Annotated in this window: 41 protein-coding genes and 1 riboswitch (2 of these 42 cut by a window edge); of the genes, 8 read left to right on the plus strand and 33 right to left on the minus strand. The window is 30.9% G+C overall.

Going from position 1 to position 57,671, the window contains the following annotated elements; translation table 11 throughout:
* A protein-coding gene (gene brnQ, locus KVH43_RS02020) for a branched-chain amino acid transport system II carrier protein (RefSeq protein WP_218283244.1) crosses the window boundary here: on the plus strand, window positions 1–274 show its end. It extends 1,019 nt beyond the left edge of the window; only the last 274 of its 1,293 coding nucleotides appear in the window; the start codon falls outside the window, past its left edge; it ends in the stop codon at window positions 272–274.
* Window positions 275–426: 152 nt separating this feature from the next.
* Window positions 427–2,466 carry an ATP-dependent helicase gene (locus tag KVH43_RS02025; protein WP_218283245.1) on the plus strand — a complete coding sequence of 680 codons (2,040 nt, stop codon included), beginning with the start codon at window positions 427–429 and terminating at the stop codon, window positions 2,464–2,466.
* On the opposite strand, the gene KVH43_RS02030 is transcribed toward KVH43_RS02025, so the two are convergent.
* Entirely contained in the window at window positions 2,463–2,867 is a 405-nt protein-coding gene (locus KVH43_RS02030; RefSeq protein WP_218283246.1) for an NUDIX domain-containing protein, read from the minus strand. The two genes, KVH43_RS02025 and KVH43_RS02030, sit on opposite strands and share 4 nt — an antisense overlap.
* A gap of 297 nt (window positions 2,868–3,164) precedes the next feature.
* Between KVH43_RS02030 and nuoE the strand changes: the two genes are divergently transcribed.
* The 5 genes from nuoE to gpmI all read left to right on the plus strand — a co-directional run bounded on the left by nuoE (window position 3,165) and on the right by gpmI (window position 11,007).
* On the plus strand, window positions 3,165–3,695 hold the full coding sequence (gene nuoE / locus KVH43_RS02035; protein ID WP_218283247.1) for an NADH-quinone oxidoreductase subunit NuoE: 531 nt from the start codon (window positions 3,165–3,167) through the stop codon (window positions 3,693–3,695).
* 3 nt (window positions 3,696–3,698) lie between these two features.
* Window positions 3,699–5,450, plus strand: a complete 1,752-nt coding sequence (gene nuoF / locus KVH43_RS02040; protein WP_218283248.1) for an NADH-quinone oxidoreductase subunit NuoF — start codon at window positions 3,699–3,701, stop codon at window positions 5,448–5,450.
* 14 nt (window positions 5,451–5,464) lie between these two features.
* Entirely contained in the window at window positions 5,465–9,043 is a 3,579-nt protein-coding gene (locus KVH43_RS02045) for an NAD(P)-binding protein (RefSeq protein ID WP_218283249.1), read from the plus strand.
* Window positions 9,044–9,178: 135 nt separating this feature from the next.
* The gene (locus KVH43_RS02050; RefSeq protein ID WP_218283250.1) at window positions 9,179–9,358 is read left to right on the plus strand and encodes a 4Fe-4S binding protein; all 180 of its coding nucleotides are present in this window, start codon (window positions 9,179–9,181) and stop codon (window positions 9,356–9,358) included.
* A 95-nt stretch (window positions 9,359–9,453) separates the two neighbouring features.
* The gene (gene gpmI, locus KVH43_RS02055) at window positions 9,454–11,007 is read left to right on the plus strand and encodes a 2,3-bisphosphoglycerate-independent phosphoglycerate mutase (protein ID WP_218283251.1); all 1,554 of its coding nucleotides are present in this window, start codon (window positions 9,454–9,456) and stop codon (window positions 11,005–11,007) included.
* Window positions 11,008–11,116: 109 nt separating this feature from the next.
* Here gpmI and guaA read toward each other — a convergent pair whose 3' ends face one another.
* The 11 genes from guaA to KVH43_RS02110 all read right to left on the minus strand — a co-directional run bounded on the left by guaA (window position 11,117) and on the right by KVH43_RS02110 (window position 26,067).
* Window positions 11,117–12,652 (minus strand): glutamine-hydrolyzing GMP synthase, encoded by a 1,536-nt coding sequence (guaA, locus tag KVH43_RS02060; RefSeq protein WP_218283252.1) that lies wholly within the window; start codon window positions 12,650–12,652, stop codon window positions 11,117–11,119.
* 11 nt (window positions 12,653–12,663) lie between these two features.
* Window positions 12,664–14,124 carry an IMP dehydrogenase gene (gene guaB / locus KVH43_RS02065; RefSeq protein WP_218283253.1) on the minus strand — a complete coding sequence of 487 codons (1,461 nt, stop codon included), beginning with the start codon at window positions 14,122–14,124 and terminating at the stop codon, window positions 12,664–12,666.
* Between the two features lie 118 nt (window positions 14,125–14,242).
* Window positions 14,243–14,344: riboswitch (purine riboswitch) on the minus strand.
* Between the two features lie 121 nt (window positions 14,345–14,465).
* Window positions 14,466–16,097: a chaperonin GroEL gene (gene groL, locus KVH43_RS02070; RefSeq protein ID WP_218283254.1), complete on the minus strand. Its 1,632-nt coding sequence runs from the start codon at window positions 16,095–16,097 to the stop codon at window positions 14,466–14,468.
* 33 nt (window positions 16,098–16,130) lie between these two features.
* The gene (gene groES, locus KVH43_RS02075) at window positions 16,131–16,415 is read right to left on the minus strand and encodes a co-chaperone GroES (protein WP_218283255.1); all 285 of its coding nucleotides are present in this window, start codon (window positions 16,413–16,415) and stop codon (window positions 16,131–16,133) included.
* A 287-nt stretch (window positions 16,416–16,702) separates the two neighbouring features.
* Window positions 16,703–18,769, minus strand: coding sequence for a methyl-accepting chemotaxis protein (locus tag KVH43_RS02080; protein WP_218283256.1), 2,067 nt, complete (start codon window positions 18,767–18,769; stop codon window positions 16,703–16,705).
* A 45-nt stretch (window positions 18,770–18,814) separates the two neighbouring features.
* On the minus strand, window positions 18,815–19,408 hold the full coding sequence (locus KVH43_RS02085) for a helix-turn-helix domain-containing protein (protein WP_218283257.1): 594 nt from the start codon (window positions 19,406–19,408) through the stop codon (window positions 18,815–18,817).
* A 353-nt stretch (window positions 19,409–19,761) separates the two neighbouring features.
* On the minus strand, window positions 19,762–20,538 hold the full coding sequence (locus tag KVH43_RS02090) for a response regulator (protein ID WP_218283258.1): 777 nt from the start codon (window positions 20,536–20,538) through the stop codon (window positions 19,762–19,764).
* Between the two features lie 11 nt (window positions 20,539–20,549).
* Window positions 20,550–21,695: a transcriptional regulator gene (locus tag KVH43_RS02095; RefSeq protein ID WP_218283259.1), complete on the minus strand. Its 1,146-nt coding sequence runs from the start codon at window positions 21,693–21,695 to the stop codon at window positions 20,550–20,552.
* Window positions 21,696–21,989: 294 nt separating this feature from the next.
* Window positions 21,990–23,309 (minus strand): YjiH family protein, encoded by a 1,320-nt coding sequence (locus tag KVH43_RS02100; RefSeq protein WP_255547790.1) that lies wholly within the window; start codon window positions 23,307–23,309, stop codon window positions 21,990–21,992.
* 226 nt (window positions 23,310–23,535) lie between these two features.
* Window positions 23,536–24,771: an NAD(P)-dependent oxidoreductase gene (locus KVH43_RS02105; RefSeq protein ID WP_218283260.1), complete on the minus strand. Its 1,236-nt coding sequence runs from the start codon at window positions 24,769–24,771 to the stop codon at window positions 23,536–23,538.
* Window positions 24,772–24,900: 129 nt separating this feature from the next.
* Window positions 24,901–26,067: an iron-containing alcohol dehydrogenase gene (locus KVH43_RS02110; protein ID WP_218283261.1), complete on the minus strand. Its 1,167-nt coding sequence runs from the start codon at window positions 26,065–26,067 to the stop codon at window positions 24,901–24,903.
* 228 nt (window positions 26,068–26,295) lie between these two features.
* On the opposite strand from KVH43_RS02110, the gene KVH43_RS02115 reads away from it, so the two are divergent.
* Window positions 26,296–26,652, plus strand: a complete 357-nt coding sequence (locus tag KVH43_RS02115) for a winged helix-turn-helix transcriptional regulator (protein ID WP_218283262.1) — start codon at window positions 26,296–26,298, stop codon at window positions 26,650–26,652.
* A 12-nt stretch (window positions 26,653–26,664) separates the two neighbouring features.
* Here KVH43_RS02115 and KVH43_RS02120 read toward each other — a convergent pair whose 3' ends face one another.
* The 21 genes from KVH43_RS02120 to KVH43_RS02220 form a co-directional block, all read right to left on the minus strand.
* A complete protein-coding gene (locus tag KVH43_RS02120) occupies window positions 26,665–29,715 on the minus strand; it encodes an ATP-binding protein (protein ID WP_218283263.1) in 3,051 nt (1,016 codons plus the stop codon).
* A gap of 13 nt (window positions 29,716–29,728) precedes the next feature.
* Entirely contained in the window at window positions 29,729–31,009 is a 1,281-nt protein-coding gene (locus KVH43_RS02125) for a TIGR02679 domain-containing protein (RefSeq protein WP_218283264.1), read from the minus strand.
* 9 nt (window positions 31,010–31,018) lie between these two features.
* Window positions 31,019–35,071: a TIGR02680 family protein gene (locus KVH43_RS02130; protein ID WP_218283265.1), complete on the minus strand. Its 4,053-nt coding sequence runs from the start codon at window positions 35,069–35,071 to the stop codon at window positions 31,019–31,021.
* Window positions 35,061–36,197 carry a TIGR02678 family protein gene (locus KVH43_RS02135; protein WP_218283266.1) on the minus strand — a complete coding sequence of 379 codons (1,137 nt, stop codon included), beginning with the start codon at window positions 36,195–36,197 and terminating at the stop codon, window positions 35,061–35,063. Before KVH43_RS02135 ends, KVH43_RS02130 begins: the two co-directional genes overlap by 11 nt.
* A gap of 2 nt (window positions 36,198–36,199) precedes the next feature.
* Window positions 36,200–37,687 carry a TIGR02677 family protein gene (locus KVH43_RS02140; protein WP_218283267.1) on the minus strand — a complete coding sequence of 496 codons (1,488 nt, stop codon included), beginning with the start codon at window positions 37,685–37,687 and terminating at the stop codon, window positions 36,200–36,202.
* Window positions 37,688–37,901: 214 nt separating this feature from the next.
* A complete protein-coding gene (locus tag KVH43_RS02145) occupies window positions 37,902–38,519 on the minus strand; it encodes a cyclodeaminase/cyclohydrolase family protein (protein ID WP_218283268.1) in 618 nt (205 codons plus the stop codon).
* A 23-nt stretch (window positions 38,520–38,542) separates the two neighbouring features.
* Window positions 38,543–39,799 (minus strand): imidazolonepropionase, encoded by a 1,257-nt coding sequence (hutI, locus tag KVH43_RS02150; protein WP_218283269.1) that lies wholly within the window; start codon window positions 39,797–39,799, stop codon window positions 38,543–38,545.
* A 7-nt stretch (window positions 39,800–39,806) separates the two neighbouring features.
* Window positions 39,807–40,712, minus strand: a complete 906-nt coding sequence (ftcD, locus tag KVH43_RS02155) for a glutamate formimidoyltransferase (protein ID WP_218283270.1) — start codon at window positions 40,710–40,712, stop codon at window positions 39,807–39,809.
* A gap of 78 nt (window positions 40,713–40,790) precedes the next feature.
* Window positions 40,791–42,827 carry a urocanate hydratase gene (locus KVH43_RS02160; RefSeq protein ID WP_218283271.1) on the minus strand — a complete coding sequence of 679 codons (2,037 nt, stop codon included), beginning with the start codon at window positions 42,825–42,827 and terminating at the stop codon, window positions 40,791–40,793.
* Window positions 42,828–42,854: 27 nt separating this feature from the next.
* Window positions 42,855–44,537 carry a formate--tetrahydrofolate ligase gene (locus tag KVH43_RS02165; RefSeq protein ID WP_218283272.1) on the minus strand — a complete coding sequence of 561 codons (1,683 nt, stop codon included), beginning with the start codon at window positions 44,535–44,537 and terminating at the stop codon, window positions 42,855–42,857.
* 155 nt (window positions 44,538–44,692) lie between these two features.
* Window positions 44,693–46,003 carry a Na+/H+ antiporter family protein gene (locus KVH43_RS02170; RefSeq protein ID WP_218284056.1) on the minus strand — a complete coding sequence of 437 codons (1,311 nt, stop codon included), beginning with the start codon at window positions 46,001–46,003 and terminating at the stop codon, window positions 44,693–44,695.
* Between the two features lie 161 nt (window positions 46,004–46,164).
* Window positions 46,165–47,694, minus strand: coding sequence for a histidine ammonia-lyase (hutH, locus tag KVH43_RS02175; RefSeq protein ID WP_218283273.1), 1,530 nt, complete (start codon window positions 47,692–47,694; stop codon window positions 46,165–46,167).
* Window positions 47,695–48,026: 332 nt separating this feature from the next.
* Window positions 48,027–49,691 carry a glycosyl hydrolase family 18 protein gene (locus tag KVH43_RS02180; protein ID WP_218283274.1) on the minus strand — a complete coding sequence of 555 codons (1,665 nt, stop codon included), beginning with the start codon at window positions 49,689–49,691 and terminating at the stop codon, window positions 48,027–48,029.
* A 190-nt stretch (window positions 49,692–49,881) separates the two neighbouring features.
* Complete coding sequence (locus KVH43_RS02185; protein WP_218283275.1) at window positions 49,882–50,616, minus strand: hypothetical protein; 735 nt, start codon at window positions 50,614–50,616, stop codon at window positions 49,882–49,884.
* On the minus strand, window positions 50,609–51,307 hold the full coding sequence (locus KVH43_RS02190) for an ABC transporter ATP-binding protein (protein WP_218283276.1): 699 nt from the start codon (window positions 51,305–51,307) through the stop codon (window positions 50,609–50,611). The genes KVH43_RS02185 and KVH43_RS02190 overlap by 8 nt, the downstream gene beginning before the upstream one ends.
* Window positions 51,308–51,309: 2 nt before the next feature.
* Complete coding sequence (locus tag KVH43_RS02195) at window positions 51,310–51,669, minus strand: GntR family transcriptional regulator (RefSeq protein WP_218283277.1); 360 nt, start codon at window positions 51,667–51,669, stop codon at window positions 51,310–51,312.
* Between the two features lie 114 nt (window positions 51,670–51,783).
* Window positions 51,784–52,977, minus strand: a complete 1,194-nt coding sequence (locus tag KVH43_RS02200; RefSeq protein WP_218283278.1) for a class I SAM-dependent rRNA methyltransferase — start codon at window positions 52,975–52,977, stop codon at window positions 51,784–51,786.
* Between the two features lie 136 nt (window positions 52,978–53,113).
* On the minus strand, window positions 53,114–54,838 hold the full coding sequence (locus KVH43_RS02205) for a phospho-sugar mutase (RefSeq protein WP_218283279.1): 1,725 nt from the start codon (window positions 54,836–54,838) through the stop codon (window positions 53,114–53,116).
* A 27-nt stretch (window positions 54,839–54,865) separates the two neighbouring features.
* Window positions 54,866–55,333, minus strand: a complete 468-nt coding sequence (locus KVH43_RS02210) for a hypothetical protein (protein ID WP_218283280.1) — start codon at window positions 55,331–55,333, stop codon at window positions 54,866–54,868.
* Window positions 55,334–55,469: 136 nt separating this feature from the next.
* Window positions 55,470–56,423 (minus strand): ROK family protein, encoded by a 954-nt coding sequence (locus KVH43_RS02215; protein ID WP_218283281.1) that lies wholly within the window; start codon window positions 56,421–56,423, stop codon window positions 55,470–55,472.
* Between the two features lie 65 nt (window positions 56,424–56,488).
* Window positions 56,489–57,671 carry the 3' portion of a heavy metal translocating P-type ATPase gene (locus KVH43_RS02220; protein WP_255547791.1) on the minus strand. Its footprint extends 1,013 nt past the window's final position, so the window shows 1,183 of its 2,196 coding nt (coding positions 1,014–2,196); its start codon lies beyond the right edge, outside the window; it ends in the stop codon at window positions 56,489–56,491.

Raw genomic sequence — 57,671 nt, forward strand, 5'->3', positions numbered from 1 at the left:
TACAGTATATCCCGTTGCAATTGTACTGATTATAATGAATGTTTTCGATGGATTCATTCCAAGTGCTTCTTATACTGGCGCTGTTACTGGTGCATTAATCATCAGCTTATATGATGGTCTACATATTATGGGCGTTGATGTCGGCTTCTTAGAAAATATTATCAATAAAATTCCTCTTTCAAGCTTTGGATTTGCTTGGTTAATCCCTGCTGTTATCGGAGGAATACTTACAGCTTTATTGTTCAGCAAGAAAAATTCAGCTTATATTAAATAGTTACTCCCCTCTATATTTAATATAGAGGGGTTTTTTCGATATTTTTTCAAAAGTTATCTGGAATAAACTATCTTTTATATTTCGTTTTGAAGTTGTTATATGTTAAAATAAATCACATAATATATCTAATCATTCTACAGGGAGAAGTCAATATGTTAAGAAATTCAATAGGAAAAAATATTAATATTCAATTAAATCCACAACAAGAAAAAATAGCTAATCATATAGACGGTCCAGCATTATGTTTAGCTTGTCCTGGTAGTGGTAAAACAACTACACTTCTTATTCGAACATATAATCTAATAGCAAATAGAGGAATTCCAGCCAATAAAATATTATCTATGACTTTTTCTAGAGCTGCTGCTAAAGACATGGAAAGCAGGTTTAAAAAATTTTTTGGCTCTCACATAAAAATAAACTTTTCAACAATTCATGCTTTTGCTTACAGGGTTTTACGACAGGTTTACTCTAAAATATATAGTAATGATTTTCAGCTTATTGAATTAGATGGAAAAAAGATAAGTATACTTAAAAACATTTATCAGCATTTTAATAAAAGCTTCATTAATGACGATAAGCTAGAGGAACTTGAAACGTCTATTAGCTTTATAAAAAACCTATGTATCCCTGTTGAAAACTATAAAGATTATCATATAAAAATACCAAATTTCCTTGAAATCTTTTATGCTTACGAAAGCTATAAAAAACGAAATTACTTTATAGATTTTGACGATATGCTAACTCTTACACTTGATATATTTAAAACCTATCCGAAGGTATTGAACTATTATCAAAATAAATATTCATATATACAAATAGACGAAGCACAGGATACTAGCAAAGTTCAACATGAAATCATAAAACTTCTCGCAAAAAAGCATAACAATATATTTATGGTATGTGATGATGATCAATCCCTTTATAGATTTAGAGGTGCTGACCCATCATTTTTAACAAAAGAATGTCATCAGATTTGGTCTAATATAAAAATATACTTTATGGAGCAAAATTATCGTTCTACAAAAAATATAGTATCTATTAGCAATAAGTGTATTATACATAATAAAAATAGATACCCTAAAAAAATGTTTACAAATAACCTTTCAAAAAGATCAGTAAAAGTAGTTCATGTTAATTCATCTCAAGAACAAATAGAATATGTAATAAAGCAGATAAAAGGCTTAGAAAATTATAATGATACAGCTATACTCTTTTATAAAAATATATCTGCAATCCCTTTTATAGATGGTCTTAATCGAAATGGAATCAAATTTTATATGAGAGATCATAGAAATTCATTTTTTAGAAATTTTGCAGTACGAGATATTATTAATTTTTTCAAAGTAGCAATCAATCCTTCTGATATGAATTCTTTTTATGATATCTATCATAAAACAAATGCGTTCATATCTAAAAAAATGATAGAACATGCTCTAAAAAATATAAAAAAGGATATTTTTGATAGCTTACTTTCCTATCCTGCTTTGAATCCTAAACAAAAATCAAGAATACGAGATTTAAAAGGTAAATTTTTGATTTTAGCAACAAAAACACCTGATGAAGCCATACATTATATAAAAAATGCAATGGGCTATGAAAAAAGATTGGCAGATTACTGTGAAAAGTTTGGCTATAATCTAACAAATATTCATCATATATTAGATACACTATCTTATATAGGCAGTAAAACCTCTAAATTATATACATTTATAGATAGATTGACTCAAATCGAAGATATTATGCATCAAGCACAGTACAACAAAAACGACAATGCTATTACTTTGTCAACGCTACACAGCTCTAAAGGACTTGAGTTTAAAAATGTATTTTTAATAGATATTATAGAAGGACAGCTTCCTTCACAATTTGCAATCGACCAAGCTGAAGAAGAAGGTTTTTTTGATGACCTAGAAGAAGAACGAAGACTATTTTATGTAGGAATGACACGTGCAAAGGAATATCTAGATATTATTACCTTTAAACATATTCCATCAAGGTTTATCAATGAAATCCTAAATTCTGAATACAATAAAAAGCTATTTGTTGGCTCAAAAGTACACCATCCTCTATTTGGACAAGGATATATAAAAAAAATAACTGATAGTACAATAACTATTAAATTTGATAAAGCAGGAATAAAACAATTGGATAAACAGATCATCATCAATAAAAATTTACTTAAACTTTGTTAATCAAACAAATGATTCATATACTTTTTAAGCACTGCTTTTGTAGGCTCAAATAACTTAATATATTTTAGTTCATCCAAGCCAAACCATCTTAGCTCCTTCATTTCACAAAGCTGTGGCTTTGGTTCTCCTTCAAAGCTACAACATAAAAAAACCTTAGGCTGAACAAAGCTTTTTACTCCTTTTACATAAGCTATTGATTTTACAGTTCCTAAATACTGTAATTTTTTCGCAATAATATTGAACTCTTCTTGCATTTCTCTTTTGGCAGCAGCTTCATGCTTCTCACCATTTTCTAGCTTTCCTCCTGCCATACTCCACCCTTGTCCATCTGTTCTTAATCCTAATAATATTTTATTATTTTTTATAATAAATACTGCACAACACTTGTCAAACACTTGCATAATCAACCATTTCCTTTTTTATTTGAATCTTTACTATAAATTTTTTATATTTATCTTTTACTTAAAATATATTATCATACTTTATTATAGAAATATATATTTAGATATCAAGCTTACATATGCATTTTGTATAACATAGTGAGCTTTGTCATAAGTTCTTTATAATATTTCATCTTTCAGAAGGTTTAATTTACATAAACTAACATATATGTTATAATTTTTATGTTAATTTTTTAACGTTTTTGACTATTAAAAATTTTTTATTTTATTAAAATATATCCAAAAGGAGTGTGGAAAATGGAATGTTGTGGGCAAAAAAAACTTATGGTCGATATAAGCGACCCTAATGTAGATCTTAAAAAGCTAGATCCCATTCTACAAAAGTACAAAGGGATTTCAGGTAGTCTTATTACTATTTTACAAAAAGCACAAGAGCTTTACAACTATTTACCCCTAGAAGTACTTAATTACATAGCTGAAGAAACAGGAGTAAAGCCTGCAAAGGTTCATGGAGTAGCAACCTTTTATACTCAATTTAGATTAACCCCTGTTGGAAAGTATTTGATCATGCTTTGTCAAGGAACTGCTTGTCATGTAAATGGTTCTAAGCTTATAGAAGAAGCAATTTGTGATGAACTAAATATAAAAGAAGGAGAAACAACTAAAGATGGATTATTTACCCTTAATAATGTTGCCTGTCTTGGATGCTGTAGCTTATCTCCTGTTATGATGATAAACGGAGAAACCTATGCAAAGCTTACTCCTGAAAGTGTGAAAAAAATATTAAGGGATATAAAAGAAAAAGAAAAAAGTAGTGAGGAGGTCTAAATCATGAAGATCGTTGTGGGTCAAGGAAGCTGTGGAATAGCAGCTGGTGCAAATAAAGCATATGATATTTTTGAAAGCTCAATAAAAGAAAAAGGTCTTCAGGTAGACCTTACAATTACAGGCTGTATTGGTATGTGCTATTTAGAACCTATTGTAGATGTTTATGATGATAATAATAAAAAGACAACTTATGTAAGAGTCACTCCTAAAATCGCTAGTGAAATTATTGAAAAACATATCATTAAAAAAAATATAGTTAAGGATTATACAATATCAGAAGAAGATTTAAAAGTTTTATCTCAGCAAAAAAGAATCGCTTTAAGAAATTGCGGACACATAAATCCTGAATCTATAGATGAATATTTAAAAAAAGAAGGCTATAAAGCTATTGAAAAATGTGTAAAGGAAATGAGTCCTGAAAAAGTAATTGAAGAAATTAAAATTTCAGGTCTACGTGGACGTGGTGGTGCCGGATTCCCTACTTGGTTTAAATGGAATGCCGCAAAAAATTCTAAAGGTTCTCCTAAATATTTAGTATGTAATGCTGATGAGGGAGACCCTGGTGCCTTTATGGATAGAAGTGTTTTAGAGGGAGATCCCCACAGCCTTATTGAAGGAATGATGATCGGAGGCTATGCTATCGGGGCAAATGAAGGTATTATATACGTTAGAGCTGAATACCCATTAGCTATTGTTCGTCTTAAAAAAGCTATTGAACAAGCACGCGAAAAAGGATTCTTAGGAAAAAACATTTTTGGTTGTAGCTTTGATTTTGATATACGCATAAAAGCAGGTGCAGGTGCTTTTGTCTGTGGAGAAGAAACTGCCCTTATTGCATCCTTAGAGGGAGAACGTGGCATGCCAAGATTAAAGCCTCCTTTCCCTGCACAAAGTGGGTATTGGAAAAAACCTACAAATATCAATAATGTTGAAACCTTTGCAAACGTCCCTTGGATTATTGCAAATGGCGGTCAAGCATTTGCTAATATGGGTACAGAAAAGAGCAAAGGAACAAAAGTATTTGCCCTTACTGGAAAAATAAAAAAAGGCGGTTTAGTAGAAGTCCCTATGGGAATGACTTTAAAAGAAATTATTTTTAACATTGGTGGTGGTATCAAAGAAGATAAAAATTTCAAGGCAGTTCAAATGGGTGGTCCGTCAGGAGGATGTATTCCAGCAAGCCTTGTAGATACTCCTGTTGATTATGAATCTATCAACAAAACTGGTGCTATTATGGGTTCTGGTGGTATGGTAGTTATGGATGAAACTACTTGTATGGTAGATATGGCACGTTTCTTTTTAAATTTTACCCGTGAAGAATCATGTGGTAAGTGTATTCACTGCCGAATTGGTACAAAAAGAATGTTAGAAATTTTAAATCGCATATGTGAAGGAAAAGGAAAAGATGGAGATATTGAATTATTAGAAGAACTAGCTGTAAAAATTAAAGAAGGCTCTCTTTGTGGACTTGGTCAAACAGCTCCTAATCCGGTGCTGAGTACAATCAGATATTTCAGAGAAGAATATGAAAAGCATATTTATGATAAAAAATGTCCTGCAAAGCAATGTACAGCTTTATTAACTTATTCTATTGATCCTGAAAAATGTATTGGCTGTGGACTTTGCGCAAGAAATTGTCCTGTTGATGCAATTTCTGGTGAACTTAAAAAATCACATTACATAGATCCTGAAAAATGCATAAAGTGTGGAAAATGCAAACAATCTTGTAACTTTAATGCTGTTATAGTTGAGTAAAGGGGGGGATTTTCATGGCTAAAGTTAGATTAAATATAAATGGAAAAGAAATAATAGCCCATAGTGGTCAGACTATTTTAGAGGTAGCAAAAGAAAACGGTATTGAAATACCTACCCTTTGCTACGATGAAAGAGTAGAAATATATGGTTCATGTGGGCTTTGTGTAGTAGAAGTTGAAGGAATTCCAAAGCTTCTAAGAGCTTGTGCAACAAAAATCAGTGAAGGTATGGTAGTAAAAACAAATACAAAAAGGGTCAGAGGTTCAAGAAAGATGGCTCTAGAGCTACTTTTATCAGACCATGTTGGAGACTGTAGACCTCCTTGTGTCCTAGCATGTCCAGCAAATACAGACTGTCAAGGCTATGTAGGACTCATTGCAAACGGACAATACAAAGAAGCTATTGAATTAATAAAAGAACAGATTCCACTTCCTGCAAGCATTGGTAGAGTCTGCCCTCACCCATGTGAAGATGCATGCAGAAGACAGCTTGTAGAAGAACCTATATCTATTGCAGCATTAAAAAGCTTTGCAGCAGATATAGACTTAAATAATGCAGAGTCCTTTATGCCAGAATTAAAACCTGCTACAGGTAAAAGTATTGCTGTCATTGGTGGAGGTCCAGGAGGACTTACCTGTGCATACTATCTTGCAAAGGAAGGTCATAGTGTTACAATTTATGAAGCTATGCCAAAGCTTGGTGGAATGCTACGCTATGGAATCCCACAATATCGTCTTCCTAAAGAGATATTAGATCAAGAAATTGCTCTAATTGAAAAGATGGGCGTAAAAATGTTGCCAAATACAAAAATTGGTAAAGATATTCAGTTTGAATACATTAAAAATTGTTATGATGCTGTTTTTGTATCTATCGGTGCATGGAATAGTACAAAGCTAAACTGCCCTGGCGAAGACCTAGATGGCGTATATGGTGGTATACACTTTTTAAGAAAAGTTGCTACTAATCAACCTATAAAAATTGGTGATCGCGTTGCAATCGTTGGTGGTGGTAACACTGCAATGGATGCTTGTAGAACCGCTGTAAGACTTGGTGCAAAAAAGGTTTACAACATTTATCGAAGAACAAAGCTTGAAATGCCTGCAGAAGAAATAGAAATAAGAGAAGCAGAAGAAGAAGGCGTAATCTTCAAAAACCTTACAAATCCTATTGAAATCATAGGTGAATCTGGTAAAGTAACAAAAATAAGACTTCAAAAAATGAAGCAGGGTGAACCAGATGCTAGTGGTAGAAGAAGACCTATTCCAATTGAAGGGGCTGAGGAAATTTTAGAGGTAGATGCTGTAATAGTAGCCATTGGACAAGGAACTGATATAACTGGTTTTGAAGGGCTTCACCTTACTAAAAAAGGTACAATTATTGCAGATGAACATACATACCAAACAAATCTCCCTGGTGTATTCGCTGGTGGAGATGCAACTAATAAAGGAGCTAGCATTGCTATTTCTGCTATTGGAGAAGCAAAAAAAGCTGCTACAGTAATCTGTAGTTACCTTGAAGGAGAAATAAACCCTTATAAAAAGCCTTTCTATGTAGAAAGAGATGATTTAACAGAAGAAGATTTTAAAAATCGTGAAAAATACAGCAGAGCAAAAATGAATCATCTATCTGCTGAAGAAAGAAAAACAAACTTTAAAGAAATCGCAAAAGGCTTTACAGAAGAACAAGCAAAAAAAGAAGCCATGCGATGTCTTGAATGTGGTTGTCATGATTTCTTTGAATGCAAATTAATACAATTAGCAAATGAATATGATGTAAAACCTAAAAGACTATCCGGAGAAGTTCATCATCGTCAAAATGATTTATCAAATGACCATCCATTTATTCATAGAAATCCAGATAAATGTATTCTTTGTGGTCTTTGTGTAAGAATTTGTGATGAAGTAATGGGCAATACTGCACTAGGACTTATTCATAGAGGCTTTGATACTATTATTCAACCTGCCCTTAATCAGCCACTTCAAAATACAAGCTGTATTTCTTGTGGACAGTGTATCAGTGTTTGCCCAACAGGAGCTCTCGGTGAAAAATTAAGCATTGAAAAATCTGTTCCAGTAAAAACAAAAGAGACTCATACAATTTGTTCTCATTGTAGTGTTGGTTGTCATCTTAACTTAAATAGCAAAGGCGATATGCTCGTAAAAGCTATTCCTAATAAAGAAAGTAGCGTAGACAATGGTCTTCTTTGTATAAAAGGTAGATTTGGCTTTGATATAGCTCAAAAAGGTACTCGTATCACCAAGCCTCTAATTAGAAAAAATGGAAAACTTGTTGAGGTTTCTTGGGATGAAGGTATTTTATATACTGCTAAACGCGCTCAAAGTCTTAGTGCTTTATATGGAAATAATTCTTTAGCTGTATCTATTTCTGATAGATATACTAATGAGGAGATCTATCTTGCCAATAAATTTGCAAAAGAAATTCTTGGCACAGAAAATATATGCTCCTTTAATAGATTATCTGGAGGCATTGAGGATGTATTAGGATATGATGCTTCTACAAATACCTTTGAAGAACTACTTTCAGCAGAAACCATTCTCCTTATAGGTTCTGATATAATTAATGATCATACAATAGCAGGTATCAAAATTAGAAAAGCAGTAAAAAGAGGTGCAAAGCTTATTACTATCAATCCATATAAGACAACTGCTGATGAATGGGCATATAAAACTATAACACCTAAAAACGATCTAAGCTTCTTAAAAGAAATGACAAAAGCTTTAATAGAATATGGATTTAATCCTAATAATGCCGAAGGCTTTGAAGAATTAAAGAACAGCTTAAATGATGTAGTCATAAGCCCTGCTGCTAAAGAAGTTGCTGAAATTTATGGAAAATCTAAAAGAGCAATGCTTGTATTTTCACAAAATGACATTACTGTAGATGCTGCAAGATGTATTGCTAATATAGCTGTAATATCTAATCATATAGGTCGTGCTTATAATGGAATTATTCAATTAAAACCAAATAATAACAGTCAAGGTCTTGTTGATATGGGTATTGATGTTGATGCTAAAGAAATTATTGATGGTATTCAAGACAAAGCTATTAAAGGGTTGCTCATATTTGGTGAAGATGTTAAAGGAATCAATTTTAGTAATCTTGAATTCTTAATGGTTCAAGATACCCACTTAACAGAAACTTGTGAGCATGCTGATGTAGTATTGCCTGCTGTAAGCTTTGCTGAATCAAATGGTACATTTACGAATACAGAAAGAAGAATTCAAAAGCTTCATCAAGCCATTCCAGCTATTTGTAAATATCAAAACTATCAAATCATTGAAAAGCTTGCAAATGTGCTAGGTGCAAATATATACTACAAAAATACAGATGAAATTTTTAATGAGATTTCACAAAATATACTAGAGTATTTCAAAGCTAATAAACAAACAGACAAAGAAATATTCTGGCCTGTAGGGAAAGAAAGAATATTATATACAAATGGCTTCAATTTCCCAGAAGGTAAAGCACAATTGCAAACGATCGGCGATGGTCTATTCTTCCATAAAAAAGTTAATACAAACAGCTTAACAAATAGCTTCCTAAAAATCCTTAAAAAAGAAGGATTGATTTAATAAAAAGCCCTGTTCATTCAGGGCTTTTTTATGCACATCTTATGTATTTTTATGTTATAATTAATATTAAATTGTCGCTTTTTTAACAAAAATTGCAGCTATTATGGTATAATCTTGCGAAAGGAGCAAAAAATAATGCGTTATGAGATTGATAAAAATAAATGTATTAGCTGTGAACGCTGTAAAAACATCTGCCCTGTAGATGCTATTGGCGGAGAAATAAAAGAAGGCTTTGTTATTGATCAAGAAAAATGTATACAATGCGGTCAATGCAAAACTGTTTGTCATTTTAATGCAATCATCGAAAATATGTAATATTTTACAACCCCATGCAATTTATCATAAAATTTGCTATCATAGGGGTATATATTTTATACAAAGTTAAAAAGTGAAAGGAGATATATTATATTATGAAAAAACCAACTATATTAATGATCTTAGATGGTTTTGGTCTAAATTCTAACAGCAATGGTAATGCCATAGCTCTTGCTAAAACACCAAACCTAGATCAATATTTTGAAAATTATCCAAACAATCATGTTTATGCCAGCGGGTTAGATGTAGGTCTCCCTGATGGACAGATGGGAAATTCAGAAGTAGGACATTTAAATATTGGTGCTGGAAGAATTGTATATCAAGAATTGACTAGAATTACAAAAGCTATAGAAGATGGTGATTTTTTTGAAAATCCTGCTTTCTTAGAAGCTATTGAAAATGCTAAAAAGCATGATAGTGCTCTTCATCTTTGGGGATTACTATCAGATGGTGGTGTACACAGTCATAACACTCACCTATACGCACTCTTAGAGCTTGCTAAAAAGCATGGTCTTACAAAAGTATATATCCATGCATTTTTAGATGGTAGAGATGTTCCGCCTTCTAGTGCCATAAAATATATAGAAGAATTAGAAAACAAAATATCAGAAATAGGCGTAGGAAAAATAGCTACCATTTCTGGTAGATACTACGCTATGGACCGAGACAACAGATGGGAAAGAGTAAACCTTGCTTATAATGCGATAGTTTTAGGTATAGGAGAAAAAGCAAACTCTGCAAAAGAAGCTATTGAAAATTCATATGACAAAAATGAAGTAGATGAATTTGTAAAACCTACAGTAATTATGTCAGAAGATGCTCCTGTGGCTCAAGTTTCTGAAAATGATTCTATCATCATGTTCAATTTTAGACCTGATAGAGCAAGAGAAATTACAAGAACATTTGTAGACAAGGATTTTACTGGTTTTGAAAGAAAAAATGGATTCTTCCCTGTTCACTATGTATGTATGACTCAGTATGATGCAGCTATGCCAAATGTATCTATTGCTTATCCTCCGCAAAAGCTAGTAAACACTTTAGGAGAATTCGTATCTAGTCTTGGACTAAAGCAGCTTCGTATTGCTGAAACAGAGAAATATGCTCATGTTACTTTCTTCTTAAGTGGTGGAGTAGAAGAACCTTATGCAGGAGAAGAAAGAATCTTAATTCCTTCTCCAAAGGTTGCAACCTATGATTTAAAACCAGAAATGAGTGCTTATGAAGTCACTGAAAAATTAATAGATGAAATCAAAAAAGAAAAATATGATTTAATCATTGTAAACTATGCAAACTGCGATATGGTAGGTCATACGGGTTCTATTGATGCAGCAATCAAAGCTGTAGAAACAGTAGATGAATGTGTTGGCAAAGTCGTTGATGCTACAATAAGTGTTGGTGGTCAAATTCTTCTTACAGCTGATCATGGAAATGCAGATGAAATGATTGATGAAAATGGAAATACAATCACTGCTCATTCTACAAATCCAGTACCGATTATTCTTATAAATGCTTCTGAAGAATACGGTATTATGGAAGGAAAGCTTGCAGATATTGCCCCTACACTTTTACAAATGATGGGTATAGAAAAGCCTGAGGAAATGACAGGTACATCTCTTTTAGTACCTGTTGCAGAAGCTGTAGAAGCATAATAATTTTCTATAAAAATAGGTAGCTATGATAGTCTAACTTTTAGACATATATCATAACTACCTATTTGTTTTAAAAATTATATATTTCAGTATTTTTAACCACTAAATCCTATTCCCACTCAATAGTTGAAGGTGGCTTACTCGTTATATCATAAACGATTCTATTTACATTATCCACTTCATTTACAATTCTATTTGATATTCTTTCAAGTACTTCATATGGAATCCTTGCCCAATCTGAAGTCATACCATCACTACTTGTTACAGCTCTTATAGCTACTGCATGAGAATACGTTCTTTCATCTCCCATTACCCCAACACTTCTGATGTTAGGCAAGCAAGTAAAATACTGCCATATTTTGCGATGAAGGTTTGCTTTTCTTATTTCTTCTCTTAAAATTGCATCTGATTCTCTTACTATATGAAGCTTCTCCTCTGTGATTTCACCAAGAACTCTTATCGCAAGCCCTGGTCCAGGGAAAGGCTGCCTCCATACAATTTCTTCTGGAATTTCTAATTCTTCTCCGACCTTTCTTACCTCATCTTTAAATAATTGTCTTAAAGGTTCTATTAATGAAAACTCCATATCTTCAGGAAGACCACCTACATTGTGATGACTTTTTATAACAGATGCTGTATCTGTTCCGCTTTCAATAACATCTGGATAAACTGTTCCTTGTACTAAATAATCTATTTGTCCAAGCTTTGAAGCTTCTTCTTCAAATACACGAATAAATTCTTCTCCTATAATTTTTCTCTTTGTTTCAGGATCTGTTACACCTTTTAGTCTTCCTAAGAATCTTTCCTGTGCATTGACTCTTATCAAATTCATATGGAATTTTTCTTTAAATATTTGTTCTACTTGATCTCCTTCATTCTTACGAAGAAGTCCATGATCTACAAAAATACAAGTTAATTGATCTCCTATAGCTTTATGCACCATCACTGCTGCTACAGATGAATCTACTCCCCCTGATAATGCACAAAGTACTTTTTTATCTCCTACTTTTTCTTTTATCTCTTTTATACTTTGTTCAGTAAAGTTATGCATATCCCAATCTCCACTTAAACCACATACTTCATATAGGAAATTTTTTATCATTTCTTTTCCTTTTTCAGAGTGCTCTACCTCTGGGTGGAATTGTACTGCATATAATTTTTTATCACGATTTCTCATAGCTGCTACAGGGCAATGTTCTGTAGTAGCTGTAACTTCAAATTCTACTGGTGCTACCTCAATAAAGTCCGTATGGCTCATCCAACATTTAGAATCATCAGGAATATCTACAAATATACCTTCTCTATTTTTTATACGCAATGCTACTCTTCCATACTCTCTTGACTGAGCTCTACTTACCTTTCCACCAAATAAATGTGCCATTAATTGTCCACCATAGCAAATCCCAAGTACTGGAATTCCTAATTCAAATATTTCTTTACTAATTGTAGGAGCATTTTCTGCATATACGCTAGCAGGTCCTCCTGTAAAAATAATCCCCTTAGGATTTTTTTCTCTTATTTTTTCCAAAGAAGTAGTATAAGGAACTACCTCACAATAAACCTTTGCTTCCCTTACACGTCTAGCAATTAATTCCTTATATTGTCCTCCAAAGTCTATAACAAGTACTAATTCATGACTATTCATAACTTCCTCCTTTAGTCTCTTACACTATAATTTGGTGCTTCTTTTGTAATAGTAATATCATGCGGATGGCTTTCTTTAAGTGAAGCTGCTGTAATTTTGATAAATTTTCCATTTTTTATTAAGTCCTTGATATTTGCTGCTCCACAATAGCCCATTCCAGCTTTTAATCCACCAACCATTTGATATACAATATCTTTTAATTTCCCTCTATATGGAACCATTCCTTCTACACCTTCAGGTACAAACTTTTTGGCATCCTCTTGGAAATATCTATCCTTGCTTCCAGCAGCCATAGCTCCCAAAGATCCCATCCCTCTATATACTTTAAAGCTTCTTCCTTTATAGATTACTGTTTCTCCTGGACTTTCTTCCGTTCCAGCAAATAAAGATCCCATCATACATACTTCTGCACCAGCAGCAATAGCCTTTGGAATATCTCCAGAATATTTGATTCCTCCATCAGCAATTATAGGTATATCATACCTTTGAGCAACTGCTGCACAATCAGCTATTGCTGTAATTTGCGGTACGCCAATCCCTGCAACTACCCTTGTCGTACAAATAGATCCAGGTCCTATTCCAACCTTTACAGCATCTGCTCCAGCAAGAATTAATTCCTCTGTTGCCTCCCCTGTTGCCACATTTCCTGCAATCAATTGTACTTCCTTAAAAGCTTCTTTTATTTTCTTTACTGCATCTAATACCCCTTGTGAATGACCATGAGCCGTATCAATAACTATTACATCTACACCTGCTTTTATTAAAGCTTTTGCTCTTTCCATCATATCTCCTGTAATACCAATTGCAGCACCAACAAGCAGTCTTCCTCTTATATCCTTTGCTGAATTTGGATATTGTATTGCCTTTTCAATATCCTTTATTGTTATAAGCCCTTTTAAATATCCTTCATCATCTACAATTGGAAGCTTTTCTATTTTTCTACTCTTTAATATCTTTTCTGCCTCTTCCATAGATATACCTTCTCTTGCCGTAACCAAATTCTCTTTTGTCATAGCATCTCCAATTTTTTTGTTTACATCATTTTCAAATCTTATATCTCTGTTTGTCAATATTCCTACTAATTTTTTATTCTCATCTGTGATTGGAACACCTGATATATGATACCTTTCCATTAATTCTAATGCATCTGCAATCACATGATCTGGTGATAAGTAAAAAGGATCTACAATAACACCGTGCTCGCTTCTTTTTACTTTATCTACCTCTAAAGCCTGCTCTTCAATAGACATATTCTTATGAATAATCCCAATGCCACCTTCTCTAGCAATAGCAATAGCAAGCTTTGCTTCTGTTACTGTATCCATTCCCGCACTCATTAAAGGAATATTCAATTTTATTTTTTTTGTAAGTCTTGTTTTTGTATTTACATCTTTAGGTAGTACATTAGACTTTTGAGGTACCAATAGCACATCATCAAATGTTAATCCTTCTTTTATAAATTTTCCTTCCATCTTATCCTTCCTTTCTGTTTTCCTATGTTTTATTTATATTTTTTACAATATATACAAAAAAATCCATGTAATATTTCACGAGTGAAATTATTACATGGTTTATCTACAAATCCACTATATATATAATAATTCCACTCATAGTCAGATCATTTACGGTGATCTTGTAGAAACATCCAAGCCATATCCTTGGACATATATGAGAGGCAATCAATATTTATTTTTCTATATAAAGTATCAAATATTCACCATCCTGTCAATATAAATTAAGGAAAATTAATATATTCGCAATATTCATATTATATAAAAAGAGAATAGCTAATCGAGCTATTCTCTTTCATTTATTACATCATACCTGGCATTCCGCCGCCCATTCCTGGCATTGCAGCACCTGCATTTTCTTCTTTAATATCTGCAACAGCAGCTTCAGTTGTTAGAAGCATTGCAGATACAGAAGCAGCATTTTGAAGTGCTGAACGAGTAACCTTTGTTGGGTCAACAATACCTGCTTCTATCATATTTACATATTTTTCATTTAATGCATCAAAGCCTACGCCGATTTCACTATTTTTAACTTTCTCTACAATTACAGATCCTTCTAATCCTGCATTAGCAGCGATTTGTCTAACTGGTTCTTCAAGAGCACGTCTAATAATAGTTGCACCTGTTTTTTCATCTCCATTTAATGTTTCTATTAGCTTTTCTACAGCATCAATAGTATTGATTAATGCTGTACCACCACCTGCAACAATACCTTCTTCAACAGCAGCTCTTGTTGCGTTTAATGCGTCTTCAATTCTTAATTTTCTTTCTTTTAATTCAGTTTCAGTAGCTGCACCTACTTCGATTACTGCTACACCACCAGAAAGCTTTGCAAGTCTTTCTTGTAATTTTTCTTTATCAAAATCAGAAGTTGTTTCTTCAATTTGAGTTTTAATTTGTCTTATACGATCTTGAATCGCTTGCTTATCTCCTGCACCATCAACTATTGTTGTATTTTCTTTGTCGATTTTAACAGAATTTGCACGACCTAGCATATCTAAAGTAGTTTCTTTGATATCTAATCCTAATTCTTCAGAAATTACAGTACCACCTGTTAGAACTGCAATATCTTGAAGCATAGCTTTTCTTCTATCTCCAAATCCTGGAGCTTTTACAGCAACACATTCAAATGTTCCTCTTAATTTATTTACAACTAATGTAGCTAATGCTTCTCCTTCAACATCTTCAGCAATAATCAATAATTTTTTACCTTGTTGTACTATTTTCTCTAATACTGGAAGAATATCTTGAATATTTGTTATTTTCTTATCTGTAATTAATATATATGGATTTTCAAGTACTGCTTCCATTTTTTCAGCATCTGTTACCATGTAAGGAGATAAATAACCTCTATCAAATTGCATACCTTCAACTACTTCTAAAGTAGTTCCCATTGATTTTGCTTCTTCAACAGTAATAACTCCATCTTTTCCTACTTTTTCCATAGCTTCTGCAATCAAGTTACCAATTGTTTCATCTGCTGCAGAGATAGATGCAACTTGTGCAATAGCTTCTTTGCTTTCAATAGTTTTAGAAATCTTTTTAATTTCTTCTACTGCAACATCTACAGCTCTTTGGATACCTTTTTTAAGAATCATTGGGTTTGCACCAGCAGCAACATTTTTAAGTCCTTCTCTAATAATAGCTTGCGCTAATAATGTAGCTGTAGTAGTACCATCTCCAGCAACATCATTTGTCTTTGTAGCTACTTCCTTTACAAGTTGTGCACCCATATTTTCATAAGCATCTTCTAATTCTATTTCGCGAGCTATAGTAACACCATCATTTGTAATAAGTGGTGAACCAAACTTTTTATCTAAAATTACATTTCTTCCTTTTGGTCCTAATGTAACTTTTACAGTATCCGCCAATTTGTTTACACCAGCTTCTAATTTACGGCGTGCATCCTCACAAAATTTAATCTCTTTTGCCATAAATAATCCCTCCTATTATGTAATCTATTTTTATTACTCAACTACTGCTAAAATATCACTTTGTCTTAAAATTGTATACTCAACACCATCGTATTTTACTTCTGTTCCTGCATATTTAGAGAAAATTACCCTGTCTCCTACTTTTACTTCCATTTTTACTTCTTTTCCATCTACCATTCCACCTGGTCCTACTGCTACAACTTCAGCCATTTGTGGTTGTTCCTTTGCTTGTGTTGGAAGAACAATACCACTTTTTGTTTTTTCTTCTGCTTCAAGTTTTTTAATGACTACTCTGTCACCTAATGGTTTAATGTTCATGAGTAACCCTCCTTATATATTTCATTTATAATTTTTACACTTTATTAGCACTCACTAAGGTTGAGTGCTAATTATAATGTATTATATCTATATCTATTAATCAAATCCTATTATATTATATTTTAAACCCATATTCCATATTTTATTTCATTTTTTTAAATTTTATTCCATTTTTTCATTAAATCTATTTTTTTCTTTTGTTTTCTCTTTTTCTCTTGTTTTATAAAAATCATTACAAAAAAAGCCGATAAATTCTATCGGCTAATATCTTATAAAGCATGTAAACATTATACCTTAAATTTAGCTACTTCCTCTTTTAATTTATCCACACTTTTCTTTGATCTTAAAACTTGTTCCACAACTTCATTTGACTTACCATTTACCTCAACAGCTCTATTTGCTATATCTGTAGTTCCCATTGCACCTTCGTTAGCTGCTGAAGCAACACTCTCAATAGCAACTAAAACATTTTTTATAAAAGCTAAAAGTTCTTCAGAAGTAGTACTAAATTCATTTACCAGCTCATCTACAAACTTTGCATCTCCATCATATTTTTCTGCTAAATCTAACATAACCTTATAATTATCCACTACATCTGTAGACATAAAAGTAAGCAAACTATTTGAACTGCTCGAAAGATTATCTACTGAATTTATAACTTTAGTTGTTACATCTTGAATTTTAAGCACAGTATCTTTTGATTGCTCTGCAAGCTTTCTTATTTCTTCGGCTACAACTGAAAAGCCTCTTCCTGCTTCTCCAGCTCTTGCCGCTTCAATAGCAGCATTTAATGCAAGTAGGTTCGTTTTTTCTGTTATCTGCATTATAGATTCGGACAAGATATGAATTTGTTCAACTACCTTTGAATTTTTTATTGCCTCTTCAAGTTCTTTTTTTGTATTAGTAAACACTTCATATATTTTCTTTTGAGCAGCATGAATATTTTCTTTAGTATTTTTTGCCCTCTCACTTATTTCACTAGCAGCAATTGCACCTTCTTGAGATCTCTTTGTCATAGTTTGAACTGCTATTTCAATTTCTTGAGATGTTGCTGTCATTTCTTCTGATGAAGCAGCCATCTCTTCCATACTCGCTGCAAGTTCTTCTGTTGTTGCCGAGATCTCTCCTAAATTATCATTTAACACATACATATGATTCATAACATATTCTACTTCGCCTTCTATAACTATTGATTCACTTTTAATACTATTCATCAAATTCTTCAATGAATTTTTCATATTATTAATACTATTCATCATAGCTCCTATTTCATCTTTTCTAACTAAATACTTATGATCAATCTCCTTAGAAAAATCTCCCTCTGCAAGTAATTGTAAATAATCAGAAGTTTTTATAATAGGAGTAGTAATCCTCTTTACACTAACGCTAATGAAAACAATTGTTATAATTAACACAATTATTAAAGCAATTAAAATTTTAAAAAATATATTTTGAGCATCTGCTATTAATTCATTTTCTGACATAAATGATGCTAAAACCCAATCTATACCATCCACTCTATATAGATTTGTAACATATTTTTCTCCATCAATAGTTATATTAAAAGTCTTTAAATTCTTATCTAATATCTTATCTAATCCTTCTATCCCAACTTCTTCTATTCTTTTAAAATTATTATCAGGATTATTCCCATCTGCTAAAATAATACCTGTATTATGTGCCAGCATAAAAAATCCTGTTTTACCTATTTTCATTTTATTTAGCATATCACTAATGACTGACTGTTCAACATCAATTCCTATTACTCCAAGCAAATTTCCATCTTTATCCGCAAATGACCTCACATTGCTAATATTTACAGACTTGTCCTCGAGTGACAAATATGGAGCTGTTCTTTTTATAGAACCATTTCCACTTAAAGCAGTTTTATACCATACTCTTTTTGTTGGATCATAATTTTTTTCTACAACACCTTCTGGATATACTAAATAACCACCATCTTTAGTTGCTAAATATACATATTTTGTCCCTTTATGGGTATTAGCATAATGCTTAAACATCTCAAAAATCTCTTGTTCTACTCCTCCATTTCTCGAAGGAGTTATCTGAATTTTTTCGTTATTATTTTTATATGTAGTAATATTATTAACAGATTGAAGGACCAATGGATGCTTTGCAAACATATTTATATCATTATCTATTTGGTCATAAAATATTTTAATTGTTCTTGCTACTGTCTCCATACGTTCATTAGAATTAGCAAAATAATCTTTTCTAGCTTTTGTACTTACTTGATATTTTACAATTCCTCCAATAGCTATTAACAAAACTAAAATAATCATTATAGATATAGCTAAAAATTGTGCTTTAATACTTCTAAATCTTTTAAACATTACAAATGCCTCCTTATAAATTAAATCTATCAAATAAATATTAGTTTAAATTATTTGTGAATGTATATCTTCTTGTACTTTACACTCAAACCACTCTGGTATATTTGCACGATTGGTATAACAAAAATACGGTTTTATCAAATCTACTCTTGCTTTATAAGCAGACCATTTATCAGGATAATCCTTTAAAAAATTTATCAAATGCTGTGGCTTTATTTGAAATGTTTTCTTTTTGCCAAAACGTCTTCCTTTAATAAATCCATCTCTAATCCATCTATAAATTAAGCTAGGATTTTTATTTAATAAATACGCTATATCTCCAGTAGTTAAAAATTCACCATTAGCAATCCTTTCTGGTCCAAGCTTTAGTTCAATAGCTTTTTTCTTAACTGAATGAATACTTCTATTCAATTCATTTGCTATATCATAAGCAGGACTCTTTCCCCAACGATCAATCAAATAGTCTACTTCACACTCCTTCCAATGCTTTATTTGTTTTGTTAATCCTAATCTTTTTGCCTTTTTAAAAATAGAATCCTTGCTTCTGTTTAAATCATCAGCTATTTTATTAATACTTTTTTTAGCATAGTTACAAATTAAATAGTTCGTCTCATCTTCTGTCCATTTTTTATATGTCATAATAAACGCCCCCCCTATTTATTCCATAACAATATTCTTATAAACAACAGTTGCTCAATTCAATCTAAATTTTATATCTCAATGAGCAAAACAAACAAAATAAAAATAGTCCATAATAAAAGTCAAAATAATCTTTTATTATGGACTATTCAAATTGCAAATAAATCATTTGATTTAAATAGTTATTCCATAAGCTTTTTTAAATTTTAATTTTCAAAACTATAAAATACTTAATATAAAAACAGCTTATATCCTTTCATATATCTGTTTTTATTTATTAAGATTTTTTACCAGAAATCTATAACAATAATACCATTTTTATTATATTTTGTCAAATAAACACAGATATAATATTAATCAATAATATTCAATACAATTCTTTCATATTTTTCCTTTGGACATATTTCTATGCTTTTTACTACTACATTTCTATTCATTAATTCTGATATTTGCTTTTCAATGTCTAATTTTGTATTTTCATATATAGTTTTTCTTATAATCTCTATAAACTTAAAATTTTGTCCAACACGCAATAAATTTTCTTCAATAACAGTTAAATTTTCCTTAGATAATATTTCTATTTCTTTTCCTTTTATAAATGCTTGTATAAGTTTTGCACCTTTGCCAGTTACACTTTTTAAATGCTTTGAATACAAATTTCTAATTTGAAGCTCTAATTCACTTTTTTTATCTGCTGTTAAAATAAATTCATGATCTACTACTAATATATTTTTGTTGTATTCTACTTCTTCAATGACAATATCTTTTAAAGTATTCATCAATGCATCTACATCAATAGGTTTTATTAAATATTTTTCTATTTTTAAATCAACCGTCTCTAAAATAGTTTGAGAATCTGATAATGCTGAAGTAATAACAAATGGACATTTATTGCCATCATTTCTGATTTTTTTCATCATTTCAATCCCACTCATATCTGGCATTACTAAATCAGTTATGATAACATCAGGTTCATACTCAATAAATTTACGAATCCCATCTTCACCATTTTCTGCTAATATCACTTTTCCAACTCTTTTTTTTAAAAATCTAAAAACCTGATTTCTTGTAATAGGTTCATCTTCTACATATAACACTTTTATATTTTGTAATATATTTACCTTTTCCAAAATCACCCCTCCTATATACCCATAGGAAAACTTAAAGCAATTCCTTTTTCTCCATCGTTGTTGATTAGTTTAATATTCCCTTTTATTTTTTGTTCAGTTATATTTTTAATCATTAATAAATTATTAAGATGAAAATCTATAGTTTTATATTTTTCTTGATTATATTGTAATAAAATAATCACGTTTATTCTTTCATCATATTCATCGATACGAATATGTAAAGCTCTATTATATATATCGAAAGCTTTTTTACAATATTCTATTATTTCATATAGAATATAATAGATCAGCTGTGCAAATTCATTTAAAAATCCATGCATTTTAATATTTTTATTTGTATCGATATTTATTTTAATATGATCTTTTTTTATTTTTTCCTCCATAATTTCTAATGTTAGCTCAATAGACTTTTTTACTTCAAAAAATTCACTTTTATATTCCTGTTCAAAAAAAACTTGAAATTTTTCTATTTTTTTTGATAAGTTTTTTATAATCTCCCATATTTCTTGATAATAATCCTCTAAATCAATCTTATCCTCATACTCACTTTTTATTTCATCTATTAGATTTATAATGCAAAAGTTCAAGCTGTTAAGAGGCTGTCTCCACATATGTGATAAATTCGATATAATATCTGATATATTCATGATTTTATCATTGTAAGTTTTTAAAGCATCTTTTGTTTTTATTTTGTTAATATTATCTAATAATTTCGTGATATTCTTTATTACAATGCACATCCTATTTAGCTCATTTTCTTTAATCAAGTGATAAAGCGTAATTTCCCAAAAAACTGTATCTTCTTTTACTAAAATTTCTTTTTCTGATATAACACTATATTGTCCCTTTTCTTTTTTTATATAAAAGCTTACACTGCTCTTTGTCTTATTTTTATATAAATAAGCACCTTTTTCTTTATAAACCCTTGCAATTTTTTCATCATACAATTCAAATATATTTTTACCTATAATTTCATCAGCTGAACGCTGTAAATGTTTACTATACGCCGTATTAATATCCTTTATATAAAATTCAAATTCATTATTATTTTCTCTTATTTCTATTTCTAGTATGGCATCTACGAATTGGTCTAGATTATTAATTAAACTGTAAATTTCCTCAGACTCTTCTTGATATGCTATTAATTTTTCGTTCAAAAATTTTTTCCCCCTTTACCTCTAAGATAACTCCATTCCTAAAAAAGGAACTATATCCATTATCTATACTGCAATTCGATATAAAAATAAAAAATAGTACAGCCTTTTATTATTTAATATCCTAACACAAGGATATCAAACCCCCATTTATTTGTAAATAATTCTTTGTTTCTCATATTTTTTATTAAATATCTCCTAAAGATCAATATCCTTAGGAGGTATTATATGCTTCCTTATAAAGTTTTTGCTCGCCTACTGCAACGACAGCCTTTTTTTGATATAAATAAATACGATTTATAATAATGCAAAAGCTAACAAACTCACAATGATTAAAGTGATCAAGGTTCTTTCAAGCCAAATCAATAATATATCTAAAAGACTAATTGGAATATCTGTAGATAATATACATGGTATGGAAGCTGAGAAAAATAATACAGAAGATACACAAACAACTCCAATGATAAATTTAGTAACAAGTGGTGCATCTACAACCAATAGTGCTGGCAAAAACATCTCTGCAATCCCAACAGCAGCAGCTTTCGCTGCAAGCATAGCTTCAGGAATATGAAGAATACTTGTAAATGGATAAAATATATATCCTATTACATCAAATACAGGAGTATATTTTGCTAAAACTAATCCTATAAGCCCTACAGACATAATAGAAGGCAATATCCCCATAGCCATAATTAATCCATCTTTTAAATTGGTTGCTATATTTTCTCCAACTCCTAATGACTTTTCTGCAGCCTTAATACCTTCTTCCCATGCATGTTTAAAAAGATTTCCTTTATATTCAGGTTCTGGAATTCCTTCTCCTGTACAATAGGTTTCACTCTTTTTACTCAAAGGTCTAATTCTTACTGTTATAGCTGTCACTAAAAAAGTAACTATCAAAGTTGTCCAAAAGTATATATTCCACATATCCATAAGTCCTAACGTCTTTGCTACAATAATCATAAAGGTTGCAGATACTGTAGAAAAGCCTGTAGCAATAATAGCTGCTTCTTTTATTGTGTACTTCCCTTCTTTGTATACTTTATTGGTAATCAAAAGACCTATAGAATAGCTTCCTACAAAGGATGCTACTGCATCAATTGCAGACCTGCCAGGTGTTTTAAAAATAGGTTTCATAACAGGCTTCATCAAAACCCCTATAAACTCTAATAGTCCATAACCTACTAAAAATGCTAAAAATATTGCTCCAATAGGTACAATGAGTCCTACAGGAATTACGAGCTTAGAAAATAAAAATGGTCCCATATCCTTTTCAAATAGCCATGCAGGTCCAATATGAAAATAAACCATACATGTTACAACAAGCCCTAATATTTTTAGCAATGAGAATACCATATCTACAGCATTTTTATTCCACGTTTTTTTGATAAATGGCCATATAGTTCCAACAAGTATAATAACAAGTGCATAAATAGCAGCCAATGCTGGTATTCCAGTCTTAATACCTGACACAATATGATCTAGAGGAATAGTAGATTTTTCTCCTATTCGAATAGGAATAAAAAACATAAAAATACCAATTCCACTAAAAAGAATAAATTTTAAAATACTACTGCTATCAAATCCTTTCTTTTCATTTATTTCTCCCGTATTCACCTTAACCCCTCCTATAATTAAATTAATGGATAAATCATCCACCAATTTAATTATATAATATTTTTTATTTTTTTAAAATTCTATATTTAGCTTTATATTTATATACCGATTCATTTTCATATTTATTTACATCCTTCACAAAATACCATAAGTATATATAACTCTTTTAAATCAAATATTAACAGGAACTCTCCAAGTGTTAAACAATCTCTTTTTAGGTGGTAGTTCACTGTCCTTTAGATATATATTTATCTATAGCATCTGCTACTTTTTTAGAAAATCTTACTGCTTCAACTACAGTTTTGGCTCCAGTCACTACATCCCCAGATGCAAAAACACCTTCTCTAGTAGTTCTTCCACACTCATCTGTTCTTACTAAACCAAATTTATTTATTTCTATTCCTTTAGTATGTGAAACTATATTTGCCTTTGGTCCTTGACTAGCTGCAATAATAATGGAGTTTGCTTCGAATAATCCTTCCGAATCTTCTAATGTAATTAATTTTTCTTCCCCATTCTCTTTAACTTTCTTAGTTTTTAAATATTTAATACCTTTATCAGTTATTTCTATAGGTGTTTTATAAAATTCAAACTTAACTCCATCTAATTTAGCATATTCTACTTCATAGCTACTAGCGGGCATATCCTCTTCGCCTCTTCGATACATTATATAAACTTCATTAATACCTTTTCTTATAGCTGTTCTTGCCACATCCATAGCTACATTACCTGCACCAATTACACATACTTTTTTACCTAATAGGTATACATCAGGATTTTTCAAATAATCTATAGCATAATGTACATTTCCTAAACTTTCACCTTTAATTCTTATAGGTTTTGGATTCCACACTCCTGTACCTATAAAAATAGCCTTGTATCCATCTCTAAAAAGATCATCAATTGTGATAACAGGACCTACTAAAATGTTAGGTCTTATTTTAACACCCATATTAATTAATTGATCTTTAAGTCTATCTAATATGTTCTTAGGTAATCTAAATTCTGGTATTCCGTACCTTAACACTCCACCTATTTTATCATGAAGTTCAAATATAGTAATATCATAACCTCTAGATGCTAAAATAAATGCAATCGTAATTCCTGCAGGCCCTGATCCTATTATTGCTACTTTTTTATTTGGGTCAATATTTGGCTTAATAAGCATTCGATTTAAATAATAATCTGATATATAATATTCAATGGAACTCCAATGAATAGGATTACCTTTATTTCCAAGCACACAACTTCCCTCACAAAATTTTTCATGGGGACACACTAAGGAACAAACAATTGAAAGAGGATTATTTAAAAACAATTTTTCTCCTGCTTCTAAAAGCTTTCCACTTAAAAGCATACTTATAGCTTCATTTACAGGAGTATTAACTGGGCATCCTTTTTTGCATCTAGCATTTTTACATTGAAGGCACCTTTTAGCTTCTTCTATGATATGTTGAGCCATAAAATCATCTCCTTTAAATATTAGATTATAAATATAGTTTAATATAAAATTTAATTTATGATAGCTTGAAAATTTTTGAAAAAGACTAAGAGCTTATTTAGCTCTTAGTCTTTTCTTTATAATTCATTATTAAAACTCTACTTTTTCACCATAATAAGCACATATAAATAACTTTCTCATTTCTTCTACTGATATTTCTCTTGGATTTGTAGCTGTACATGGATCTGCTACTGAATTTTTAGCAATATCTTCAAGTTTATCTTTAAAATCTTGCTCATTTACTCCAAACTCTTTTAATGTAAGTGGGATATTCATTTTCTTATTAAAATCTCTTACCATTTCTACTAGTGAATTTATTAGTTTCTCTTCGCTGTTTCCTGCTAACCCTAATCTTCTTGCTATATCAGCATAAGCTTTAGCAGCAGTTTTTTTATTAAATTGAATTGCATATGGTAAATATATCGCATTTGCACATCCATGAGGAATATTAAATATTTTTCCTGTTTTATGAGCCATACTATGCACTATTCCTAGTATTGCATTTGAGAATGACATTCCTGCAAGACATTGTGCTATGTGCATTTTGCTTCTAGCTTCTTTATTTCCATTATAAGATTCTACTAAATTCTCTTTCATCATTTCAATAGATTTAATTGCTAATGCATCTGTAAATTCATTTCTTGCTTTTGAAACATATGCTTCAAAAGCATGAGTTAACGCATCCATTCCTGTATGTGCAACAAGTTTTGGTGTCATTGTTTGTGCTAAATCAGTATCTACTATCGCTATGTCTGGTGTTATATTGTAATCAGCTATTGGATATTTTACTCCTGTTTTATTATCTGTTATAACTGAAAAAGATGTAACTTCTGTACCAGTTCCACTAGTTGTTGTTATTGCTGCAAATTTTGCTTTTGTTCTTAATTGTGGTAAGTTAAATGGTTTTGCAGCTTCTTCAAATGTAAATTCTGGATATTCATAAAATATCCACATAGCCTTTGCTGCATCTATAGGTGATCCTCCACCTACTCCTACTATCCAATCTGGTTTAAATTCATTCATTACTTTTACACCATTCATTACTGTATCAACTGATGGGTCTGATTCTACTCCTTCTATAAGTTTAGTTTCCATTCCAGCTTCTTTTAAATATCCCTTTATTTTATCTAATGCTCCACTTCTTTTTATTGAACCTCCACCAATAACTATAACAGCTCTTTTGCCATTCAAATTTTTTAATTCTTCTATTGCACCTTTTCCAAAATAAACATCTCTTGGAATTGTAAATCTTGCCATATTGATTCCTCCTCTTTTTATGATATAATTTTCCTTGATTGATTTTTTATTTATTTTATTTTTTTCGTGTGCCTTAGCACATGATTTATTATATATACATAGTAAGCTCATGTGAAGAAGGCACTTTTTTGTTAGATAGTTACAAAAAAGAAACTGATTACGTAATTATATTTAGAGAAATCTCTTAAAAGTTTTAAAAATTTCTAAAGGAAGGGAGCATAATAATACATGCCTAAAGATAGAATTAATAAAGTAAGTTGTAGTAATTATAGATGTGAAATAGAAATCACTTTAGAATTAATAAGCGGAAAATGGAAAGCCCTTATATTATGGAATTTAGGTAATCATAAAACTATAAGATTTAATGAATTTAGAAAAATAATTCCTGAAATTACACAAAAAATGTTAACACAGCAGCTACGAAACTTAGAAGAAAATGGATTAATCAATAGAAAAATCCATAACCAAATCCCTCCAATGGTAGAATATTCTTTATCAGAAGAAGGTAAAAAATTAATGCCTATATTAGAACAAATGGATAAATGGGGAAAAAATTATGTTAATAATTTCAAAAAATACAAGTAAATAACTTCAAAATCAATTATTTTTCCCCAACACTTCTAATATTTCTATCTCATAAGCACCTTTTAATCGTTTTAAATATTCTATTCCTTTGTCACAATAATCTTTTATATCTAAGCTTAAATTTTCTTTAAATATCTCTCTAAGCTCCTTATTTTCCTTCATACGCACTTTTATTTCTGCTTTTACACGATATAATATTCCTAACTCATAAGGACTTTTCAACTTTTCAGCATATTTTTTTGCTCTTTTAAAGCATTGTAATGCATTTTTATAGCTTCCTTTTTTGATCAGAAGCACTGCCATATACCCTTCGGCTGTTGACCTTCCCCAAAGTGCATTTAGGTCATTATATAGAATAATTGCCTTTTCTAAATAATCTTTAGCTAAATCATCATCTCCCATATCAAAGGCTGCTTGACCTGCATTTGTATAAAAAATCGTAAGCCCTCGAATAACTTTTTTATCCATGCATATTTTTATAGCACGTTTATAATATTTAAGAGCACTCATAAATTTCATATTCCGTCTTCTTATTTCTCCAATATAATTGTATCCAGCTGCCACATTTAATGTATATTTATCTTCATATTCATTTACTTCTTCAAAAATACGAATAGATTCTTTTAAAATTTTTTCAGCATTTTTATAGTCTCCATCCATTATTTTTTGCAATCCTTGTAGTCTTAACAAAATCCCCAGATCTTTTTGATAATTGCATTTTTTTGCCAAATCCAAACCTAATTCAATATATTTTCTCATCCACTCTACATTATATATTTGAATACCATAGTAAATCATTTGCCTATACCCCTTTAGGGCATAATCAAAGTCATTAATTTCGAGTGATAAATCAATCATATTTTCTATATCTTGTATACCTTTATCATATTCTCCTTCTCGTATAAAAAATCTTCCTCTCATATGCAAAAAAATTATTTGTAGCATTTTTATTTCTTCTGAATAAAATACTTTTTCTCTTACTTTCAAAAGCTGTTTTTCTATATCTTTTAATTGCTTCATAGCCTCTTCTTGACTCAAATAACTCGGATATTCCTCTTCAATGTTTCCATCTTTTAATACAGGAAATAATTCATGCCCAAAATTAAAATATACATCTAAATTTTTCATACGGTATTTTAAAGCTAAAATCGCATTGTTTCCATTTTCAAAGTGATAAATCAATTTTGCATAAAGAAATCTATCTCTTTTATCATGATGTAGTTTTCTTTCAAGAATTAATCCAATCTCATTATGTAGTACTCTACGTTTTGCACTAGATTGTTGCATATAAATATATTCCCTAAACTTTTGATGAGTAAAAGCAAAGCTTATTTCATCACTGCTACTAACCTCTTTTAAAATTCCTCTCCTTTGAAGCTCCTCAATAACCTCCATAATCTCTAGTATATTTTTTGAAGTTAAAATTTTTAACATATCAAGACTCACTTTATCAAAAAATAGTGAAGCAATATTTAGAAGCTTTCTTCCTTCCTTTGAAACATCCAAAAATCTACTTTTTAATATATCTTTGGTTTTAGCAGTCATTCCTGTTATAATTCCCTTTTCCTTTATACCATTAAGCAGCTCTGTCAAAAAAAATGCGTTGCCTTCAGTTTCCTTATAGATTCTTTCATATAGCTTTTCATCCCAAGCAATTTCTGGCAAACTCATCTGAATAAATTCCTCTACCTCATATTTTGAAAAAGGAGTAAGATCAATTTTTTCAATCTTTTTATGTTTGACAGTAGAAATCATAAACTTATTCAATTTTTCCGAATATCCATTTCTACAAGTACAAATAATAAAAATATGATTGCTCTTTTGATGTAATAATATACTATGGATAACAGCTAAACTCATTTCATCCATCCATTGAATATCTTCAAAAACTAAAACCATTCTTCTTTTTACTGCTATTTTTTTTAATACTGACACCATAGCTTCTTCAATAGCACTATGCTGTAACCAATCAATTTTTTCTACTGGATTAATATTGATTTCTTCATTTTCTATAACAAAGCCTGGAAATACATGACGAATCAGATTTCTCCATAAAATAGGAATATCTATTTTCTCTTTTTTAATAATATCTACTAGACAGATAAAAATATCATTCCACGGTTTTAGTAAATACCCCTGCTCTGCTTGATAACAATGAGCCTGCAATAAAATTTCTTCTTCACTAATATCTTCTAAGAATTTATCTTTTAATTTTGTCTTTCCAACTCCTGCTTCTCCCATAATGAAAAAAACTTTTGTTTTCTGATTATTTTTAAATTTTTGGTAGCTCTTTTTTAAAATTCCTAGTTCATAAGTTCTTCCATAAAAAAAATCTGATATCCTATTTTTGTTTACTTTCTTTGTATTTCGCATCATAAATATTTCATCAAAAACCTTCTTAGTATTAGGATTTGGCTCTATTTGGAGTTCTTTACTTAGTATATTACATAAACGATTGTATAAATCTATTGCTTTGTGAAAAGCTCCAGTATCAGAATAAGCCTTCATTAAAATCTGATAAGCTTTTTCATTGAATTCGTCTATTTGAATCCATTTTTTTGCATAAAAGATAATAGAATGCATATCATTTTTTGAAAAAGCTTTTTTTATTCTTTCGTTAAGCTTTTCTATATATAAATCCTTTAGATACTCTGCATACTGTATCATCCAAGCTTCAAAGCCTTCTGCATCCTTCACATGAAATCCCTTTAAAAATTCTCCTGTATATGCATGAATATTCTCTTCTTTATCACTTAAAAAATCATATAGATCTGTATCAATCTTTATTTCTGGATTAATCATTACGATAGATTTTTTAGGAGAAATAACAATATCTAAATCAAAGCTTTTTCTGATTTTATACATAGCCTGTCGTAGATTTTTCTTTGCTGTTTTTTCTTCTACTTCTCCCCATAAAATATTTACCAATGTATCTCGAGTAGCTTGTCCATAAACTAATAAATAATAAAACAAGCCTTCTGCCTTTTTAAATGGAAATACGATCCGTTCTTCATTTTTATAAACCGTTGGTGTATCCAATAATTTTACACGTATTCGATCCATTTTTTCACCCTTTTTATTTTTTTCGTATATCCAATATATATCTTTCAATTAAAAGTTCCTGATAACCTGCCTTGCCTTCTTTCAACATAAAATCTCTAATAGGAAATAACTCATCACTTTTAATACTTAATAGCTTTTTTTCTCTACCCTTTATAGATACCTCTCCTTTAATAGCTCTATAATCTTCAACAGAAAATCTCCAAAGAACCAATTTTTCTTTATATCTTATTTTTAATTTATCAGCAATCTGTAAACCTTCTGGATCAAAATCTCCTGAATAATAAAGCACTGTCCCCTCTTCTACAAGCTTATCTAAAAGCATAAGAGAAGATATATTTATCTGTCCACTTGTACATATAAGAGATGGAGATATATCTATCGTTTTTTGCATAACCCTTGAAAATACAGTTGGATTTTCAAAAACAAAAGCTTTATTATTCTTTGCTTTTATTTTTCTGATACTGCTTAAATTTTTAATAGAAAGCTGCAAAGGCTCCTTCAACTCTAAAAAACTTTTAAATCCTAAATGCTCCTCTTTCCCTATATAAGCTCTTAACCCAAATGTAATCGTACTATTTGAAATTTCATCTCGCACTATTCCTGCTCTATATAATATTTCATTTATTTCTTCTGCATTAGATGGATATTTTTCACCTATAATGCAACATATTGCATGGATAAATAGCTTTCCTTCCATTTTATGAATATCAAAATAGTGAGCATCCTTTGTTATATTTGAAGAAAAAAGAGCTAATGGCGTTAACCTATTTTTAGAAAAGCTCAAATTATTTACAGCATTTCTTATATTCGTCAATAAATATTTCAATGTGTCAGGATTCTCTTCGTATTTTTTGATAATAGTATTGTATCCATATTTTTTTTCCTCCAAAGCAGTCTTTAACCACAAATACCCCTTTGTACCTTCAAATTCTTTTAAAACATTATTAAAATAAATTTCTATTTTATTTTTTCTGATTTCCTTTAATTCTTTATTAGTCAATAAATCATCCTTAAAATATATTTTTAATACTTCAACAAAATCAATCCCCTCAAATTTTCCCTTACAAAAATAATCCAAAAATTTTTTCACAGAAAGTCTTACCGTTTTTTCTGCATAAAATTTGTGATTAATTGCCCCTAAAATAATTCCTTCTTCATGAGATAAATCCTCTAGAAGAATCATCCCTGATAATTTTCCAAGCTGTTTGTATTTATCACGAATTCCTTTTAATATTCTTGTGTATCCTTTATGCTTTTTCAAAAAGCAAATAGCTTCTTTTACTTTATCGTCCATAGATACCCCCTACACCAAGCATTTTTTCTCTATACCATTCCAATGGTATCTAATGACTGCAACAACATCATCATTTTCTTCTCTAACCAGTTCACATATTGAAAGATTGTCTACCGTATCATAATCTCCCCAAAGAATCTGAGAATTGATTATATAATCTAAATCAAGATCTTTAAGGAGTCTAAACATATCTCTTATATTGTTCTCATCTACTCCTGCAAAAGCTTCATCCATAGCTATTATGTGTGGACAATCTCCTCTTGCATTATCGTATCTTGCATAAACTGCTGAAAACAACGGAATATACATAGACATCGCTTTTTCTCCACCAGAAAATTGAAAAAAAGCATTGTTAGTTAACTCTCTTTTTCTTTCTCCTTTTTTTGTGAAATATAGCTTAAATTCATACCACTTTCTATAATCTAATACTTCCTTGATAATAGTATGATAGTTTCTTGCCTCTCCTGTTTCTTCACAGCTTCTAATAGCTTCTTTTACCTTATCTCCAAAGTGATTAGCCAATTTTTTCATATCCTCTTCACTTGCAATATTTCCTCTTTCAAGAATCTTTAAAAGCTGCGCTATGTCCAACTGGCCTTCACTTTCTGCTTTTTTAGGAATCCATCTTAAGCTTAAAGCAAGACTACTCGATGTGTTCATAGATTCCATCAAAGCATTTATTTTATCTACCCAAGTCTTAGATAAATATATTTTGCTTCTGATTTTTGTACTGATAGTATTTAAAAGTATCTCCTCAAAAATTCTCCTTTCTTCATTACTGATCAATAGCTTGATCTCTTCTATATCTTTCTCAATTTTTGAGGATAATTCATAAAAGGAAATTTCTCTCCCCTGAACTCTACACCTTATATCTACTCTTTCACAGCCCTTATAAATACTTTTAATCGATTCATCTATATTATATTTATCAAAAATAGTAATCTGTTTTAATGCAAAATCTCTAAGCTCAGCTCCATTTTTACTGATACTTTCTATCAATGCACTTGAATAAAATTCTCTTCCCTTTTCTTCTTCCAATTTTGCAAGAGAAATAATTTTTTTAGTAATCTCAATGAGTTCTCCCTCTTCTTTGTCTAAAACATAACCTAATGCATATTCCTCTAAAAATATTTCTTCTAGTATGCAAAGAATTTTTTCCTCTTCTTCTAACTTGTTGATTTTGCTCTCAATGTTTGTTTTTAAATGATCTAAATATTCCTCTAATTTTCCTTTTTTATTTGTACACGATTTAATCATCTCTGGATATTCGTTTTTGATTTTAATACATTTTTCTAATTCCTCTTCTATTTTATTTATACCCGATGTCTTTAAAACCTCATTAAACGAACATATCTCTTCATTTTTCTCATCATGCTTTTTCTTTGAATAAGATATTTCATAATACAGCTGATCAATTGCATCCCTCACATCCTCTAACCCATCTTCTATAGTTTTTATATGTGATGTAAGGCTCCTTAAATTATTTTGTTTTACTCTTAGTTCTGATAACCCATTATAATAATCATCTGCACATTCTTTTGCTTCTTGAAAAGCCTCTAGATTTTTATTAAGGTTTATTCCTTCTGTTTTTTCCCATACCATTTTTTTATGCTGCTTTAGCTTTTCTGACACTTCAAAAAATCTTTCTTCTTCTTGGATCAAGCTATTATGAATACTTTTTAAATCTCTTTCACCTTCATCAATCAACTTTAATGCTTCTCTTAAATCTTCGCTTTTAGGTTCAAGCTTCATATCGTTTTCAAGCTTCTTTAAACAATTCTCAATTTGAATAATTTCTAATTCTCTTTCATTTACCTCATCCGTTAGCAGTTCTATAGCTTTTAAATTCTCCTCTATTAGCCTTTCTCTATGTCTTTTTCTACTGTTTCCTCCAATATACTTTAGTATATAATTTTCTGATGCCTTTCCCCTTAAAGCACCTATTTTATAATTTCCATTCTCATCTATAAAAACTAACTCATCATCTACTAAAAATATTCCCTGTAAGACACGATCTACTGTTTGATAAGATACTCCCTCTAGTCCTTCTTTATCTACTTGAAAATAAGTTGTAAGATTATGCTTCATGATATTTTCTTTAGCAAATATATAACGGTCCCATTCTCCTTCTTGAAATTGCAATACTTCTTCTTTATATTTTTCATCAACAATTAAAGCATCAAGCATTCCCATATCCACAAAAGCACTCTCTATAGCTTTTTTTATATCCTCTGAAACATCATCTTTAAAATCTATAGCTTTATATAAAGGTACATATGGTATCCCGCGATCAGATAATTTCTGTCTATTTCTTATAACCCCTTCACTTCTGTTAGGCTCAATTTCTTTTGCAGCTCTTAGTACTTCAATCTCTTTATTAAAAGCTTCTATATTTATTTTTACTTCTTGAATCTGCCTCTTTTTTCTTTCTATATTTAAAGTAAATGTATTTTTCTTCGTATTGTACGCATCTCTTATAACTTTGTTTAGATCTCCTAGTAAAAAAGTATCAGAAATATTATCAATAGCTGAAAAAAGACTCTGCTTTTCATCATCATAAAGCTTTATGATCTGATTGTTTTCATTCCATTTTATATAATGAACCTTTAATTCTTCCTTTGTATTTAGTAAAATTTCTTCTCTTTTAATAAGCTCTTCTTTAGCTGCTTTAAAATCCCTTTGAAGCTTTTCCTTTTCCTGAAGAACATTACTATAGTCTTTTTGTATACTTTCAAATAATGTCAATGCTTTTATAGCTTCTTTTATTTTATTCATATATTTATTAATAGAAATCTTAACAAATTGCAGATTATAACCTTCTAAATCCTTAACCATTTCATCCTTTAATATTTTTCCTTCTTCAAATCCAAATTCTTCGCTTAATATATAAAGTTCTTTCATTTCTTTTTTTATCTGATAGTGAATATGTTCATATTCATTCTGTATACTTTTAAGCTTCTCTTCTCTCTCTCTTTCTAAATTTTTCTTTTTTTCTAATTCATTCTCTTTATTCTTTATAATATCCTTTAACTCTAACACTTCTTTTTCAAGCCTAATTAAGGCTTCCTTCACTCTTAATGCATCATCATTTCTTAAATGCTCGTACTTTATTTCTGCATCCTTAAGCACTGATTCATATTTTTTTATCTCATTTTTCATATTAGAAAGCTCTTCTTCTTTGCTTTTATAATTATTTTTAAGCGCTTTCACTTCACCCTTTAACTTTATGATGTCATTATTTTTTTCATAAAACCTCATTCCCTTTTCATATAAACAAAATTTATTATATCTATCATAATAATTTTTTATATTTTTTGTAGCCTTTAATGCTCTTTGCAATTCCTCTAATGAATTCTGAAGATTATCCATACTCTCCATAGATTCAGACATAGGTCTTAAATCATCTTCAGATAATACCCTCAAAGAGCCTTCAAGGATTTTATATATTTCTGTAGGCTTAAAATCTTTAGACAACTTCGGACTTCTTAATTGAATCAATAGATTTATAAGCTCTTCATATCTTTCACAATCATCAAAGCCAAAGAGGTATTCGTTTACCTTTTCCATATATTTCCTTTGACCTGTTGTAAAAAATCCCCCTTTGCCTATTGCATTTTCAAGCTGCTTTTTAGTAAGAGGTATAAAGGTTCCTGCATCTTTATATAAATATATATCTTGATTAATTCTTCTGCCATCTGTTACAATAAAATACCAAGAGTCTAAAGGTCTATTTCTTACAGCCTTCATCCCCATTCCAATAGTTAGATAATTTTCTGTACTTTTTCTCTTGAATTCAATATAAAGATAAGCAGTCTTTTCATCTGTTTCCTCATCTAGTAAGTAATTCTCCATTTTTCTAGATTTTGTTCCAAATGGATCTAATCTTTCTGGAGCTTTGTTCCCATCAAGCAAAAGGGGTATAAAGCTCTGCATCGTTACAGATTTCCCGCTTCCATTGCTACCTCTTAATAAAAGCTTTCCATCAGCTAACTCAAATTCTTCAAAATCATAATACCAAAAATTCACCAATCCTAATTTATTGGCTACCCATCTATTTTCCATCATGCCCACCTCCTGCATAATTTGATGGATAATCTCCTATTACTTTTCCAACCAATGGATAAATATTAATATTATCATCTACTTTAACCATACAAAAGCTTTTCATATATTCCAAAATATCATGAACAAGCTTATCTAAACTACACTCTCTGTATTCCTTACTCCAACCATTACCCATTTCCTTTTTTAAATCTTTTACAAATTCATTAAAAGCTTCATGTGTCATAGAAATTAAATCATTTATTTTTCTATTAAGCTTTCCTTCCTTTACAGCATTAAAAATCTTTTTATTCAAATGAAGGACTATATCACTTATTCCAGCAGATGAAGGAAATGTTCCTTTTAATCTATCTCCCTCAGCAAGCACAGCTATCGCACCATTTCGATGTACATGTAGCGACCAATTCAAATATTTTCTAAAATCTCCTTCTATAATATTTCTATAATTCTTAATATAAAGATAATCTTCATCCTCAGCTCCTTCATTATATACTACAGGAGATAGAAGTAATCTTCTATAAACTCTATTTTTTCTTAAAAAACCTCTTCCGCTATCTAAGAATTCTCCATAATCCTCTTCTAAATCTCTATAGCTTGTACACTTCATAATATCTATAGAAAAACTCCTCACCATATATCTAGACAAACCTGTACTTTCATATAAAACCTCTGTAGAAGTATCTCTCGTAAATTCATTTTCTTCACCATCATTTATAAGAATTATATTTTGATTTAATGCAAATTTCATCACTTTTATAAGAGAACGTCTTGTTTGATAATCTGTCCAATCCACCTTCTCTCCCACCGAATTAGCAGCAATAAATTCCGTCACATGAGATAATAAAAACTGTTCCTCTTTATTTTTGTCCTCTAAAAATATCAAAAGAAGCATTAGAAATATATACTCCCTTATATTGTCAAAATCATCAATACCCATCCAACTCTCAGGCCTACCTGGTATCTTTTCAAGCTTAATAAAATCTCCTCTAATAAAAAGATCATACCCTAGCTTGTCTCTAATAAAAGGTTTAAAGCTTTTATATTTATCTTTTATTTCATAATAAAGGTTCTTATCCTTTTCTTTCACAATAAAATAATTTTCCAATAATTTCTTTAGCACTTCCATTCCTATTCCTCTTTCTTAAATTTGATCACATAATGTGGCATAGTAAAAATCCCATCTTCACATTTAATCTTTATACATTCCTGACAATCATATTTTGTCACACTATATTCCCTACCAAATTCAGTTTTTCCCAAACCTTTTTTAGAGCCTTTTCCCTTTGAAAGCCATCTTAATAAAACAACTCTATCCTTTTGTGTAAGCTTAGGTAATTTTGCAAAATCAATTTGATCATTAAGAATAAACCTTTCCATTAATTCCTTTTCCATCTTCCTTTTTTTTAAAATCTTCTTAAGCCTTTCTTCCTTCTTCGCTCTTTTATCTATAATAGGGTTTTTTATAATTTTTTCTCTATAGGTTCTAACTCTTGGTTTTGTTATAACCTTTGTAGGCACTTCATCATAAATACTACTATTAATGCTTTCCGTTACTCTTGTTTCATCTCCCTTAATATGCTTAGTATTAAATACACCAAATACTAATGAAGACAACTTATTAGCTTCTTCCATATCCTTACACTCACTAAATAGCTTTGCAATTTTTCTGTATTCCTCTTTTCTATTGGCACTATTATTCCTTTTATCTGCCAGTTGAGAAGCAAATCGTGTAATCTTTCTAATAATATGATTTGTATTATCAATAAGCTGTTCAATCAAAGGTTCTTTTCCTTTATGTGTAAAGAACCAATCCTTGATGCTTCGAAATCTTCCTTGATGAATTTCTATAAATTCATCTTCCTTTATATTTGTATTTATATTTGGAATTGTTTTTTCGTGCGCTAAAACTTTATCAATAATTTTTTTTATTGCATCATCACTTATATCCTTTAATAATTTTTTTATTAGAACACTATTTAACTGAAGTCCTCTAATAAAATCCCTCAAATAAATAATAAAGCTTTCCTTAAACATCAAAAACTCTGTTGTTTTCATTAACTCTTCCGTTTTAGGTGAATAAAATCTACTTATATAATCTTGATAGTTCTGATTCAACTCTTTAAAGCTCTTATTTAACAGCTTCCACCATTCATATACCTCTTTATCCTCTTTTAAAGCAATACTATCGTACCTTTCAAGAAGCTCTCTAAATCTCTCTACTAATGTACATTCAAGAGAAGCATTGTTTTCTACTGTCATATTCTCAAGTTTCATTAACATTCTTTCAATTTCAATAGTATAAGGAGAAAGCTGATATCGAAATGCTCTATTTTTAAATTCATCTACTGTCCTAACCTTTGTTGTATCAGCAACTGCAATTAAATTTTTCCAGCTAACCAGACTATCTAAATCATTCTTCAGATAATCCTCTGAATAATCAGCAAATTCTTCATATTTCTTTAAAATTTCATAAATCTCCTCTTTATACAGCCAATATTTCATTTTTTCATAGCACTTATACATACATCTAATAATAGCTCTATATCTCCATGTGTTTTCTGTTGCTAAATATTTCGCTTCATCAATCTGAGCTTTTACACTTATATCTAATTTCATAAAGCCTTCCTCTCTTATTTTAACGTTTAATCTCCTAAAATATTTTTGTCTTCGAGCATTTTTCTCTATAAAAGCATTATTTAAATACATCATATCATATCTTTTTTAAAGCCTTAAGGCCAATTTATATTTCAAATAAAAAATAGGAGAAAAACTCCTCTTTACAGTGCTTTTCTCCTAAAAATCTATTATAAATTTTTCATAATAAACGTCACTACAATACAACCTTTGATAAAATATCCTTCTCTATGTTTTCAACATTTTCTTCAAGCTCTTTTACTTCTTTTGCTACTTCCTCTACAAATTCAGTATCCTTAATAGAACCTAAATTTATCTTAACATTGTACAATGCAGAAAGTACTGCTGTTCTTGCCATCATCGCTGCTACTGCACCATCTGTTACTGCATTTTGGTTACCCTTTACTACTATCTTTTCTATAGTTTTCATGATTTCAAAGGCATCCTTTGCAACCTCCAATGGAACTAATGCTGCTTTTTTCGTAGCTTCTTGTATAGCAGTCTTTCTAGTTTCCTTTTCTTCATCTGTTTCCTTTGGTAGCTTAAAAGCTTTCATCACATCATTAAATGCATCTGAATCTTTATCAATATATTCTATAAATCTACTCCTATATTTTTCTGCATCTTTTTTAATGCTTTTCATTTCTTCTTCTACTTCCATATATTTTTTCTTTCCAATAGTTAAATTCGCAACCATTTCCATAAGTGCAATTGATACAGCTGCACTTAGAGCTGCAACACTTCCCCCACCCGGAACTGGTTCATTAGATGCCAATTTTTCTAGGAATTCTTTTATATTCATATTTACCAGCATTCTATTTCCTCCTGTTTTATATTTTATTGTTCTTTATCAAATACCAATACCCCATTCTTTATAACCTTCTCTACAGTGCTTACCCCTATATGATAAGGAATAAAATCATAAGATGGAAATTCTAGTATAACAATATCTCCTTTTTTCCCTACATCAATGCTACCAATTTCATCTGCTCTTCCTACAGCTGCAGCACCATTAATAGTAAGAGCTGTTATAGCTTCTTCAATAGTCATATTCATATATAAAGTAGATAAAGCAAATACTAAAGGAATAGATTCTGTAAAACAGCTTCCTGGGTTCAAATCTGTCGCCAGCGCTACTGCACAATTTTGGTCAATCATAAATCTAGCTCTTGCAAAATCTTCCTTCAAGCTAAATGCTGTACAAGGTAAGATAGTTGCTATAACACCACTCTCTGCCATAGCTTTAATTCCTTTATCAGATGCTTGAAGTAAATGATCTGCTGATACAGCTCCTAATTCTGCCGCAAGCTCTGATCCTCCAAACCTTACAATTTCATCTGCATGAAGCTTTAACTTCATTCCCATTTCCTTTGCTTTGCTTAAAAGTCTTCTTGACTGTTCAATAGAGAACACATTTTTCTCGCAGAAAACATCACAAAAGTCTGCTAAATTTCTTTCTACTACTACTGGAAGAACATTCTCAATAATATCCTCAATAAATTCATCTTCCCTATCCTTATATTCTTTAGGAACTGCATGAGCTCCTAAATAAGTTCTTACTATATCTATTGGATGAGTTCTTTCCAGCTCTTCCATCACTTCTAGTTGCTTAATTTCTGTATCAAAATCTAATCCATATCCGCTTTTTCCTTCAACTGTTGTTACGCCAAAGGAAAGCATCGTATCCAGCCTTCTTTTTCCAAGTCTTATAAGTTCCTCTTTTGATGCTTTCCTTGTTGCTTCTACTGTATTGACAATTCCTCCGCCTCTTTTCATAATTTCCATATAGCTGTCCCCACGAAGTCTCCATCCAAATTCTTCTGCACGGTATCCACCAAATACAAAGTGAGTATGAGAATCAATAAATCCAGGTAAAACTGCTTTTTCAGTTGCATCTATTATATTGTACTTTGATTCATCTATATCCTTTAAAGCTTCATCTGTTTTTCCAACAGCTTTAATTATTCCATCTTCAATTATGACCGTACCATTTTCAATAACATAAAGCTCTGACATTTCTTTTCCATGCTTTGCAGCAAATCCACTACAAGTTACAAGTTGTGAAGCATTTTTTATGATCAAATTTTTATTCATAGTATCACTACTCCATTAAATTTGTTTCTATTATTTTATCCATCGAGAAACCATAAAGTCCTAAATAATAACTAGCTGTATCAACTAGAGCTTCCATTGGTACAAGTCCTATAATTTCGCTTCCAAGTACATTTACTCCATATCTTTTTGCTTCCATTTTTACAGTTTCAAATACTCTATAAATAGAAGTTTTTGTATAATCCGTTATATTCATAGTTACCTGAGTAATTCCTCTTTCCTTGATTTCAACACCACCAGCTTTAATATATCTAAATCCTCCACTTGAATGTCTAATTGCCTTTGAAATTTTATTGGCGATTTCAATATTTTGTGTATCTAAATCAATGTTATATGCTACTAATGGCATTCTTGCTCCTACTGCTGTGACCCCTGCTGTTGGATGGATTTCTCTTTTTCCAAAGTCTGGTTTCCATTCAGGTTCTTTTAGCTTTTCAATCATTCCTTCAAACTGTCCTTTTCTAATCTTTGCCAGGTTTTCTCTTTCAGGTTTACTTGCAGCTTTTTCATATAAAAATACTGGTATATTAAATCTTTCGTTTATTTCCTTTGCGGTTTCCTTTGCTAATTCTACTGCTTCTGTCATACTCATATTTTTAATAGGAATAAAAGGTACAACATCAGTTGCTCCCATGCGAGAATGCTGACCTTCATGATTATTCAAATCAATCACTTCTGTTGCAACCCCAATAGCTTCCAGTACTGCTTCCTTTACAGCTTGAGGCTCCCCCATTACAGTTACAACTACTCTATTATAATCTTTATCTGCTTCATAATTTAAAAGCTTTACATTTTCTTTTCCTCTAAGAGGTGATACTATTTTTTCTATTTTTTCTAAATCTCTACCTTCACTAAAATTTGGCACACATTCTACAATTTTTTTAACAGCTTCCATTTTCCTTCCTCCTTTTATCAGTGTCTATCGGCAACTATGGTATTTTATATTCCCAACAGTAACAGGCACTTTATTTCATTATTTATTTAGTTTCTCAAAAGCATCCTCTACTAAACCTTTTACCAAATCCTCTTTTGGTATATATGGTAATGTAATATGATCTTTTCCTTTTCTCATTGCATTGTACTCAACACATGTACTAATAGCATTTTCATTTCTCGCCCAAGCACGTCTTGCAACACCACCCATTACATCCCAAGGCATTGCAGATCTTAAAATATCGTCAACACGTTGGCTTCCATCAAGTACCATACCAAATCCACCATTAATAGATTTACCAATTCCAACTCCTCCACCATTGTGTAATGCTATAAGGCTCATACCTCTTGCTGCATTCCCTGCAAAGCAGTGAGTTGCCATATCTGCCATAATATTACTTCCATCTTTAATATTAGAAGTTTCTCTAAATGGTGAATCTGTTCCTCCTGTATCATGATGATCTCGACCTAGCATTACTGGACCTATTTCTCCATTTCTTACCATTTCATTAAATTTAAGCGCAATTTTTGTTCTTCCTATTGCATCTTGATAAAGAATCCTAGCCTGTGTTCCTACAACCAATTTGTTTTTATCTGCATCTCTAATCCATACATAATTATCATAATCTTGATATCTTCTATCTTTATCAATGCACTCCATAGCTGCTTTATCTGTTTTTAATAAATCTTCATGCTCACCACTTAAACACACCCATCTAAATGGTCCATAGCCATAATCAAATAATTGTGGTCCTAAAATATCTTCTACATAAGAAGGCCAAATAAATCCATCTTTGTCATCTCTACCATTTTTAGAAATCTCTTTTACTCCTGAATCATAAACAGCTTTCATGAAAGCATTTCCATAATCAAAGAAATATACACCTCTATTTACAAGCTCTTTTATTAATTCAAAATGACGTCTTAAAGTTTTGTCTACTAATTTTTTAAATTGAACCTTATCTTTAGCTAACATTTCTGTACGCTCTTTAAATGTAAGTCCTTGAGGACAATATCCTCCATCGTATACAGCATGGCAAGATGTTTGATCTGATAATAAATCTATGTGAATATTTTCTTTAACTGCATATTCTAATAAATCAACAATGTTTCCATGAAAAGCAATAGCACAAGGCTTTTCTTTTTCTATATATTCTTTTGCCAATCTAAATGCTTTCTCTGGTGTATCTGCAATTTTGCTAACCCATCCCTGCTCATATCTTGTATTGATTCTTGACTCATCAACCTCTGCAATTATTCCTACTCCATTTGCAATTTCTACTGCCTTTCCCTGTGCTCCACTCATGCCTCCAAGACCAGACGTTACAAATAATTTTCCTCTTAAATCACTATCAGATGGAATACCTAATTTTAATCTTCCTGCATTCAAAATTGTACTATAGGTTCCATGAACAATTCCCTGTGGTCCTATATACATCCAACCTCCTGCTGTCATCTGTCCATAATTTGCAACGCCAAGAGCAGCTGCACGGTGCCAATTTTCTTGATCATCAAACATACCAATCATTAAGCCATTTGTAAGAATTACTCTCGGTGCTTCAGGTTTTGAATGGAATAATCCTACTGGATGTCCTGAATGAATAACTAATGTCTGATCTTGTGTCAACTCTTCTAAATATTTTTTTATTAAACGATATTGCATCCAGTTTTGACATACTTGACCTGTCTCTCCATAAGTGACAAGCTCGTATGGATATAGTGCTATATCAAAGTCTAGGTTGTTGTCAATCATTACTTGAAATGCTTTTCCTTCTATACATTTTCCTTTATATTCATCTATAGGCTTACCCTTTATTCTTCCTTCTGGTCGAAATCGATACCCATAAATTCTTCCTCTTGTAAATAACTCTTCTAAAAATTCTGGTGCTAATTTTTCATGTAACTCTTCCGGAACATATCTAAGAGCATTTTTCAGTGCTAGCTCTGTTTCTTCCTTTGTCAACGTAAATTCTCTCTTTGGTGCACGTCTTATTCCTTCAACGAATTTAGGATACTCTGGTAATTCTGAATCCAATTTGATTTGCATAGCTTCTTTTATATCATAATTTTTAAACATATAAAGACCTCCCTTTTTATATAAACTTTAAAACAATCCTACAATTTGACCATTCTCATCAATGTCCATCTTGTTAGCAGATGGAACCTTTGGAAGCCCAGGCATTGTCATAATATCTCCTGTTAGGCAAACAATAAATCCAGCTCCAGCAGATACCTTTACTTCTTTTACTGTAATCTCAAAATCCTTCGGTGCTCCCAATAAGTTTTTATCATCAGATAAAGAATATTGAGTCTTTGCCATACAAATAGGAAGTTTATCTAGTCCCATCTCTTCTAATTTCTTTATTTGTTTTAGTGCTTTATTTGTAAATACTACTCCTTTTCCCCCGTAAATCTCTGTTACAATTTTGTTTACTTTATTCTTTATAGACTCGTCTACTTCATAAATATAATTGAAATTAGGCTTTTCATTTTCTATCATGTTAACAATTCTTTGTGCCATATCTATGCCACCTTCTCCACCTTTTTCCCAAACTTCATTTAGTGCAACCTCTACACTTATTTCTTCACACTTCTTAATAAGTAGTTCTATTTCAGCATCTGTATCATTCGTAAATTTATTTACAGCTACCATTACAGGTAAGCCAAATTTTCTAATATTTTCAACTTGTTTATTTAAATTCGCAAAGCCTTTCTCTAAAGCTTGAAGGTTTTCTTTTCCTAATTCAGTCTTTTTCACACCTCCATGCATCTTTAACGCTCTAATAGTTGCTACTATAACAACAGCTGATGGAGTAAGACCTCCATACCTGCATTTTATATTTAAGAATTTTTCTGCTCCTAAATCAGCTCCAAAGCCAGCTTCAGTAATTAAATACTCTCCTATCTTTAGTCCCAACTTTGTTGCCAATATACTATTACAACCATGAGCAATATTTGCAAAAGGTCCACCATGAATGAGTGCTGGTGTATTTTCTAAAGTCTGTACAATATTTGGCTTTATAGCATCTTTGAACAATAACGCCATAGCACCGTGAACACCTAAATCTTTTGCTGTTACTGGTTCTCCATCTAAATTATAAGCAACAATCATTCTTCCAAAGCGTTCCTTTAAGTCCATCAAATCTTCTGCTAGACAAAGTACTGCCATAACTTCTGATGCTACCGTAATCATAAATCCATCTTCACGTACAAATCCATTAGGCTTTCCTCCAAGACCTACAACAACATTTCTAAGAGCTCGATCATTCATATCAAGCACCCTTTTCCAAACGATTTGTCTCGCATCAATTCTTAGTGTATTTCCTTGATGGATATGATTATCAATAGCTGCTGATAATAAATTGTTTGCAGTAGTAATAGCATGCATATCACCTGTAAAATGAAGGTTAATATCCTCCATAGGAACTACTTGTGCATATCCCCCTCCTGCAGCTCCACCTTTTATTCCAAATACAGGTCCTAACGATGGCTCTCTTAATGCAATAACAGCTCTTTTCCCTATTTTATTAAGTGCTTGACCAAGTCCCACAGCAGTAGTAGACTTTCCTTCTCCAGCTGAAGTTGGATTAATTGCTGTCACCAAAATAAGCTTACCATCTGGTTTATTTTTCAATCTATCAAATATACTTAAATTAATTTTTGCTTTATATTTTCCATATAACTCTAGTTCATCCTCTAAAATGTCCCACTCCTTTGCTATTTCTGCAATCGGCTTCATATTACTCTGTTGTGCAATTTCTATATCACTTAAAACCTTCACTTCCATACTCCACACCCCTTTTATTTTTCTTAATATTATTATGAACAAATTGCGTCTACAAAACGTCTATATTTTGTGATGAGTGTAAATTTTTCGATAATTCGTCGTATAAAAAAAGCCTTTAGCATAATAACACTAAAGACTTTTCGTATTCTTATTCACTAAAAAATCATAGCACCAATTACCCCAAAGATCACTAACGGAATATTGTAGTGCAGGAACGTAGGTACACAAGTATCCCAAATGTGATCATGCTGTCCATCTGCATTAAGTCCTGATGTTGGTCCTAGTGTGGAATCAGAAGCAGGTGAACCTGCATCACCAAGAGCTGCAGCTGTACCAATCATAACAGCAGTAGCAATTGGACTAAAGCCCATTTTTAAACAGAGAGGTACATAAATTACTGCTATAATAGGAATCGTTCCAAAGGATGTACCAATACCCATAGTAATAATAAGTCCTAATAAAATCATAACAACAGCAGCAATTAATTTACTTCCTGCCATTATACTAGCCGCAGCATTAACTAAAGCTTCTACCCCACCTGTTTCTCTAATAACATTTGCATAGCCTGATGCTACTAGCATAACAAATGCAATAAATCCCATCATCCCAATACCACTGCTCATAAGTTCATCTATATCGCTCCATTTAATAGCTCTAAAAATAATCATAATCATTAAGCCTACAATAGCACCAAGAGGTAAAGACTCTATCATTATCTGAATAATTAATGCTGCTAATGCACCAAGTAATGCAACCATATGCTTACTTGAAAATTTTATAAATTCCTTTGAGCATTCATTTTTACTTTCTATAATATCTAATGTATTATATTCTCTAGGTTTTCTATATGAAATAAAAATAGCAACTAATAATCCTATAATCATTCCAAGACCAGGAAACCACATTCCCTTCCATACAGCAGTTTTTGCCATATACATACCATTTGCAGTCATTTCATCTGCAATAATTCCATGAAATATCAGACCAAAGCCTACTGGAAGTGCCACATAAGGGGCCTTAAGTCCAAAAGTTAGTGCACACGCTGCACCTCTTCTATCAATTTTTAATCTATTCATCACACTTAATAATGGAGGAATTAAAATAGGAATAAAGGCGATATGTACTGGAATCAAATTTTGAGAAAAACAAGATATAATAGCTATAAGCACTAATAAAGCAGTCCTTTTTCCTTTAATTTTATTAGCAATTTCTCTAGATAAAATTGTGGCAAGACCCGTTTTATGAATAGCTGCTGCTAATGCTCCTAATAAAATATAGCTTAGAGCTGTTTCTGCATTTCCACCCATTCCACCAATAAGAATGTCCATAATTTTATCAATAGGCATACCTGCTAAAAGACCACCTGCTATTGCTGCAATAATTAAAGAGATAATGACATTTAGCTTAAATAAGCAAAGAACACTCATAAGGATAACAGAAAATAATACCGGATTTGTTAACATTATATACCTCCCTTAATAATTTATAATCTATTTTTATCACACAAGAAATAGTATATCATAAAATACTTTATTTGAGAAAAGCTTTAAAGCGTAAAATTTTTAGGATAAAAAGCACCTTCAGAGTTTATCTGAAAGTACTTTTTCATTATAAATTCTATCCCCTTCTATTCTAATCCTCCAACAGCTTCCTCTACTGCATCTAGAATGCTTTCATCATCAATCAATGCTGCAGATTTATTGATATCCTTATACATAATACGGTCTTCATGTAAAGTTTCTATCACATGACGAATCTTATCATATACAGCTTTTGTTCCTTTTCCTAATTTTTTATCAGCAGCTTCAAAATCTATTGCTTGTGCTGCAGCAAGTAATTCTATTGCAATAACTCTACTTGCATTATAATATATATCTCTAGCTTTTCTTGCTGCAATAGTTCCCATACTTACATGATCCTCTTGATTTGCTGAAGATGGAATAGAATCAACACTGGCAGGATGGGCTAAGACTTTATTTTCCGATACAAGAGCTGCTGCTGCATATTGAGCAATCATAAATCCTGAATGAAGTCCCCCATGTTCCGTTAAAAATGCTGGAAGACCACTAAGCTGAGGATTTACAAGTCTTTCAATTCTCCTTTCACTAACATTTGCAAGCTCTGCTATGGCTATACCTAAAAAGTCAAAAGCTAATGCCATCGGCTGACCATGGAAATTCCCTCCAGAAATTGCTTTTTCCTCATCTGCAAAAATAAGAGGATTATCTGTTGCTGCATTTATTTCAATATCAACCTTATCTAATACATATTTTATAGCATCCTTGCTTGCTCCATGAATCTGAGGCAAACATCTTAAAGTATATGCATCCTGTACCCTTATTTCACCCTGTCTAGTTGTTCTTTCACTACCTTCAAGTATTTTTAAAAAGTTCTTCGCAGTACTGATTTGTCCTAAATGAGGTCTTACCTCCTGTACTCTTTCCGTATATGGATCTATAATTCCATTTAACGCTTCCATTGTCAAAGCTGCAGCAATATCTGCTAACTTACATAGTTTCTTTGCATCATAACTAGTCAATGCTCCTACAGCTGTTAATACTTGTGTTCCATTAATAAGAGCCAATCCTTCTTTAGAAGTCAATACTACTGGTTCAATTCCTGCTTTTTCCATAGCTTCTTTTCCTGACATTAATTTTCCATCATAGTAAGCTTCTCCTTCTCCAATGAGTACAAGTACCATATGAGCAAGAGGTGCCAAATCTCCACTCGCTCCTAAAGACCCCTTCTCTGGAATAGCTGGATGAACCCCTTTATTGATCATCTCAATTAATGTTGTTAATGTTTTAGGATGAATTCCTGAAAATCCTTTTGCTAAAGCATTAGCTCTAAGTAACATAATAGCCCTAACAATATCCTCTGGAAAATGTTTTCCAACCCCACAAGCATGACTCATAATCAAATTTTTTTGCAGATCCTTTGCCTCATCCTTTGATATAACAACATCACTAAATTTTCCAAAACCCGTAGTAATCCCATATACGACTTTTCCTTCTTCTACCAGCTTCTCTACAAAAGCTCTTGATTCTTTTACTCTCTCAAGCGCTTCATCTGTTAATATTACAGAAAAATTTTTTCTCGCTACATTTACTACATCCTGCAAACTCAAATGATTTCCATCAATAAAAACTCTATTCATAATCTTTACCCCCTTAAATCAAATATCAATTTAAATAAATTTTTTATTAAGTTTCCTTTTTGAAAATATTCTGATTTTACTCAATTGTATATTTTTGTGTATATTTTGTCAATATTCTGCACTGCCGTTCAAACTTGTTCACGTAATACCACTTTATCTCTATAAACTCATATAATATAGCTCCTATTTGAATAATCCACGTTCAATAATAACTAACCCTATAATAGCTTGTTACTGCATTCTTAATTTGTAGTAGATTAGCTATACTTCGGTGTAAATACTATATTATTCTTGCATAGCTATAACAAATAAGCTAATGGTATCCCATTAGCTTATTGTTTATTCAAATTTTCATCAATAATATCCCATATGTCTTCTGTTTCAAATCCTCTTCTCCAACTTGCAATCCCTGCAAGATTATACCTATTAATAAGATCTACTCTGGCTTTCATAGACACTGCATCTTCTATCCATATTTTATAAAGCTTATCATTTTCTATATACTCTACATAGTTTTGACCACTATTTTCATCCCATACCTTTTCAATCCCTTTTTTTTCAATAATTTCATTTACCGTTTCCATACTTACAGATTTAGATTTTACAACTATTTTAGTTGGATTATCCTTTGATGGAGTTTCTATCCAAATCCTTGTATAAAATGGTACTCCTAATATGAGCTTTTCTGCTGGTACTTCTTCAAGTAAACCATTTATCCCCTTTTCAACCCATCTGATTGATGCTACAGATCCACTTACAGGACTCGAACTCCAATGTTCATCATAAGCCATTAAAGATACATAGTCTACAACTTGTCCTAAAGCTTCTCGATCATAACACTGTGACCAATTTTCACTGCCACCCTTTGCAGTTACATCTATAGAAACAACTAATCCATTCTCATGAAAAACAGCAGTTAATTCTCTTACAAATAAAACTAACTTTTCTTTATCCTTTAAATAAACATTTTCAAAATCAATATTTATCCCATCCATATTATTTTCTTTTATCAGCTTTAATACTTCATTAACTGCTTTTTCTCTTGCTATAGCATCATTTAAAAATTTATTTGTTAAATTAGGGTCAAAACAATTCTTGAATAATGGCCATATTTTATAGCCTCTATTCCTTGCCCAATTAATATAATCATTATTGATTTTATTATCAATATTTCCTGATGCGTCTTTAAGCTTCATCCAAGTTGGTGATACAATATTTAATCCCTTTAACGTTCCAATTGTATCAGGCTTTGCAGTTTTTTTATAAACATACTCCCAAGTTAGATTTATTTTTCCATTTTGGGGCTTCCAAATAGGCTTATTTAAAGCTTGTATATTCATCATTTCTTCAATATCTTTTAGTTCTTTCCTTTGCACATATCCAACCTTCCCTCTAGGGGTTATAACCTTTAACCAATTAGTTTCATCCTTTAATATCTCTACTTCTTCATCTTTTTTAAGCAAGTCATTATCCATAGATGCAGTATTTGCTTCAAATCGTACATTTACATAATCCTTTACTGCTTTTGCAGTCATTTTTTTGCCCAATTGACTTTCTAAAATAACAGAAGAATTATCTTTTGAAAAATTGAATTTTATACTTAACAAATCTGCTATTTGATTAATAGGTACAAAAGGCCTTCCATCGATAATCATCATAGGAGAAATATTATTTGTCCTTTGTTGATTTACTGTTACTTCTTTTTCTTGATAAAATCGAATAACCTTATCTAGACTTGTAATTACTGCAATTTTATTATTTTCATCATAATCTACTAATAAATTCAAATGATTGTTCAAAATATCTAAATCTATATAAACGTTTTCCTTTTCAATGTTTACAATTTCATTATAATTTTCATATTCAGTAACCTTTTCGCCATCTTTGATAAAAAGCCCTTGTTTATATTCCTTTGCTAAAGAATAATGCTCAGAAAAAATAAATCCTAATAATAAGACCAAACACCCTAAAATCATATAAATTTCTTTTCTCTTCAAAATATCCCGCCTTTCTTAATAAGTCTTATAGCACAAGTGGAAAATATTCTGTTTTATTCTACTATGTTCCAATATCCCCATTAAAGTACGTAACCTCACCCATATAAGGGTGAGGCCTTGATTCCCTATTTTCATTATACATGATTCTTATATTCTCCGTCATCTACTTTTTCACTATATATAATTATTTTTATAAATTGATTTTTCGATCCAATAAATACCCTGTAATCATAAATAATATCCCTATTATGCATATAATCATAATAAAATAATAGTTGCTAATATTAAACGTTGGTATTTCTCCATAAAAACCAATATGTACTAAATGTTTTGTATTATCTACTAATTCCACTATTTTCCCTAATATTTCCGCTATAACAAGAAAGCATATAAAGGATAATAATTTCCCATATTTAAAAACAGAAAAAACACTTCTAGCCAAAACAGCAGATAAATAAGCCATTAATATAAATATAATATATCCTAATAAAAACATAACGAAAAATTTCATTATATAAGCAATCAATTCATTAGGTATATTTAACTTCATTTGAAGTTCAGGATATTTGCTTATAACTATTAAATAATCTATAAACATTAACAAACCACCAAATAGTAAAATTCCAAAGCATTCTAGTATTACCGTGATAATTTTTCCTCCCAAAATTTTATATCCACTTAAAGGGGTAGTGAATAATAAATAGCCTGTTTCTTTAAATAAGCTATGATACATTCTACCTATATGGTCCACCATCAAAACAATTCCTGCTACAAAAATAATTATCGATGTAATAGCAAAAACTTTTGGATCAATATTATCAGGTGATTTTGTTATAATGTATAAATTAAAAAATGTTAATAATATAATCCCTCCCAAAAAAAACTTCCAACGACTCATCCATTCATACTTTACTAATTTAAGCATCTTTATATACCTCCCTATATAATTCATCAATAGAAACTCCCTTTTGAATCCTAAAATCCTCTGCATTTCCTGATAATGCAACCTTTCCTTTATCTATAAATATCACTTCATCTAAAATTCTCTCCAATTCCTTTACTAAATGACTTGAAATAATCAGTGTTTTATCTTCATCACAAGCACTTACAATCGCATCCATTATTTTTTCACGAGATATAGGGTCTATGCCATTTAAAGGCTCATCTAAAATATATAGCTTTGCATCTCTTGCAAGCACCAAGCTAAGCTTTAATCTCCCAAGCATTCCAGTAGACAAAGCACCTACCTTTTGATCTTCATTCAATCCCATAAAAGCAATCAATTCTTTTGCTTTCTCTTCATCAAAATCTTCAAACATATCTTTAAAATAATTTATGCAATCTTTTATCTTCATCCATTTATGAAGGTAATTGCTAGTTGGCATATAAGAAACATTCTTTTTTGTTTCTGTACCTATTCTCTTTTCCATCATGTATATTTCTCCACTAGTTGGTTGCGTAATTCCTGCAATAATTTTCATCAGAGTTGTTTTCCCACTGCCATTAGGCCCTAATAAACCATATATTTTCCCTTCTTCTATAGTAATATTTAAACCATCTAATGCTTTTTTCCTGATGTACTTTTTTGTTAAATTTTTCACTTCTAAAAGCTCCATTCCTACGCCTCCTTCATATACTCATTGATACTTTTTACAATGCCTTCATTCCCATAACCTAATTCTTTCATTCCTTCTACAAAGCTTTTAATCAATTCATTTGCCATATCTTCCTTGATCTTATTAAGCATTTTCTCATCCTCCGTAACAAAAGACCCCTTTCCTCTTTGAGTAAATGTAACGCCTTCTCTCTCTAGTTCTTGATATGCCCGCTGTATAGTATTTACATTTACCTTTAACTCACTTGCCATGCTTCTTACTGAAGGAATCTTTTCACCTTTTTTAAGCTTTCCTAATGTAATTTCCTTTTTTATTTTTTCTATAATTTGTAAATATATCGGTATTCTAGTATCAAACTCCATTAACTCACCTCACTTGTATTACTGTCATAGTTAAATAATACACTATTATATTATTTATGTCAATCAATTCCAAATAAAAAACATCTACAAATTTTTGTAGATGTCAAAATAAAGCTACTTTTTAACTTTTATAAATACTACCTTTAAATAATTTCCCTCTTTAAATTCTTTTATAGTTCTGAAGTCTTGGGGTAATCTATACTCTTCTAGTATCTCATATTTTTTGCCCATTTCTTCAAAAGCTTTTTCTATAAATCCTTTAAATTTTTTCATATCAAAGCTAGCACAATTAGTCGATGCTACTATTATTCCTTCTTTTTCTGTTATATTTATAGTTGATTTTAATAAATCCTTATAGTCTTTAGCAGCGCTAAATCGAATTTTTTTAGATTTAGCAAAGCTTGGAGGATCTAATATGACTAAATCAAACTTTAATTGTTTCTTTTGCGCATATTTAAAATAATGAAATACATCTTCCACAATAATATCTTGTGTTTCATAATCAATACCATTTAAACTAAAATGTTCTATAGTTTTAGGAATACTCCTATTTGCAAGATCTACACTTGTAGTTTTTTTTGCTCCACCTATAGCTGCAAAAATAGAGAATGCACCTGTATAAGAAAAAGTATTTAAAACATTTTTCCCTCTTGCATACTTATCCCTAATTTTCTTTCTTACCTCTCTTTGGTCTAAAAATACACCTACCATAGCCCCTTCATTCAAATAAATTGCAAAATTTACACCATTTTCTTTTACTATCAAAGGCTCTGGTGCTTCTTCTCCCCATACAAAGCTATCTTCATTTATAAACTTTCCTTGTGCATCAAATCTCCTCTTCTCATAAATCCCTTTACAATCAGATAAATTTTTCAAAATATCTATTACATAATCTTTAAACCGATAGATTCCTTTACTATACCAATTGATTAAATAATATCCATCAAAATAGTCAATAGTAAATCCACCTATTCCATCTCCTTCTCCATTAAATACGCGAAAGGCTGTAGTATTTTCATCTGAATAAAATTTCCCCCTAAAGCTGATTGCCTTTAACAATCTTTTATGGAAAAAAGTATCATTGATTTTCTCTTTTTCATTTGAAGTGAGTACCCATCCACACCCCTTATTCTGAAGACCATAATACCCCTTCGCAATAAACCTATTCTTATCATCTACTAATTGAATAATCTGCCCTTCTTCTTTTAAATTATCTATATTCTGTACTGCTTCCTTTAATATGAGTGGATACCCTTTATTATATCTTTTTAAAAACCTATTCTTAATCTTTAATCTGATCTCTTTCATATTTCACACCTCTATTTCTTTTGCTTAAATATTATAACATATGAAAATGATTTATAACTTATAAAGCATTCATATATTCGTACAATTTAAATAATATAATAGCATCTATTTTTTCAATAGATGCCAGTGAAATTTTTTATTCTACTTCCTCTAATCTTTTCATAATAATCTTTTCCATAACTTTTAATTTTTCTTGTGAACTTTCTAAATTATCTCCCTTTGTATACAAATAAATCTTAATTTTAGGCTCCGTTCCTGATGGACGAATCGCATACCATGAATGATCATCAAATATAAATTTTAATACATTAGCTACAGGTATTTCAATATTTTCTTCTTTATCCTTTAAAAAGTCAAAAGCAATTTGTTTCTGATAATCTATATATTTAGCTAATTTTCGACCATCAATTTCTGTAGGATATGTATCTCTATAAGCTTTCATCATTCGATCGATTCTATTTTTCCCTTCTATTCCTTCTAATACTAATGATATAAGCTTTTCTTGATAATATCCATATTTTTTATAAATATCTTCTAAAACATCTAAAAGTGTCTTTCCTTGTTTTTTATAATAAGCTGCAGCTTCACATAAAAGCATAGATGAAATCACAGCATCTTTATCTCTTACAAAGGTTCCTGCCACATACCCAATGCTTTCTTCATATCCAAATACAAAAAAATGATCTCCCTGTTTTTCTAATTCGTTTACAATTCCACAAATATTTTTAAATCCAGTTAATGCTTCATAAGTTTTTACCCCATAGGATTTTGCAATAGCCTTTCCTAAATCTCCTGTAACAATAGATTTTACAATATATGAATTTTCTTTTAATGTTTTCTTCTCTTCTTTTGCTTCTAATATATATTGAATCAATATTGCTCCCATTTGATTACCATTTAAAGCAATATACTCATCTTTTTCACCCTTCACCATAGCAGCTACCCTATCACAATCAGGATCTGTAGCTATCAATAAATCTGCTCCATTGCTCTTACCTAATTTTTGTGCATATTTAAAAGCTTTTACATCCTCTGGATTAGGATACCCAACTGTTGTAAAATCTGGATCTGGCTTTTCTTGTTCAGGTACAACTACTACATTTTTAAACCCTCTTTCTTTTAAAACCCTTCTAACAGGTATATTCCCTGTTCCATTTAATGGTGTATATACAATATTTATCTCCTTGTCTACATCATCTCTTAAACTTAATCCTTTTACTTTCTCTATATATGCATCATCTATTTCCTGTCCAATCGTTTGCAAAAGCCCTTTTTTGATAGCTTCCTCCTCATCTGCCTCTTTAATCATAGAAAAATCTTCTATACGATTGATATTTTCTGTAATAGCTGATGCCATATCTTCTAGGATTTGAGAGCCTTCTTCCCAATATACTTTATATCCATTATATTCTTTAGGATTATGACTAGCAGTAATTACAATACCAGAAGCCGTATTGAGTTTTCTTACTGCAAAAGAAAGCTCAGGCGTTGGGCGCAAATCTTCAAATAAGTAAACTTTTATATCATTCCCAGCTAAAACAAGTGCTGTTTTTTTTGCAAATTCCTTTGAAAAATGTCTAGAATCATAAGCAATGACAACGCCACGATCCATATATTCTTTTCCTTTTTGAACAATAAAATCTGCAAGTCCTTGGGTTGCTCGTGCAATAATATATACATTCATTCGATTAGTTCCTGCACCTATTTTCCCACGAAGCCCTGCAGTCCCAAATTCTAAATCTTTATAAAAACGATCTTCTATTTCTTCGTAATTATCTTTAATACCCATAAGCTCTTCTCTTGTTTTTTCATCAAAATATTCATTACTAACCCACTGCTCATATCTTTTTTGATAATCCATGCTGTTTCCCTCCTATAAATTTTTCATTTAATTTTTAATAAACATTTGTAAATTTTTAATATGATTTTGTTTTTCCTCTATTATAGCAGATAAAATTTTATATGCTTTCCTATCCGTATCCTCTTGTTTTTTTACTAATCTTCCTTGAATATCTATATAAAATGCCACAATCTTTTTCTCAAAGTCTACTGAGAATTCTAGAAACTCCTTTACATTCTTAATCTCTGGGCTTTCAAATCTTTGTAAAAATTTGTTGAACAAAAAAGAAATCTTATCATATGTAGCAAAATCTATTACCTCATCATCCTTTTCAAGTTCAAGCTTTAATTTCTCATAATAAGCAATATTTTTGGCAACACTTTTTACTAATATATTTGCAGCAAGTGTAACTCTAAAATCTTGCTCCATAATTTCACCAATATTTTTATACATTTCATATCTTTTCTTTGCAATAACAATAGCTTTATTAATCAAATCTATTACAGTATATGCCACCTTCCTCTTCCTTCCTAAAGATATTATATATGGCTTTTCATTATTAATATACCATAAAATGTAATATCAAGTATATTTTTATACTTTCTATATTAAAAATACCCCTTCTTTTAAAGAGGTATTCATAAAAATATGATTATTTATAAAAAACAAGAGCTCCAGCTCCTACCAAGCCACAATCATCTCTATGTGCCTTTTTAATATTGCATATCTCAATATTTGGTTTTAATGACATACTGTTAATAGTTTCAATCATCTTATCATAAAAAAGCTCTAAGCCATTTGAAACCCCACCACCTATACTAATTTTTTCAGGATTATAAAGAGCAATAATATTATAAATCCCTATTCCAAGATAATATCCTTCATTTTCCACAATCTCAATAGCTAGTGCATCTCCCTCTTTAGCAGCCTCAAATACGTGTTCAGCCTTTACACAATCCTCTCCTGCTATTTTTGAAATCAAGCTTTCTCTCCCCTCTGAAAGCTTTTCTCTTGCAATTCTTCCTATAGCAGTTCCTGAGGCATAAGCCTCCAAACATCCATAATTACCACAGTTACATTTAGGTCCATTTAGGCTTATAATAGTATGTCCTACTTCAAAAGCATTTGAATTTCCACCCTTCTGAAGCTTTCCATCTATAATAGCACCTCCGCCAACTCCTGTACTTACAGTTATATAAACAAAGTTTTTAGAACCCTTTCCAAATCCAAATAAATATTCTCCTAATGCTGCAGCATTTCCGTCATTCTCTAGCTTTATAGGTATATTTTCAAAATCCTCTGCAAGACTTTTTACGATTTCAACATTTTCCCATCCTTTTAGATTAGCACTCTTAATAATTATTCCCTTTTCACTATCTAAAGGTCCAGGTGAACCGATTCCTATCCCCTTTAAGCTTTCCTCTTTTAAGCCAAGCTTTTCTAATAATTCATATATAGTATTTTTCATTCTCTTTATAGCTTGCTTTGGTCCCTTTTCTACAAAGGTAGGAATTTTAATATGCTCTAAAACCTCTCCATTTTTTGTCATAATTCCTATATTCATCTTTGTTCCACCCAGATCAATAGCACAATAAACTTTCATCATAAATCACCTCCATATAACTTATTATAACAACAAAATGAATATAGGTTAAGCTCTGAATCCAGAACTTAACCTTTATCCTTCATAACCCTCATAGCATTCAATATAGCAATCAAAGCAACACCTACATCTGCAAAAACTGCTCCCCATAAATTTGCCATACCTGCTACCCCTAATACCATAACAATCCCTTTTACTCCTAATGAAAAGATTATATTTTGCCATACAATTTTTCTTGTTCTTTTTGCAACACGAATAGCTGTTGCCATCTTACTGATTTCATCTGTCATGAGTACCACATCTGCAGCTTCAATCGCTGCATCAGAACCAAGTCCTCCCATAGCCACACCTATATCAGCCCTTGCAAGTACAGGAGCATCATTAATTCCATCTCCTATGAATACAATATTTCCTTTCATACTCTTTTGTATAGCTTCAAGCTTCTCAACCTTTTCGTGTGGCAATAATTCTGCATATACTTCATCTATTCCTACTTCTTTTGCAATACCTTCTGCTGCTTTTTTATGATCCCCTGTTAGCATAACAAATCTTTTAACCCCTAATTTCATCAGTTGTTCTATACCTTTCGCAGAATCCTCTTTTATTTCATCAGATATTATTATTGCTCCTGCATATTTTTCATCTACTGCTATATGCACAATAGTTCCTAATTCATCTATTTCTTTATAATCTATATCATATTTTTTCATTAACTTTTTATTTCCTGCCAATACAACCTTTCCATCTACGATTACTTTTACACCATGCCCAGAGATTTCTTCATAATCCTTCATCAGTTCTTCTTGGATTTTTCCTTTATAGCTTTTTCGTATAGATACTGCAATTGGATGGTTTGAATAATATTCAGCATAAGCAGCATAATATATTATCTCATCTTCTTCAAACTCATTTACCGCAATTTTTTTTGTAACATTAAATACACCCTTTGTGATAGTTCCTGTTTTATCAAATACTACTGCATCTACCTTATTCAAGGCTTCTAAATAATTTCCTCCCTTTATGAGTATACCATTTTTAGATGCTGCACCAATCCCTCCGAAAAAGCCTAGTGGAATAGAAATCACTAATGCACATGGACAAGATACAACCAAGAATATAGCAGCTCTATATATCCATTGTGCAAAGGTAGCTCCTGTAATAAATAGCGGCGGTATTACAGCAAGCATTAGCGCTACAAAAACAACAGATGGTGTGTAGTATCTTGCAAATTTTGTGATGAATTTTTCTGTT

Origin of the sequence: Crassaminicella indica (assembly GCF_019203185.1) — a bacterium.
GTDB classification, from domain to species: Bacteria; Bacillota; Clostridia; order Peptostreptococcales; family Thermotaleaceae; genus Crassaminicella; species Crassaminicella indica.

What these genes read in the sequence shown, in the direction of transcription:
- KVH43_RS02130 (WP_218283265.1), bottom strand. Translation starts at nt 35,071, where the DNA reads ATGGAAAATAGATGGGTAGCCAATAAATTAGGATTGGTGAATTTTTGG.
- KVH43_RS02045 (WP_218283249.1), top strand. Translation starts at nt 5,465, where the DNA reads ATGGCTAAAGTTAGATTAAATATAAATGGAAAAGAAATAATAGCCCAT.
- KVH43_RS02215 (WP_218283281.1), bottom strand. Translation starts at nt 56,423, where the DNA reads ATGATGAAAGTTTATTGTGCTATTGATCTGGGTGGAACAAAGATGAAT.
- nuoF (WP_218283248.1), top strand. Translation starts at nt 3,699, where the DNA reads ATGAAGATCGTTGTGGGTCAAGGAAGCTGTGGAATAGCAGCTGGTGCA.
- KVH43_RS02110 (WP_218283261.1), bottom strand. Translation starts at nt 26,067, where the DNA reads ATGGCAAGATTTACAATTCCAAGAGATGTTTATTTTGGAAAAGGTGCA.
- KVH43_RS02135 (WP_218283266.1), bottom strand. Translation starts at nt 36,197, where the DNA reads ATGGAAGTGCTAAAGAAATTATTGGAAAATTATTTTATTGTGAAAGAA.
- guaA (WP_218283252.1), bottom strand. Translation starts at nt 12,652, where the DNA reads ATGAATAGTCATGAATTAGTACTTGTTATAGACTTTGGAGGACAATAT.
- KVH43_RS02025 (WP_218283245.1), top strand. Translation starts at nt 427, where the DNA reads ATGTTAAGAAATTCAATAGGAAAAAATATTAATATTCAATTAAATCCA.
- KVH43_RS02115 (WP_218283262.1), top strand. Translation starts at nt 26,296, where the DNA reads ATGCCTAAAGATAGAATTAATAAAGTAAGTTGTAGTAATTATAGATGT.
- KVH43_RS02205 (WP_218283279.1), bottom strand. Translation starts at nt 54,838, where the DNA reads ATGGATTATCAAAAAAGATATGAGCAGTGGGTTAGTAATGAATATTTT.
- KVH43_RS02160 (WP_218283271.1), bottom strand. Translation starts at nt 42,827, where the DNA reads ATGTTTAAAAATTATGATATAAAAGAAGCTATGCAAATCAAATTGGAT.
- KVH43_RS02125 (WP_218283264.1), bottom strand. Translation starts at nt 31,009, where the DNA reads ATGGACGATAAAGTAAAAGAAGCTATTTGCTTTTTGAAAAAGCATAAA.
- KVH43_RS02080 (WP_218283256.1), bottom strand. Translation starts at nt 18,769, where the DNA reads ATGTTTAAAAGATTTAGAAGTATTAAAGCACAATTTTTAGCTATATCT.
- KVH43_RS02145 (WP_218283268.1), bottom strand. Translation starts at nt 38,519, where the DNA reads ATGCTGGTAAATATGAATATAAAAGAATTCCTAGAAAAATTGGCATCT.
- KVH43_RS02105 (WP_218283260.1), bottom strand. Translation starts at nt 24,771, where the DNA reads ATGGCTCAACATATCATAGAAGAAGCTAAAAGGTGCCTTCAATGTAAA.
- gpmI (WP_218283251.1), top strand. Translation starts at nt 9,454, where the DNA reads ATGAAAAAACCAACTATATTAATGATCTTAGATGGTTTTGGTCTAAAT.
- KVH43_RS02195 (WP_218283277.1), bottom strand. Translation starts at nt 51,669, where the DNA reads ATGGAGTTTGATACTAGAATACCGATATATTTACAAATTATAGAAAAA.
- guaB (WP_218283253.1), bottom strand. Translation starts at nt 14,124, where the DNA reads ATGGAAGGAAAATTTATAAAAGAAGGATTAACATTTGATGATGTGCTA.
- KVH43_RS02200 (WP_218283278.1), bottom strand. Translation starts at nt 52,977, where the DNA reads ATGAAAGAGATCAGATTAAAGATTAAGAATAGGTTTTTAAAAAGATAT.
- KVH43_RS02165 (WP_218283272.1), bottom strand. Translation starts at nt 44,537, where the DNA reads ATGGAAGTGAAGGTTTTAAGTGATATAGAAATTGCACAACAGAGTAAT.
- ftcD (WP_218283270.1), bottom strand. Translation starts at nt 40,712, where the DNA reads ATGGAAGCTGTTAAAAAAATTGTAGAATGTGTGCCAAATTTTAGTGAA.
- KVH43_RS02140 (WP_218283267.1), bottom strand. Translation starts at nt 37,687, where the DNA reads ATGAAATTAGATATAAGTGTAAAAGCTCAGATTGATGAAGCGAAATAT.
- KVH43_RS02050 (WP_218283250.1), top strand. Translation starts at nt 9,179, where the DNA reads ATGCGTTATGAGATTGATAAAAATAAATGTATTAGCTGTGAACGCTGT.
- hutI (WP_218283269.1), bottom strand. Translation starts at nt 39,799, where the DNA reads ATGAATAAAAATTTGATCATAAAAAATGCTTCACAACTTGTAACTTGT.
- KVH43_RS02085 (WP_218283257.1), bottom strand. Translation starts at nt 19,408, where the DNA reads ATGACATATAAAAAATGGACAGAAGATGAGACGAACTATTTAATTTGT.
- nuoE (WP_218283247.1), top strand. Translation starts at nt 3,165, where the DNA reads ATGGAATGTTGTGGGCAAAAAAAACTTATGGTCGATATAAGCGACCCT.
- hutH (WP_218283273.1), bottom strand. Translation starts at nt 47,694, where the DNA reads ATGAATAGAGTTTTTATTGATGGAAATCATTTGAGTTTGCAGGATGTA.
- groL (WP_218283254.1), bottom strand. Translation starts at nt 16,097, where the DNA reads ATGGCAAAAGAGATTAAATTTTGTGAGGATGCACGCCGTAAATTAGAA.
- KVH43_RS02185 (WP_218283275.1), bottom strand. Translation starts at nt 50,616, where the DNA reads ATGCTTAAATTAGTAAAGTATGAATGGATGAGTCGTTGGAAGTTTTTT.
- KVH43_RS02190 (WP_218283276.1), bottom strand. Translation starts at nt 51,307, where the DNA reads ATGGAGCTTTTAGAAGTGAAAAATTTAACAAAAAAGTACATCAGGAAA.
- KVH43_RS02030 (WP_218283246.1), bottom strand. Translation starts at nt 2,867, where the DNA reads ATGCAAGTGTTTGACAAGTGTTGTGCAGTATTTATTATAAAAAATAAT.
- KVH43_RS02120 (WP_218283263.1), bottom strand. Translation starts at nt 29,715, where the DNA reads ATGGATCGAATACGTGTAAAATTATTGGATACACCAACGGTTTATAAA.
- groES (WP_218283255.1), bottom strand. Translation starts at nt 16,415, where the DNA reads ATGAACATTAAACCATTAGGTGACAGAGTAGTCATTAAAAAACTTGAA.